The sequence below is a fragment of the Salinimicrobium flavum genome, assembly GCF_042684505.1.
GTDB classification, from domain to species: domain Bacteria; phylum Bacteroidota; class Bacteroidia; order Flavobacteriales; family Flavobacteriaceae; genus Salinimicrobium; species Salinimicrobium flavum.
In genome coordinates, this window is record NZ_JBHULT010000006.1 from 921,247 (window position 1) to 978,917 (window position 57,671).

Genomic DNA, 57,671 nt, shown 5'->3' on the forward strand with positions numbered 1-57,671 from the left:
AAAGGCCTGTTGTTTAAAATATTTGCTGATATAGACGTTTTTGATATCGAGGTGGACACGAAAGACATAGATAAGTTTGTGGAGACCGTTAAAAATATTGCGCCCACCTTTGGAGGAATAAACCTGGAAGATATCGCCGCACCTGAAGCTTTTGAGATCGAAAGAAGGCTAAAGGAGGAACTGGATATTCCGGTAATGCATGATGATCAGCACGGTACGGCTATTATCTCTTCGGCTGCACTTTTAAATGCGCTTGAACTGGCCGGTAAAAAAATAGGCAGGGTGAAAGTGGTGATCTCCGGGGCGGGATCTGCCGCGATCGCCTGTGCCAATCTGTATGTTGCCCTGGGAGTGAAACTGAGCAACATTGTGATGTTTGATGTCAAAGGGGTGCTGCACACCGGCCGTGAAGACCTGTCTGACCTGCAGCAAAAATTCGCAGTGAAGAAACAATATACCAACCTGGCTGAGGCCATGGATGGTGCAGATGTTTTCCTGGGACTTTCTGTTGGAAATATCGTGACTTCAGACATGCTTAAGAGAATGGCCAAAAAGCCAATTGTTTTTGCTATGGCCAATCCTAATCCCGAGATCGATTACAACGTAGCCATTGAAGCAAGAAAAGACATTATTATGGCCACCGGTCGCAGTGATCATCCTAACCAGGTGAACAATGTGCTGGGTTTCCCATTCATTTTCAGGGGAGCTCTTGATGTAAGAGCAACCAAGATCAATGAAGAAATGAAGATGGCGGCTGTTAAAGCCCTTGCCAGGCTAACCAAAGAACCGGTGCCCGAGCAGGTGAACATCGCTTACGGTGAAACCCGTCTTAACTTTGGGAAGGATTATATTATTCCGAAACCATTTGACCCCCGCCTTATCACTGAGGTTCCTCCTGCCGTAGCCAGGGCAGCCATGGAAAGCGGAGTAGCCCGAAATCCTATCCTTGACTGGGAACGTTATGAAGACGAGCTCCTGGAGAGAATGGGTAATGACAATAAAATTACCAGGCTGTTGATGAACCGTGCAAAAATGGATCCCAAGAAAGTGATTTTTGCCGAAGCAGATCATCTCGATGTATTGAAAGCAGCCCAGATAGTTCATGACGAAGGTATCGCCATTCCTGTACTTTTGGGAAGACGGGATGTTATCGAAGAGCTTATGCGGGAAATAGATTTTCACGCAGAGGATGTTCTCATCATCGATACGAAAAGTGATGATGAAAAAGAGCGACGCAACCGTTATGCCGAAGGCTTCTGGAAAACCAGAAACAGAAAAGGCGTGACGAGATATGATGCCGAACTTCTTATGAAAGAACGCAATTATTTTGCAGCCATGATGGTGAATGAAGGAGATGCTGATGCCCTGCTTTCCGGTTATTCCAGGTCCTATCCTACCGTTCTCAAGCCAATGCTGGAATTGATAGGAAAAGCCAAAGGAGTTTCCAAGGTGGCCGCGACCAACTTAATGAATACCTCCAGAGGACCAATCTTTATTAGTGATACCTCGGTAAATATAGATCCAACCGCTAAGGAACTGGCAAAGATCGCCCAGATGACCGCCCGTACCGTAAGACTTTTTGGAATGGACCCGGTGATCGCGATGATCTCCTACGGTAACTTTGGATCTTCCAAGAACGAAAAGGCCGAGAAAGTTAAAGAAGCAGTTGCCTACCTGCACAGGTTCTATCCCGATCTTGTGGTAGACGGGGAGATGCAAACAGATTTTGCCCTGAACAAGGAAATGCTCCAAAAAAAATTCCCCTTCTCCAAACTTGCGGGCATGAAGGTGAATACCCTCATTTTTCCAAATCTTGATTCAGGGAACAGCACCTATAAATTGATCAAGGAGTTGAATAAAACAGAAAGTGTAGGCCCTATTCTCATGGGAATGAACAAACCCGTGCACGTTCTGCAGCTTGGAGCCAGCGTGGAGGAAATAGTTAATATGACCGCCGTGGCGGTTGTGGATGCCCAGGAAAAAGAAAGAAAAGCGAAAAAAGAAGGGGTATAAATTTCAAACATACTTTTGATTCAGAGGCTGTTGGAGATAAAAACTCCGGCAGCCTTTTTTATGGTAAATCTCCCGGGACTGCTTTAAGTGAATAGGTGAAACCTCAGCTTTTTCAGGGCTTTGGCCGGGGTGAATTTCATTTTTCGGCATCTCTATTATTTTACTACATTTGAGTCATTAAGCTTTCTTGACCAATGATCCACACAATAAAAGGCCAGCTGGTGGAAAAAAATCCAACCAATGTAGTGATCGACTGCAACGGCGTTGGTTATTTTATTCACATTTCCCTCCATACATATTCCCTAATTCCATCTTCAGAAGCCGTAAGGTTATACACCCATTTGCAGGTAAAGGAAGATTCGCATACCCTTTTCGGGTTTTGGGAGAAGAGTGAACGGGAGATCTTCAGATTGTTGATCTCGGTCTCGGGGGTGGGAGCCAGCACAGCCCGCACCATGCTTTCTTCCCTTGAGCCTAAACAGATCATGGAGGCCATAGCTGCAGGTGATGTTGGTACAATTCAAAGTATCAAGGGTATAGGTGCAAAGACTGCGCAGCGGGTGATCCTGGACCTTAAAGACAAGATCCTGAAAGTGTTTGGTTTAGACGAAGTTTCAGTATCAAAAAGCAATACTAATAAAGAAGAAGCGTTATCTGCTTTAGAGACTCTTGGTTATACCCGTAAGCAATCGGGGAAAGTTGTAGATAGAATTGTCAAGGAGGAACCCGAAGCTACCGTAGAATCACTCATAAAGCTTGCACTTAAAAAATTATAAATGTCTTGAGGCAGAACTACAATTATCGGGTTTCGCTTTCGGTTGCTTTTGCGCTTTTTTGTGCTCTTGCTGTTCCTTTTTCAGCCTCGTCCCAGGAGACTGAAACCCCTCAGGATACGACAAAGACCGGATATTCGCTGGGAAGGATAGAACTTCCCCGGCCCAACAGCATCGTGGCTTCCTATAAGTACGACCCGGTGCTTGACCGCTATATCTACACCGAAACCCTTGGGAATTTTAATATTTCTGCCCCTCTTATCCTTACTCCTGAAGAATACCGCGAACTGGTCATACAGGAGGAAATGCAGAATTATTTTCAGCAGAAGATTGACGCCATTTCCGGAAGGAAAGAAGGGTCTGAAGATCAGCGGGATCTATTGCCCGGATTCTATGTGAACTCAGATTTCTTTCAAAATATTTTTGGTGGGGGTGATATCGAACTTATCCCACAGGGATCTGTGGCGCTTGATCTTGGAGTGCTGTATTCAAAAAGGGATAATCCGGCGTTCTCCCCACGTAACAGGAGCACCTTCACCTTTGATTTTGACCAGCGAATTCAGTTAAGTCTTCTTGGGAATATTGGGGAACGCCTCAAGGTTACTGCCAATTATGATACTGAATCTACCTTTGATTTCCAGAACCAGTTAAAACTGGAATATACCCCAACCGAAGATGATATCATCCAGAAGATCGAGGTGGGGAACATTAATATGCCCCTCAATTCTGCCCTGATCCAGGGTGCGCAAAGCCTTTTTGGGGTAAAGACAGAATTGCAATTCGGAAAAACCCGTATCACCGGGGTGTTCTCTGAACAAAAATCTGAACGTCGCACCGTAAATGTAGAAGGCGGTGCAACAGTACAGGAATTTGAAAAATTTGCCATTGAGTATGATGAAAACCGTCACTTCTTCCTGGCGCACTACTTTAGGGACATCTATGATGAAGCCCTGGAAAATTACCCTTTTATAAACTCCAATGTACAGATCACCAGGGTACAGGTTTGGGTAACCAACAGGACCAACAGCGTGCAAAACCTTACAGATGCAAGAAATGTGGTAGCTATACAGGATCTTGGGGAAACTGCGGTAGAAGGGAACATTGGATTGGAAAATCCGCCTGCAGGATTCTTTAACCGTCCGCCGGGAGCCTATGCCGACAACCGCAACAACGACTTCAATCCCTTTGGGATCACAGGTCCCGAAGAGTCTGTTCTTACCCCGGCCATTCGTGACATCGCAAGGGTAGGAAGTGGCTTTAGTGGCGTACAGGTGTCTGAAGGTACAGATTATGTAAAGCTTGAAAACGCAAGGCAATTACGGCCATCTGAATACCGTCTTAATAGCCGGCTTGGATATATATCCCTTAACCAAAGACTTGCCAGTGATGAGATCCTTGCAGTTGCCTTTCAATACACCGTAGGTGGAGAGGTCTACCAGGTAGGGGAATTTGCCAATGATGGGATCGATGCTTCGGGAGGAACAGGAACCGAAACGGCTATCTCCCAGAACCTCGTGGTGAAACTGCTCAAAAGTTCGGTTACCAACGTCAATGAACCGGTGTGGGACCTCATGATGAAGAATATTTATAACCTGGATGCCATGCAGCTGGAACGGGAGGACTTCAGAATGAATATCGTATATACAGATCCTCAGCCGTTAAACTATATTACAGGGGTAGACGGCGAGCCCCTGCCCGAAGATGTGGAGGAGACTACCCTGTTAAGGGTTTTTAATCTTGATAACCTTAACATCAACGGAGATCCTATTATAGGGGGAGACGGATTCTTTGATTTTGTACCGGGGATCACTATAGACCAGGAGACGGGTAGCGTAATTTTCACCTCTGTTGAGCCTTTTGGGGAATACCTGTTCAGGAAACTTGACCCCAACCCCAATACAGGTACTGAAGATTACAATATCCCTGAAACCTATAATGCCAACCAGGAAAAATACGTATTCAGATCCCTCTATAACACCACCAAGACACAGGCAGAACAACTGCAGGCAGATAAGAACAAATTCCAGTTAAGGGGGCGCTATAAATCCTCTAACGTTGAAGGGATCCCCATAGGGGCATTCAATGTTCCCCAGGGATCTGTAACGGTGACCGCGGGAGGCCGTGTTTTGCAGGAAGGGGTTGATTACGTAGTGAACTACCAGTTTGGAAGGGTACAGATCCTGGATGAAGCCTTGCTGGCATCCAATATTCCAATCCAGGTGTCTACTGAAAATAACGCCCTTTTTGGACAGCAGACAAAACGTTTTACCGGGATCAATGTGGAACATCAGTTCAACGAGAATTTTCTCATTGGAGGTACCTATTTAAACCTTAATGAACGGCCACTAACCCAAAAATCCAATTACAGCTACGAGCCTATAAACAATACCATTTTTGGACTTAATTTGAATTATTCCACTGAGGTTCCCTTCCTCACCAGAATGGTGAACAAACTGCCCAACATTGATACAGATGTTATTTCAAATCTTTCCCTTAGAGGGGAAGTTGCCTATTTATTGCCCGGGGCACCAAAGGGTAATGAATTTGGCGGAAGGGCTACCACTTATGTTGACGATTTTGAGGCTGCACAAACTTCTATATCCATTGATAATCCATTGGGCTGGGAATTGTCAAGTGTACCCTTAGGCTTTGGAGGAGAACTCGGGAACGGCGACCTGGCAACAGGATATAAAAGGGCAAAACTGGCGTGGTATAGTATAGATCCTATTTTCTACGGAAGCAGCAGACCATCCGGAATAGATGACTCAGATCTTTCCAGTTATGCTACGCGAAGGGTGTTCTTAGACGAGATCTTTCCGAATGTTGATGTGGTGCAGGGGCAATCACAGGTACTGTATACCATGGACCTTGCTTATTATCCAGGCATCCGTGGACCTTATAACTTCAATCCCGCCACGGCAGGTAGTAATACCCTGCCTAACCCCGCCGACAATTTTGGGGGGATCACCCGCGCCCTCAATTCCACGAACTTTGAACAAAGCAATGTGGAGTATATTGAATTCTGGATGATGGACCCGTTCATATATGAGCAAAATACCAATAACAGCGGAGGGAGCCTGGTCTTTAACCTTGGGAACATTTCCGAAGATGTGCTGAAGGACGGTCGAAAACAATATGAGAACGGACTTCCTCCTGACGGAAGCGATCTGAACACCACAACTACAGAGTTTGGGAAAGTTCCTTCCAACCAGTCCCTTATCTATGCATTTAATACTGAAGGAGAAGAGCGTGTCAATCAGGATGTAGGTTACGACGGGTTACAGGATCCTGAAGAAGCGGTTAAATTTCCCGCTTTTGCCAACCTCCCCGATCCCTCTGCTGATAATTACAATTACTATTTGAATGCCTCGGGAAGTATCTTGCAACGCTATGCAGATTACAATGGAATGGAAGGAAATTCCCCGCCGACTGTTACCAATACCAACAGGGGAAACACCACTTTACCGACTACTGAAGACATCAACCGTGACAACACCATGAATACGGTTGACAGTTATTTTGAATATGAAGTGCCGGTCTTTCCGGGTATGAACCCAGACAACAGCCGGTATATAACCGATGTGAAACAGTTCAATACCACCCTTCCAAACGGCCGCGAACTTCCGGTAAGGTGGTTGCAGTTCAAGATCCCGGTATTTGAACCAACCGATGCAAAAGGAGGGATTGGTGATTTCAGGTCGATACGGTTCATGAGAATGTACCTTACAGATTTTGAGGAACCAACCGTCTTGCGTTTCGGCACCATGGACCTGGTGCGGGGGGATTACAGACGATATACCCAAACCCTTGATCCCGATAAATCTGATCCTGCCACAGAACCCACCTCTTTTCAGGTAGCAGCGGTGAGTATTGAAGAGAATGAAAATCGTCAGCCCATACCCTATGTACTTCCTCCGGGGGTAGAAAGGGAAGAACTGCAAAATAACAATACAAGGATCCGTCAGAATGAGCAGTCACTTTCCCTTTCGGTCTGTGAGCTGGAACCTCAGGATTCCCGGGCAGTTTACAAGAATTTCCAGCTGGACATGAGGCAGTACAAGAACCTTGAAATGTTCCTGCATGCCGAATCAATCGTAAACCGTCCTGCCCTTGCTGAAGGGGAACTGGTAGCCTTTCTTAGAATAGGAACAGACTTCACCGATAATTACTACCAGGTGGAAATACCATTGAAGCCCACCCAGTTTGGTGCAGCAAGTTCATCAGAGATCTGGCCCGATGAGAACCGCATGAACCTGCCGCTGGAACTGCTGCAGGAAGTGAAGGCGCTGGTTATTGGTGATCCTTCCTATCTTTCTTCTGAACTCAACTTTTTTACCGAAGAAGGCTTGCCCGTAGATGCCGATGATCCTTATGAAATGGGAAAACTAAGGTTAGGGATAAAAGGAAATCCAAGCTTCGGGAACATCAGGATGATGATGCTTGGATTAAAGAACGGGCTTCCTAAAAGTAATGCCCGTGACCTCTGCGGAGAGGTGTGGTTCAATGAACTCCGACTTTCTGAACTCAACAATGAAGGAGGCTGGGCAGCTATTGTGAACATGGATGCCAACATTGCAGATTTTGCCAACCTTTCTGCAACGGGAAGAAGGAGCACAGTTGGTTTTGGAGCCATCGAACAGGGGCCAAACCAAAGGAGCAGGGAAGACCTTCAACAATACGATTTTGTAAGTAATCTGAATATGGGGCAATTGCTTCCTCCTGATTGGGGACTTAGAATTCCCGTTAGTTATAGTATTGGGGAGGAATTGATCACTCCAAAATACGATCCCGAATTCCTGGATCTTGAACTGCAGACCGTTCTTGACAATGCGGCCACACCAGAGATAAGAGAGGACATTAAAGAAAGGGCAGAGAATTATACCAAACGTCAAAGCATAAATGTAATTGGCCTTAGAAAAGAAAGGACAGGAGAAGGTAAACCCATGCCTTATGATGTTGAGAATATTACTGTTTCAGGAAGCTATAACCAGGTAGATCACAGGGATTTCGAGATCGAGGATGCTTTTGATCAGAATGTAAGGTTGGGGGCTACCTATGATTATACTTTCGCGCCGCTTTCAATAGAACCTCTCAAAAATATCACGGCTTTAGACAGTAGCGCCTATTTTGCACTGTTGAGGGATATCAATTTTAATGTTTTTCCTTCCACTATTTCTGCCAGTTCAACGATCTTCAGGCAGTATAATGAACAAACCTTCAGGGAGATCAATCTTCCCCCGGGATTCCTCAACGGAATTCCTACGTTATACCAGCGAAATTTTCTTTTTGACTGGCAATACACCATCAATTACAATTTCACAAAAAGCCTTAGCCTTAACTTTGATTCCAGTACCAACCGAATTGTAAGGAACTACCTGGATGAGGAAAACAGGCCCGATACTACGACCGGTGTTTGGGATGGGTTTTTCAATACGGGTATCCCTAACCAGCATTTCCAGTCACTGCAAGTGAACTATAAGCTGCCACTTGACAAGTTGCCGGTACTCAGCTTTATTAACGCCACCTATTCCTATACAGGGAACTTCCAATGGGACAGGGGTTCAGAAATGTTCAGAATCCTTGATGAGGTACCCGATCTTGGGAACAGTGTTCAAAATTCAAATTCCCATAAAATCAATGCAAACCTGGAAATGCAGACTTTGTACGATTACGTGGGCCTTAAGAAACGCACGCCACAGGATGCCGGCGAAACCATCAGGGAAAGGAGCAGGGAAGTTCCAACCCTTGAACCGGCTAAACCCGGGACTCCCGCTGAGGAAGAATCTGACAGGTTGAGTACCGGTGACAAGACGTACAATACTTTTATAGGTCTGGTGACTGCCATCAAAAAGATCCAGGTCAACTACCAGGAAAACAATGGAATCTTTCTTCCAGGCTACACCAATGATATAGGATTTATGGGCACCTGGAAACCTACTTTTGGGTTTACACTGGGGAGCCAGGAGGATGTACGGTACATGGCCGCCCGTAAAGGCTGGCTTACCTTGTACCAGGATTTCAATCAACAGTATACTGAGGTGGAGAATGAACAGCTGGGAATAAATGCATCGCTCACCCTTATCCCTGATCTTACCGTTGAAGTGACTGCAGGGAGAATGTACTCAGAAACCTTTTCAGAAAATTATCGTGTTCAAAATGACCTGTACATGCCGCTTACCCCGGTAACCTATGGAAACTTCAATATTTCTACTATTCTTATAAAGAGCGCTTTCAATGAAAGCACGGCAGAGTCTTCCGCAATATTTCAGGAGTTCAGGGAAAACAGGTTGATCATCGCTCGCAGGCTTGCAGAAGAGAGAGGATTCGATCCTAATGTCACTGATGCAGACGGATACCCGGTTGGTTTCGGAAAAGGCAGTCAGGATGTCTTACTCCCTGCCTTCCTTGCCGCATATTCGGGAACAGATGCAGACAATATAAAACTTGGAGCTTTCAGGGACTTTCCTCTGCCCAACTGGAATCTTAAGTATACGGGACTCATGCGTCTGCCGTGGTTCAAGAAAAATTTTAAACGTTTCTCCATAAATCACGGTTACTCCTCGGGCTATACCATCAACCAGTTCCAGAGCAACCTTGATTATGACCCCGAAAATCCTCTTGCCATAGACCAGGCCGGAAATTATAAAAGTGAGACCCTTTTTTCCAATGTCAATTTAACCGAGCAGTTTAGTCCGCTGGTAAGAATAGACCTGGAAATGACGAATTCGGTGAAGATCCTGGCAGATGTTCAAAAAGACCGTGCCCTGGCATTAAGTTTTGACAATAATCTCATGACCGAGATCAACGGGAACCAATACACCCTGGGTCTTGGATACAGGATACAGGATCTCAGATTTACCACTATGGTTGGGGGCAGGCAACGTATTCTGGCCAGTGACCTGAACTTTAAGGCAGATATTTCCTATCGTCACAATGAGACCGTAATAAGATATCTGGATGTGGACAACAACCAGGTGACCGCCGGACAGGATATCTGGGCGATCAATTTTTCAGCAGATTATGCCCTTTCGAAGAACCTGACTGCTCTGGTTTATTACGACCACAGCTTCTCAGAGTATGCGGTTTCCACCGCATTCCCGCAAACCACCATAAGGTCTGGTATAACTTTGCGTTATAACTTCGGAAATTAACAAATGCTGTTTGAACAAAAGAATTAAAAATTTAACTTTGCCATACTAAATAACTAGCCAATGAAAGTTCCAAAAGATTTAAAGTACACCAATGATCACGAATGGGTGAAAATTGAAGGAGATATTGCCACTGTTGGTATTACCGATTTTGCCCAGGGAGAATTAGGGGATATTGTTTATGTTGAGGTTGAGACCGTAAATGAAACTCTTGACAGAGAAGAGGTCTTTGGTACGGTTGAAGCAGTGAAAACGGTGTCAGACCTTTTCGCGCCTCTTTCCGGAGAGATCATAGAATTTAATGAAAGCCTGGAGGATGAACCTGAAAAGGTGAATTCAGATCCATATGGAGAAGGATGGATGGTGAAGATAAAATTCACTGACGCGTCAGAGGTCGATGACCTTTTAACTGCAGAAGAGTATACTGAAGTTATTGAAGGCTAGACTTCTTTTTTTTATTCCCGCATTTGTCTATACCCTGGGGATCCTTTACCTGTCCCTCATTAATCTAACCGATACACCGGTAAAAGATCTGGGGGTGAGTGATAAAGTTATGCATGCCGGCGCTTATTTTGGCCTCGGATTTATCTGGATGTTCTTTGCACTAATGAATTATCCGGAAAAAGGATTTTTTAAGAGATTACTGTTTATAATAATCGCTTCTATCATATTTGGCATTTTTATTGAGGTTCTTCAGGATAGTTTAACAACTTACCGCGAACTCGATTTTTACGATATCTTTGCAAATAGTATTGGGGTTTTGGCGGCAGGAATTTTAGTATGGCTCATAAAGGATTCTCTAATCAGGTTAAAAGCTAAGATTAATTTATTTTTTATTAAAAAATAATTATTTTAGCCAACCTATAATCAAAATGGAATTATGAAACCCAAGAAAAACCCAAAAGCTGATTTGTCCAGGAGAAGTGTTCTCTTCTTCCAGATTGGTATGATTTTGATGCTTTTTATTACGTGGAGGGCAATTGAGTGGAAAACCTATGACAGAGAAGCCATTGATACCGGAATGGTAGATATGGACGCTTTTGAAGAGGAAGATGTGCCAATTACTGAACTTCAGAATACCCCGCCACCGCCACCGCCACCACCGCCACCGGCACCCGAAGTGATCGAGGTTGTTGAAGATGAGGAAGAAGTGGAAGAGACCATTATCGAATCTACCGAGACTAACCAGGATGAGATCGTAGAGGTTGAAGAAGTGGAAGTAGTTGAAGAAGAAGAAGAAATTGGTGATGTTCCCTTTGCGGTTATTGAAGATGTGCCAATCTTCCCGGGTTGTGAGAATATGAAAAACAACCAGGCTCGTAAGGATTGTATGAGTGAAAAGATCAATGAATTTGTGAACAGAAGATTTGATACCGGTTTAGGTAGTGACCTTGGACTAACAGGTATTAACAGGATCTACGTACAATTCAGGATCGAGAAAAATGGTGACGTGACTGTTCTTGGGGCACGTGCACCGCACCCTCGCCTGCAGCAGGAAGCAGAACGTGTTGTAAACATGCTTCCAAAAATGCAACCGGGAAAACAACGAGGTAAACCGGTTGGGGTACTTTACTCGCTTCCAATTACCTTTAGGGTTCAGGATTAATAAACTCTTTTTTATTATATATAAGATCCCGCATCAAAAGTGCGGGATTTTTTTGTTATATATATCCGAAATGCGACCCGGGAAACAGGGAGGTAAGCCGGTGGGGGTTCTTTATTCCCTTCCAATTATCTTCAGGGTTCAGGAATAAACTTTTACAATCTTAATTAAGGTCCTGCGTTTAATGATGCAGGACCTTTTTTTCGCCTGTTCCTGGTTTTTCTGCCTGCTCTTAAAGGAAAATGCGCCCGTTTATTCCCACTTCTTCAAAAAAATGTATCTTTCCCACAGTTAATCCCAAACAGGAATCTTCAGGATATGACCAAGTTTTACCCGCTGCTGTTTCTCTTATTTCCCATTATTTCTTATTCACAGGTGTTTGTTGGAGATCATGAAAGATTTCCGGTCTTTCCCGAATGTCAGCAAGTGGATTTTGAAGATGAAAAGTCCTGTTTTACGCAGGTGCTACGGAATAAAGTTCTGGAAGAGTTTGTAATTCCTTCAGTGGTTTCTGAAGATAATTTCAGGGGAGAGCTGGTGGTGCTTTTTGAAGTTACCCGGGACGGAAGCTTCAAAACCATATATGTAGATGCTCCTTATCCTGAATTAAAGGATGAGGTGTACAGGGTTTTTAATACCCTTCCGCAGATAAAACCCGCGTCTTATAACAGCAGGCCAATAAGTATGCAGTTCAGGATGCCTGTGCAGATCCCTTTTGTGCTTTCTTCTGTTTCCGAAGAAATAAAGGAACAGGAAGAACTTGATGTGGTCAGGACCGGCAGGGAAGACCAGCCGAAGGTGGCCGATGAGTATGATCTTATAAAAAGTGCTGAATACAAGGACAGGCTGGCAGGCAGCGAAATAAATATTCCGCTTTCCCACGAACTTTACAGCAGATTTGATGCTGAGGTGAACCGGGTGGGCACCAATTTTCATTCGGCTTCAAAGCCTTTTCTTTATAGTGAAGTGCAGCCGTATTACGATTTTGAAGCAGAGAATGCATTACTTGGAAAACCTGTTTCTTCCTGGTGGGGCAGAAAATTATGGAATGAGCATTTGATCACCTTTCAGGGTGATGGATACTGGTTCATTATAGATCCTGCGGTTGATATGCAGGTGGGGAAAGATATTGACAGTGAACTTGATGTAACTTATAACAATACCCGTGCTGCCATATTCCAGGGTGGCCTGGGGAAAAAATTCAATTTTTACTCGGTAGTCTATGAGAGCCAGGGGCGGTTTGCAGATTACTACAACCGTTACGCGGAATCTATGCGCCCCGGCGCAGAGGGTGCAGCAGTAGTGCCCGGCAGAGGGGTGGCAAAATCTTTTATGGGGCAGGCTTATGATTATCCTGTGGCAGAGGGGTATTTATCCTACAGCCCCGGCAAATTCTTTAACCTGCAGTTTGGACACGGCAAGAACTTCATAGGCGACGGTTACCGGTCCCTGTTGCTAAGTGATAATGCATCTCCTTACCCTTACTTCCAATTGAATACCACTTTCTGGAAGATCAAATACACCAATACCTGGATGTCTTTGCGCGATATACGCCCCGAAGTGACGGGGGAGGGATCCTTCCGTACCAAATATATGGCGAATCACTATTTGAGCTATAATGTGACCAAAAGGCTGAATCTCGGGTTCTTCGAATCTGTGATGTGGGAAAATGACAATAACCGTGGTTTTGATCTCAACTACCTTAACCCGATCATATTCTACAGGGCCATTGAATATTCCACAGGGCACCAGGCCGGTAATGCGATCATAGGTCTTACCGGAAAATATAAATGGAGCGACAATGTTCTTACTTACGGGCAATGGTTAATTGACGAATTCTCTTCCGGCGACGTTTTTGGCGGAAAAGGAAGCTGGAAGAACAAACATGGATTCCAGCTGGGAACAAAATATTTCAATGCCTTCAAGGTGCCTGACCTGTTCCTGCAGCTGGAGTATAACCAGGTGCGGCCTTATACCTACTCGCATAACACTATTACCCTTAATTACGGGCACAACAACCAGTCGATGGCGCATCAATGGGGTGCAAATTTCAGGGAGGTTACCGGAATAGCCCGTTACAAATCTGGTCGCTACTATGGAAATTTTAAGGCGGTGTATGGAATTCGGGGCTTTGATTACAACACTTTCAATGACAATGCTAATTATGGAGGGGATATATACCGCAGTGAAGTAGACCGGCCTTACGAAACAGGAGTTGAAATAGGTCAGGGGAACAAGACCACCTCTTTTTTCGCCGAAACTGAAGTTGGATACCTTATCAATCCTGCTACTAACTTAAAATTCTTCGGAAGTTACATTTTTCGGAATTTTGATCCGCAGGCGAACACTCCTTCGACTTTTGATAATACGACTCACTGGATCAATATTGGGCTTAGAACCGACATCTTTAACTGGTATTATGATTATTAAGTTTCAAGGTGTTGATCTTCAAGGCTGAAATTTTGCGGAGCATTAAAAATTTACAATTGCATCTCCTTGTCAAAAAGCAATTTAGGAGTATCTTTGCGCCAGTTTAAAAACACCTTTTGGAGAACACCCGCGTACATACTTCAACTGTTTCCCTAATTTCAGACCTAAAGGAGATCACCAAGATGAGACTCGCAGTGAGTGTTGTCTTTTCTTCAATTGCAGGTTATTTTCTGGGTGCAGATTCCGTAGATTTTTTGACCGTGATCATGCTTGGAATAGGAGGATATTGCCTGGTGGGTGCTTCCAACGCTTACAACCAGATCATAGAAAAAGACCTGGATGCCCTTATGGACCGCACCAGGAACAGGCCTGTTCCTTCAGGGAGGATGTCTGTGAACACAGCTTTTATTATAGCCAGTTCCCTTACCATCCTCGGCCTTATTATCCTATACCTTATTAACCCCAGAACAGCCATGTTTGGGGCCATAAGTATCTTTCTTTACGTGAGTGTCTATACCCCACTCAAGACGAAAACCCCACTTTCAGTTTTTGCAGGAGCTTTCCCGGGAGCCATTCCTTTCATGCTTGGCTGGGTTGCTGCAACCGGTGAATTTGGAATTGAACCTGGAACCCTCTTCATGATCCAGTTCTTCTGGCAGTTCCCTCACTTTTGGGCTTTGGGATGGTGGCTTTATAAGGACTATGAAAAAGGAGGCTTCTTTATGTTGCCTACCGGAAAAAGGGACAAAGGTACCGCGGTGCAAATCGTACTGTATACTCTGTGGACTGTTCTTGTTTCCCTTATCCCTGTCTTTGGAATGACGGGAAAACTTTATATCACTCCTTTTTCAGCCATTTTGGTACTGCTGCTGGGATTGGGAATGCTATACTATGCAATAGGCTTATATCGTAATCGGGATGAGAAGTCTGCTAAAAAACTGATGTTTGCGAGTGTTTCCTATATCACTTTGCTGCAAATAATATATGTATTGGATAAATTGATTAGAGTATGGATTTAACACAAGGAACTCACCAGCACAAAGCCGGCCGGGCCAAAAAAATGATGTTGTGGTTTGGGATCATAAGTATGGCCATGATGTTTGCCGGGCTTACCAGTGCCTATGTGGTAAGTAAGAACAGGCCAGACTGGCTTACTACCCTGGAACTTCCGTCTGCCTTTTACTGGAGTACCGTGATCATTTTCTTAAGCAGTGTGACCATCCATCTTGCTGAAAAAGCTGTAAAACAAGATAAGCGCCCTGCCGCTACGGCATTTTTATGGGGAACGCTGGGGCTTGCGGCTGTGTTTATATATCTGCAGTTCGCCAGTTTCAATGAGTTTATTGCTGCGGGTTATTACTTTACTGGAAGCGAAAGTAATGTGACCACTTCATTTATCTACATTGTGGTGTTAGCCCATTTAGCCCATTTGGCGGGGGGTGTGATCGTGCTTTTGGTTTTAATTTATAACCATTTTAAACAGCGCTACCATGCAGGGCAAACTCTTGGATTAGAACTGGGTGCTACCTATTGGCACTTCGTGGACGCCCTCTGGATATACCTGTTTTTCTTTTTATATTTCTTTAGATAAGAAAAAACTGTATTTTTGCGGAATACTTAAATTAGAAATTCTCTATGGAAGCTACTGTTACTAGAACAGGTACTGAAGGAAAAACCTGGGGCGGCGGGAACGAACCTTTAAGAGTAAGCTACGGTAAATTGATGATGTGGTTCTTCATTTTATCTGATGCTCTTACTTTTTCTGGTTTTTTGGCGTCATACGGTTTTGCTAGATATAAATATTCAAACAGCTGGCCAATTGCAGATGAAGTGTTCAATCACTTTCCCTTTTTACATGGAGTAGATGCTCCCATGTACTATGTGGCGCTTATGACGTTCATTCTTATCTTCTCTTCTGTGACCATGGTTTTGGCAGTAGATGCAGGGCATCAAATGAAGAAGGCAAAAGTGACCTTTTACATGCTTCTTACCATTATTGGTGGTTTGATCTTCCTTGGTTCGCAAGCCTGGGAGTGGAAGAATTTCATTCAGGGTACTTACGGTGCAATTGAAACCAAAGGAGGGAATATCCTTCAGGTGGTAAACAGCGAAGGGGAAAGAGTAGCTATTGCAGATTTTGTAACAGCTGCCCCAAGAGAACGTGTGCTTCACGAAAGATCAAACGGACTCTGGTTCGTTGATGAACCAAGCCTTCCGGCATATGAAGTAAGCGATATCACGCAGGGCTTCGCGGCCAACCCAGATCTGTTGATACGTACACAGGAACTTACCCCTACCGGAGAAAAAGTTGTTTTGACCAGACAGCAATCTATGGCCAAGATACAGACCGAAGCAGTAGGAGTTATCCAGGGAGCTAATCTTCACAAGAACGAATATGGCCATCCTCTTTTTGGAGATTTCTTTTTCTTTATCACGGGATTCCATGGATTTCACGTGTTGACGGGAGTTCTGATAAACCTTATCATCTTTTTCAACGTTTTATTAGGAACCTACGAAAGAAGGGGAAGTTATGAGATGGTCGAAAAAGTGGGTCTTTACTGGCACTTTGTAGATCTCGTATGGGTATTTGTATTTACATTCTTCTATTTGGTATAACACACAGAATTTTTAAACATGGCACACGATACTACACATTTACATACATCGAACACCAAAAGGATCTGGAGTGTATTTATAATCCTTTCTGTGGTGACTTTAGTAGAAGTTATTTTGGGGATCATGAAACCCGATTTCCTGGTTCACACATATTTTATTAGTCTTAAACTTATCAACTGGATATTTCTTATCCTCACTATTTATAAAGCATACTATATTACCTGGGCCTTCATGCACATGGAAGGAGAGACGAAAGGTCTTAGAAGGTCAGTCGTCTGGACTGCAGGTTTCCTCATTGTCTATCTCGTTTTTATACTGTTGACAGAAGGGGATTATGTTTATGAGGTAATGAACAGGGGGCATGTCGCCTGGGACTTTTAAAAGTTAAAACATATAGGAAAGGCGGTTTTAAAACCGCCTTTTTTTATTTTTGTGCACCATCTTATTTGGGGAAATGAAAAAATTCTTTGTCATTATTGTCCTGTTCGCTTTACCTCTTGTCGCTTATCTTTTCTTTGCTTCGGGAGTGAACAATTTCGCGAAACTTCCTGTACTTAACAGCCAGCTATCTTCTCTTGAAGAATTCAATTCCTATGGAGACAGTATTATGTCTTTTGAAGATAATATTACCATCCTTGGATTTCCCGGTAAGGATCCGCTGGAATACGAGACCAATGCCTATCACCTGGCAGAGAAGATATACAAACCTTATTATGAGTTCAAAGACCTCTATTTTGTATTTGTGGTTCCTGAAGGTAACGAAGAAGAGATCGAAGCATTGAAGAAGGATCTTTCCGGAGTAATAAACCTGGAAAAATGGAAATTCGTAACGGGGAAGGAAGAGAGGGTACAGGAGCTTTTTAATAGTCTGGAAACTAACCTTGAATTAAATGATAAGCTGGCCACGCCCAATGTCTTTATTATCGACAAAGAGGCAAGGCTGAGAGGACGGGAAGGCGATGAAGACGAGGAAGCTCTTTTTGGATACGATACAGGGTCTATTGCCGTTCTTAACAATGAAATGAAAGATGATGTAAAGGTGATCCTCGCAGAATACCGCCTGGCACTTAAAAAATATAACAAGAACCGTAAAAAATAATATGAAGAATTACTCCTACATAGGTATATCCCTGGTGATCCTCATTTTTGGGATCATAGTGATCCCTGAGATCATTGACCGGGTTCAGGAAAAGGAAGTTGTCACTTCAAATCGTTCTGACGGAAGAGAGGAAAGAAAAGCCCTTTCTGAAGAGTTGGTCTACAGAATGGAAGATGGGGAAAAGAAAAAAGTACCCCCCTTTGAATTCACAGATCAGGACGGAAATATAATTACCAATGAAGATTACAAAGGAAAGGTCTATATAGTGGAGTTCTTTTTTTCTACCTGTCCTACCATTTGCCCGGTAATGAAGAAGAACCTGGTAGAGGTACAGCAGGAGATTGGGGAAAACGATGAATTCGGGATCGCCTCTTTCAGTATAGACCCCACTTATGATACTCCTTCTGTACTAAAGGAATATGCTGCCGGTAACGGGATAACACACCCTAACTGGCACCTGTTGACCGGAGACCGGGATGAGATCTATGCCCTCGCCAACACCGGATTTAACATCTATGCAGGTGAAGATCCCGATGCTGAAGGAGGTTTCGCCCATTCAGGATATTTTGCCCTGGTGGATAAAGAAGGTTATTTCAGGTCGAGAAAAGATGATTTCGGCAACCCAATCATTTATTATAGAGGTTCTGTTGAGAGGAATAAATCTGTAATGGAAGGAGAGGAAGAACCTCAGATCGACATTTTAATTGAAGACGTTAAACAACTTTTGAAGGAGGATGAGAAATAGTACTGACAGGTTCATGATCCCTGCCATTACGGGTATATCTGTATTGGTGCCCGTGTTGGTGCTCCTACTAATGTACCTTCCCGAAAGGTATAATTTCATTGGGGTGGAAATGGGAACTTTCCCCTTCTTTCACGCAATTCTCAACTTCTGTACAGCAATGCTGCTCATTGCCGGCTACTACGCCATGAGGTTAGGGGAATTAAAGTGGCATCGCAACCTTATGATCACTGCCTTCGTACTTTCTGCAGTGTTCCTGGTGAGCTATGTGATCTCCAAGATAAGCAATGATCCAGTTCCCTACGGCGGCGAAGGTTTTATGCGTCCACTTTACTTTTTTATTCTGATCACCCATATCCTGCTTTCCGCGATCATTGTTCCGCTGGTATTATTCACTATGTACCGTGGCCTTACAGGGGAAGTGATTAAGCATCGAAAAATTGCCCGCTACACCTTTCCGGTATGGTTATATGTAGCAATTACCGGTGTATTGGTATATTTGTTCATGTCTCCTTATTATTAAAAAATGAAGCTCAGGGTCTCTTTCCTATTCGTCCTTATATTTTTCATCTCATTTGATATTGAAGCACAATGTGCTATGTGTCGCGCTGTCCTCGAAAGTGAATCAGACCAGTCTGCGGCACGGGGGATCAATGACGGGATCATGTATCTTATGGTCTTTCCATACCTTCTTATGGCTGGAGTAGCTTACTTTATCTGGCGGTCCAGGCGTAAGGATAAATTAGACAAAGACGCCTTCGGAAATTGACCCCAGGCAGAAATTTTTTTTCTCCACAATAAGGTTTTTTGTAACAAATCAGATTTTGGAGAGTCTAATGAGGTGAAGAGTGGTACCCTGTTAGATTTTCCAATTTATGATCGAGATAAAAGACTTACACAAATCCTACAAAACCGGAAGTACTTCGCTGCATGTCCTTAAAGGGATCAATTTTTCTGTGGCCGAAGGTGAACTCGTTTCCATTATGGGATCTTCCGGGTCGGGTAAATCTACTCTGCTGAATATCCTCGGAATGCTGGACGAGGCTGATGAAGGTTCTTATTACCTGGATGGGGTTCCAATCAAGAACCTGAATGAAAAGATCGCCGCCCGCTACCGAAATAAATTCCTGGGTTTCGTATTCCAGTCCTTTAATCTTATCTCTTATAAGACTGCCCTTGATAATGTGGCACTGCCATTATACTACCAGGGAATCAAGAGAAAAGAGAGAATTGAGAGGGCAATGAGCTACCTTGAGAAGGTAGGGCTTGCTCCATGGGCTTCCCACCTGCCCAACGAACTTTCGGGAGGGCAAAAACAACGGGTAGCCATTGCGCGGGCCCTTGCCAGTGATCCCAAGGTATTGCTTGCAGATGAGCCAACCGGGGCTCTTGATAGTAAAACTTCGTACGAGGTAATGGACCTTATTCAGTCAATCAATGAAGAAGGAAGGACCATTTTGATCGTGACGCATGAACATGACATAGCCCAGATGACCAAAAGGATAGTTAACCTGAAGGATGGGGTGATCATAGATGATACAAAGGTAAACCAGGTTAAAGCACTTCATAATGTTTGATCTTGAACGTTGGGAAGAGATCTTCGATACCATACGAAAGAACAAGCTTCGTACTTTTCTAACAGGACTTTCTGTGGCTTCAGGGATCTTTATTCTTGTTATCCTCCTGGGAATAGGGGAGGGTATGCGCAATGGGATCTCCAGCGAATTTGAAGGAGATGCCTCGAATATTCTCTATGTTTGGACCGGAAGGACCTCTGTTGAATACAAAGGTCTCAATCCCGGTAGAATGGTCCAGATGAAAAACCGGGACTTTGAGCTTACCACCCTTAAACATGCCGATGATCTTGAGTATAAATCTTCGGTATTTCGAATTTGGAACGGGATCGTCAACTACAACAAGGAATCGGGTTCCTATCGTGTTGAAGGAGTGCTGCCCGATTATCAATTCCTGGAAAACAGCTCAATGGTAGCCGGGAGGTTCATCAATCATACAGATCATGTAAATTATGAAAAAGTAGTTGCTATTGGGAATAAGGTAAAGACCGATCTTTTTAAGGATCAGGATGCCATTGGCAAATACCTGCAGATCTCAGGCATCAATTTTAAGGTGGTCGGCGTATACACAGATCCGGGGGGAGAAAGGGAAGAGTCAAGGGTATTTGTTCCGCTTTCCACAGGACAGAGAGTGTTTGCGGGAGGGGACAATGTCAATAATATGGCTTTCACACTTCAGAAAGAGGATAATTTTGAAGCAGCACTCGCGGCCTCCAATCGTTTTTCTGCAGAACTGCAACAGTTCCTTAAAGAGCAGCATACCATTGCCCCCGAAGATGATCGCGCCATAAACATTAATAACTCCCTTGAAAATGCAAAAAGGTTCTTCGATCTCATGGATATGATAAAATTCTTTTTCTGGGGTGTGGGGATATGTACCATCATTGCAGGTATTGTAGGGGTAAGTAATATCATGCTGATCATTGTAAAGGAAAGAACCAGGGAAATTGGGGTAAGGAAAGCCCTGGGGGCAGAACCCTGGTCTATTGTTATGATGGTGCTGCACGAATCGGTCTTTGTTACCGCCATTGCGGGATTTATTGGCCTTATCTCCAGCCTTGCACTCCTGGAACTGGTGGGGCCAATGATAGAAACAAATTATATTTCAAATCCTTCGGTCAATTTTACAGTGGCGGTGAGTACCGTTTTCATACTGGTAATAGCAGGTACCCTGGCGGGATTCTTCCCTGCCTGGAGAGCGGCCAGGATCAAACCTATTGAAGCACTAAGAGACGAATAATCATGTTCAGCAGAGATAATTGGGACGAAATAATTGAGGCGCTGAGTTCAAACTGGTTCAGGACTATCCTGACAGCTTTTGGAGTTCTCTGGGGGATCTTTATTCTTGTAATACTGCTTGCTGCGGGAAAAGGCCTGGAGAATGGAGTGAAACAGGGGTTTGGAGGCATCGCGACCAATACCATGTTCATGTGGACCCAAACAGCTTCCAAACCTTATAAAGGACTTCCGAAAGGCAGGCGCTATAATTTCAAAACTGACGATGTGGCTGCCATAAAAGATGAGGTACCCAATCTTCGGTTTGTCTCCCCGCGCAACCAGCTTGGTGGCTTCGGTGGTACCAACAATGTAGTGAGAGGATTGAATACAGGTGCTTACAACGTGTATGGAGATTATCCCGAGATCATTCAGCAGGAGCCAATGGATATTACCTCAGGTAGGTTTGTCAATTATTCCGACATCAACGAAAAAAGAAAAGTTGCCGTAATAGGTGAAGGGGTTCGTAGCGGGATGTACAAAACCGGTGAAGAAGTGATAGGGACCTATCTCAAGATAAACGGAGTGAATTTTATGGTCATAGGGACCTATAAGAAGAAGGGGAATAACGGGAACCAGGAAGAAGCCCAGAAGCAGATCTATGTTCCTTTTACGGCTTTTTCCCAGGCTTTTAACCGGGGGAATGATGTAGGTTGGATGGCCATTACCGCGCAGGACAATGCTTCTATAACAGAATTAAAACCCCTTGTTTTTGAGATCATTAAATCGAGACATTCCATACATCCTGAAGATGAACGGGCTGTTGGACATTTTGATCTTTACGAGGAATTCAGCAAGATCAACGGCCTCTTCGTTGCCCTAAAAGGAGTTGCTTATTTTGTGGGGATCCTTGTCTTGCTTTCAGGGATAATTGGTATTAGTAATATCATGTTGATCGTGGTAAAAGAAAGGACGAACGAAATTGGAGTGAGACGTGCGCTGGGAGCCAGCCCATGGAATATAAGGGGGCAGATCCTGATGGAATCGATCTTTTTAACCATTATTTCAGGAATGGCAGGCATTGTCCTTGCGACGCTGGTGCTTTATATTGTCAACTTTGCCATGCGAGGGATGGACACTTCCGAAATGATGTTTTCCAACCCCAGTGTAGATCTTGGAGTGATCCTTACTGCCCTGGCCATTCTGGTCATTTCAGGATTACTTGCGGGTTTGATCCCGGCACAGAATGCCATAAAGGTGAAACCCGTAGACGCATTAAGAACCGAATAGAATAAAAAAGTTTAATAAATCAATAGAATGAAAAGAATTGTAACCATTGTGATCCTAGTTGTTATCGCCTTATCCTTTGCAGGGGCGCTGTATTACCTGTATCAAAAGAATCAGGAAGATCCTACCATTTATACGACAGAACAGGCTTCGGTCCAGACTATCGTTAAGCAAACAGTGGCTACCGGGAATATCGTACCCAGGGAAGAAGTACTTATCAAACCTAATATCTCGGGTATCATTGATGAGATCTATATAGAAGCAGGTGACAGGATCAAAGAAGGAGACCTTATTGCAAAAATACGGGTGATCCCCAATGTTTCCTCCCTGCAAAGCGCAAAAGATGCTGTAGCAACAGCCAGGATCACGCTGGATAATGAAAAGAAAATGTATGAGAGGCAAAAATCCCTTTTTGATAAAGGAGTGATCTCTGCCAATGAATATGAAAGTGTTGAGGTAGCTTATAAACGTGCCGAACAGAATTACCGCTCTGCGCAACAGAATTACGAGATCGTACGAACCGGTACTACCAGTGGCCTTGGCAGTGCGGCCAATACTTTAATCAGGTCTACCGTAGAGGGAATGGTGCTTGATGTTCCGGTGAAAGAAGGAAACCAGGTCATTGAAAGCAACAATTTTAACGATGGTACCACCCTTGCGGTGCTGGCAGATGTCAATGAAATGATCTTTGAAGGAAAGGTTGACGAAAGTGAAGTGGGTAAGATCAAAGAAGACCTTCCTCTTGAAGTTACCGTGGGTGCGATCGAGAACAAGACCTTTGATGCGGTACTGGATTATATCGCTCCTAAAGGAGTGGAAGAGAACGGGGCCATACAGTTCAATATCAAAGGAACCCTTAATAAACAAGATACTACTTTTATAAGAGCAGGACTTAGTGCCAATGCCTCTATCATTCTTGCCCGTGCAGATGAGGTGCTGGCGATTAAGGAAGCCCTGGTGCAGTTTGACCCCAAGACCCAGCAGCCATTCGTGGAGATCCAGACGGGAGATCAGGAGTTTGAACGAAAAGACATTGAGTTAGGGATAAGTGACGGGATCCATGTGGAAGTGAAGAACGGTATCTCTGCAGATGATAAAATTAAAGTGTGGAACCAGCTAAAACCTGCAGGAGCATTTACAGCTAATTAATTAAAAGTGTAACATCTTCAAAATAAGTAAGACCTATCTTCAGAACCATAATTATGAAAAAAATTTTATTGTCTGCCTTTTTTCTTTTCTCCGGAATTGTAACCTACGGGCAAACTAAAGAATGGACCCTTGAAGAGTGTATTCTCTATGCACTTGAAAATAACATTTCGGTAAAGCAATCTGAACTTGACGTAGAACTATCAGATATCCAGGTTTCAGATGCCTGGGGTAATCTGCTTCCGCGGGTGAACGCTTCCGGATCAAATTCCTGGAACACGGGTTTAACCCAAAATGTTACCACAGGGATACTGCAAACCCAAACCACCCGGAATTTTTCGGCAGGGGTAACCGCTAGCCTTACATTGTTTGACGGTCTACGGAATTATAATGAATTGCAATATGCCAGGATGTCCAAACTTGCCAGTCAATACTCCCTTGAGCAAATGAAGGATGATGTGGCACTTTTTGTAGCCAATGCGTACCTGCAGGTACTCTTTAACAAAGAAAACCTTAAGGTGATAAGGGCACAAAATGAGATAACCCTGGAACAACTGGAAAGGGCACAGGAACTGGTGGACGCAGGTTCTCTTCCTCAGGGTGATTTGTTAGAAATCAGAGCAACCGCTGCTAATGAAGAGCAGCGAATAATTGTAGCCGAAAACGCAGTACAGATATCTCTTATTTCACTTGCCCAGATGCTGCTCATCAAGGATTATGAGAATTTTGATATCGTGGAAAGGGATTACGACGTTTTTGGACATGAAATAATGGAGATCCCGGTTTCTGAAGTGATCTCCAATGCCGAGGAAAATCGTTACGAGGTAAAGGTTGCTGAGGTTAATCAGGAAATGGCCGAAAAAAATATAGAGATCGCTAAAGGTGCTCACTGGCCAACGCTGGGTGCTTTTTTCAACTATAATACCCGTGAGAGTGGTGCCGGAAGGATAGTTTCGGGTGGTCTGGACCCTGATGAGCCTTACCGGCAGATTGGTTTTGTCGAGGCAACCGAAGAGATCGTGGTAGCCCCTAATATGGTAACCGAAATTGGAAGTCCGCTCCCTTTCTTTGAGCAACTTCAGCTTAACGACGGTATTTCCTATGGGTTGCAGTTGAATGTACCCATATTCAATGGGTTTGCCACCCGCAATTCCATAAAGAGAAGTGAAGTAGACGTGTTGCGCTCAGGTTACATGCTGGAGCAGGCGAAACTTGATCTTGAAGCCAATGTCTACCAGGCCTATGTTGATGCCAATGGAGCTTTAAAAGCCTATGAAGCTTCTCTTGTAGCTCTTGAGGCGCAGGAACTGGCTTATGACTACGCCACCGAAAGATATAATGTTGGCCTTACCAATGCCTTTGATTTCTCACAGGCTAAATTTAACCTGAGCAGTGCTCAAAGTGAAGTGGTAAGAACAAAATATGATTACATTTTTAAACTGAAGGTGCTGGAACTTTATTTTGGAGTACCTATAGCCGATTTGAAATTTTAGAACATGAAAAAAAAGACACTTTTCACAATCATTGGAGTTGTAGTCGTTGTTATACTTGTACTTATTATTGGTAAAAAAGCCGGATGGTTTGGTAAATCAGGTAATTACAAACAGATCGAGATCACCCGGGTTGAAAATATGGATATCATTGAAACGGTTTCCGCAACCGGAAAAATTCAGCCTGAAATTGAGGTGAAGCTTTCTTCGGAAGTTTCGGGAGAGATCATTGAACTGCCGGTTGTTGAAGGACAGCAGGTGGAAAAAGGAGATCTCCTGGTGAGGGTAAATCCCGAGATATACCAGTCGAATCTTGAGAGGTCCCGTGCCGGCCTGCAGAATATTCGTGCAGGGTTGGCTCAGGCCGAAGCGAATCTTAGAGAAGCAAAAGCGAACTACGAACGTAACCAGACCCTTTTTGAAAAAGGGATCATCTCTAAAGCCGAATGGGACAGGATCGTTTCTGCCTATGAAGTTGCACAAGCCGGGCAGCAATCTGCCTATTATAACGTGCGCAGTGCTGCGGCAACTGTGAATGAGGCACAGGAGAACCTTGGACGTACTACTATCTATGCACCAATGTCTGGCACCATTTCCTCCCTTGAAGCCGAATTGGGGGAGAGGGTAGTGGGAACACAGCAAATGGCAGGTACAGAGATCCTCAGGGTGGCCAACCTCGCTAATATGGAAGTGGAAGTTGACGTTAACGAAAACGACATTGTAAAGATCTCTATAGGCGATTCTACTATTGTAGAAGTGGATGCTTATTTGAAACAGGAATTTAAAGGCCTGGTGACAGAGATCTCCAATTCAGCCAACTCGGCCCTTACAGCAGACCAGGTGACAAACTTTAAAGTGAAAGTCAGAATACTGGAAAAGTCATATCAGCATCTTTTGGAGGGGAAGCCTGAAAATTATTCACCTTTCAGACCCGGAATGACCGCTACGGTAGAGATCATTACTAACCGTAAAGATGACGTCCTGGCGGTTCCAATAAGTTCCATAGTAGTGAAGAACGATACCGCCACTCCGGTTCCCGGAAAGAAGATAGCCGAAAAACCGGTGGCTACAGATAAATTATTTGAAACTGTTTTTGTCAAAGAAGGAGAAGAAGCTAAATTGCGCGTGGTTACTACCGGGATTCAGGATGATTCCAACATCGAGATCGTTTCTGGTCTGGAAGAAGGGGAAGAAGTGATCACCGGGCCATACAATACCGTGACCAAAAGCCTCAAATCTGGCGATAAGGTTGAAGTAATCAAAAAGGAAGAGGAAAAATAAAAACAGAAAGAAGTTTTGGGAGTGATCTTGTGTATTGAAACGGCTACCACCAATTGTTCGGTAGCCTTGGGGAAAGAGGGAAAATTACTGGCTTTGAAAGAAGATTACAGCAATGACTATTCTCATGCTGAAAGACTGCACCTGTTCATAGATGCCATCTTGAAAGAGCACGAACTTGTTCCGGGTGATCTTGATGCCATTGCCGTTAGTAAAGGACCTGGTTCCTATACCGGTCTCAGGATAGGGGTTTCCGCTGCCAAAGGACTTTGTTTTTCCCTGGATATCCCATTGATCTCTGTTCCAACACTTACTTCGCTTGCACGGCAGGTTGAGACGGCAGCGGGAGAATTCGTGATACCTCTGCTGGATGCCCGAAGAATGGAAGTCTATACTGCCGGTTTTAACGGGAAATACGAACCGGTCTTTCCAACCCGTGCAGAAATACTTGCTCCTGCCTCTTTTAAGGAATACCTGGATAAAGCAAAGGTTACTTTTATTGGCAACGGAGTGGAAAAATTCAGCGCGATCTGTGAACATCCCAATGCCACATTTATTCAAGAAAAACTGCCTTCAGCAGCCGAAATGATATCCCTGGTCGAAGATAAATTCCGTAGCAATAACTTTGAAGATGTAGCTTATTTTGAACCCTACTACCTGAAGGATTTTATGGCAGGATAAAACGGTTCCCGCTCTTCAATTAACGAATTTCGAAATCCAAAATTCCAAATTCCGAACCCCGAAATACCGATTCGCAATTTAATTTAATTTTATCTTCCATTTTACCCCAACCCTGAAGAGAGCCGGAAAAATTTACCATATCTCTTTGTGCTTTTTTTTTGTTTGTGCTCTTTGTGTGAAACTTAAGTGATGAAGATTTTGCGCAGGTAACTGTTTAGAGTAGGGAGTTAATTTCAAAATCAACGATTCCCGATTCCCAAATTAACCAATTAACCATTCACCTCTTCCCCTGTTTCCTTGCTATGGTTGAAAAAATGTACATCCCGCTGTGGGAAAGGAATAGATATTCCGGCAGCTTCCAGTCTCATTTTTGCCTCCTCAATAATATGGAAATGGATATCCCAGAAATCCTCATTTTTGGCCCAGAACCTTACTGAAAGGTTTACTGCACTATCTGCCAGTTCAGTAACTACTACGGCTGGTGCAGGATCTTTAAGGATCCCCTCCTGTTCTTCCAGAAGTCCCACCAGGGTATCTTTTGCTTGTTTGATGTTGCTGTCATAAGAGATCCCAATAGTTATTGCATCCCTTCTAATTCCTTCTCCTGAATAGTTGACGATATTGTCATTGGAAAGCTCCCCGTTGGGAATTATTGCCAGTTGATTTCCAAATGTATTCAACTTTGTATAGAACATAGAGATCTCCTTAACGCTCCCGGAGATCCCCTGAACCTCGATCCAATCCCCAATTTTGAAAGGCTTCAGGAGTATTATCAACACTCCCCCGGCGAAATTAGCCAAAGATCCCTGCAGGGCCAGACCAATTGCCAGGCCGGCCGCACCAAGGAGGGCTACGAATGATGTGGTTTTAATTCCCAGTTGCCCAATCACTGTGACCAGCAATAGAATGATCAACCCCCAGTTAGCCAGAGTTAGAAAAAAATCTTTTAGGGCAGGGTCATGTCCTTTTTTGTTCAGTACTTTTCTTAAATACCCAATGAATATTTTAATGGCCCACCAGCCCAATGCGAGCAATACGATTGCTCCCACCAGGTTAGGAAGGTAATCTATAAATTGTCTTGCATATTCTTCTGTATAATTTTGTATTTCGCTCAGCTCATCCATAAAAAACATTTTCCGCAAAATTATCTAATCGTGGGATAAAGGAAGGCTTGTGATTGTTAAAATCTTTGAAAACTGGCTGTTTCCGGAAGGTTTATAAAAAAAAAGCTCCCGCGAAGGAGCTTTACTAACTAATTAAACAATTCGGAAAGATCAGGCGCCCACCTCAAAAGTTATCTTCACGATAACTCTATAATCGGTGATACTGTCTCCGGAAACATTCGCCGTTTGATCTTTAACATAGACCGAACGAATATTTTTTACTGATTTTGCTGCTGTTTTTACTGCGTTTTTAACGGCATCTTCCCAACTTTCAGTGGAGTTTGCCATTATTTCAATGACCTTCATTACTGCCATAATAGAATAATTTTTGTGGTTAATAAATTTTTAACTGGTTCATTATCAATTTACAAAAAGGACCCCCTATTTTATGTAATTATTTGTTAAACCTTGGTTACACTGTCCTTCGGGAACGTCAAGGATTATGCTCTTCATAAAAAGTTGTGTATTTTGGCAATACAAAATCCTTTAGGCCCCTATGGAAGATATTTATATTGTCATGTTGGTCGCACTGTTTGCACTGGCAATCACAGACCTGGTGGTAGGAGTAAGTAATGACGCAATTAACTTTCTGAATTCTGCCATTGGGTCGAGGGCATTTTCGCTGAGGAACATTCTTATTGTGGCCAGCCTGGGTGTAGCAGTAGGTGCTATCTTCTCCAGTGGGATCATGGAGGTGGCCCGAAAAGGGATCTTTATGCCTGGCCAGTTCTATTTTGAGGAGATCATGATCATATTCATGGCCGTGATGATCACTGATGTGCTGCTGCTCGATTTTTTTAACTCCCTTGGACTTCCAACTTCTACCACGGTTTCTATAGTTTTTGAATTACTCGGTGCAGCTGTTTTTATGGCGGCTATAAAGATCTACAGGGACTCTGGAAATTTTGCAGACATTCTAACCTATATAAACACCGAGAAGGCGACAGAAATAATTGTTGGTATTCTTCTGGCGGTGGTGATCGCATTTCTGTTAGGAGCAATTGTACAATATATATCACGGCTTATTTTTTCATTCCAATATGAAAAAAAGATCAAATATGCAGGTGCCATCTTTGGGGGGTTTTCTTTGACCGCAATTTTGTATTTCATTCTTTTAAAGGGTTTAAAGACGGTGAGTTTTGTTTCAGATGAGTTTCTTGAATTTGTCAATTTAAATACTGTTTATATTCTTTTAGGGGGGCTGGTTCTGTTTACCATTATTTCCCAGGTTCTCATGAGCGTATTAAAGTTCAATATTCTTAAGGCTATCGTATTGGTAGGAACCTTTTCCCTGGCTCTTGCCTTCGCGGGAAATGACCTGGTGAACTTTATAGGGGTCCCTATTGCAGCCTGGCAGTCCTTTGAACTGTGGCAAACGGCTTATCAGGCTTCGGGAGCTATGCCCGGAGAATTCCTTATGACCGGACTTGCAGGGGAGGTTTCTACCCCACCTTTACTTTTGGTACTTGCCGGGGGAGTAATGGTTGTTACACTCTGGTTTTCCAGTAAAGCTAGATCTGTGGTTGAAACCGGGGTCAACCTTTCGAGACAGGGGGATACTACCGAGCGTTTTTCGGCAAATTTCCTCTCCCGGGCTATAGTGAGATACTCTGTTTTCTTTGGAGAAGTTGTGGGAACTGTTACTCCTACCGTGATAAGGAAAAAAATAGAAGAAAAATTCAAACATCCTAAATCATTTTCCAGAGCCAAAAAAGAAGACACTCCGGCATTTGACCTTGTAAGAGCTTCTGTGAACCTGGTGGTTGCCAGTATCCTGATATCTATAGGTACCAGTCTTAAACTGCCATTGTCGACCACGTACGTCACCTTTATGGTCGCTATGGGTACCTCGCTGGCAGACCGGGCCTGGGACCGGGAAAGTGCGGTTTACCGGGTTGCGGGGGTTGTAAATGTCGTGGGAGGGTGGTTTGTGACGGCCCTGGTAGCTTTTTCGGCGGCCGCGATCTTTGCTGCAGTCATTAATTTTGGTGGAATAGTAGCTACTGCCATATTAATAGGTTTGGCCATTTTTATGATCACCAGAAATGTAGTGCTCCATACCCGGAAGGAGAAGGAAAAGAAGAAAAAACAACCCTTTCAGAAAAAGGATATCAGCACTATCAATGAAATGATCATCGATACCTCAGAGAATATATCTGATGTTATTAAAGGGGTCAATAAGATGTACTCTAAGACCATTGATAACCTGGGGCTTTACGACAAAAGCAAACTAAAGAAAAACAAAAAAGCCATTAAAAAGCTGGAGAAAGAGATCGATGAACTCAAAGGTAATGTGTTCTACTTCATTAAATCTATGCAGGAAAACACCCTGGAATCCAGCCGGTTCTATATTTTGATCCTGGATTATCTACAGGACATGGTCCAATCCATTGGCTTTATCACCCGGAACAGTTATAACCACGTCAACAACAATCACAAAAATTTAAAATTCAACCAGATACGGGACCTTAAGAGTGTAGACAGTAAAACCCAGGTGCTGTTTGATGATATTGAAGAGATCTTCAATACCCAGGCTTTTGACAGGATAGACCAGGTGCTGGCCGAAAAACAGCAGTTGCTTGATGAGGTATCAGAACTGGTGGAGAAACAAATTCGCAGGATTCGTACTTCAGAAACCAGTCCTAAGAATTCTGAACTTTACTTCGGATTACTCCTGGAAACCAAAGATCTGGTCACTTCTACCATGAACCTTCTGGAGTTGTACAGGGAATTCAATCTTGCCGTTGAAACCACGATGTTCCCTAAAATGCCGGGGCCAAAAAGTAAAGGCTGAAGAACCCCTTTCAGAGGTTTTAACAGCCATTAAAATGTTATGTCGGTAAGTTTACCCGTTGATGGCTTCCACTCTTTCTACACGGTCCTGAAGCATTTCTTTTAACATGTTCTCTATTCCGTTTTTAAGGGTAAAGGTAGAGGAGGGGCAACCGCTGCAAGCTCCCTGAAGGATAACCCTTACCAGTTTCTGTTCTTCATCGTATGAATCGAACAGGATATTTCCTCCGTCACTAGCTACGGCCGGCTTCACATATTCCTCCAGGATTGCTACGATCTCTTTAGAGGTATCATCCAACTGAACTTCCTGTATAGTTGTTTTTTCTGTAGGATTTGGTTCGGCTGGTGCTGCGTGGTCTTCATTCAGGACTTCCTTTCCCTGTTCGAGGTAATTCCTTATGAATTCACGTAATTCCTGGGTGATCTCTTCCCATTCAGCGATATCAAACTTTGTTATAGAAAGATAATTTTCATCCAAAAAAACTTCTTTTACAAAAGGAAAGTGAAAAAGTTCTTTAGCCAGAGGGGCGTTTTTTGCCTCATCAATATTTTTGAACTCTACTGTATGAAGCACCAGTTTTCTGTTTGAAACAAATTTCATCACCGTAGGATTCGGTGTGCTTTCGGCATAAACTGTTACAGGGATCTTCTTGTTATCTTCTTCTGATGGGGAAACTACTACTCCTCCGCTGTTCAGAAAAGATTCTATCTGGTCTGCTATTTCCTGTTGTACATCTTTCCAGTGAACAATATTATATTTTTCAAGTGCTACGAAATTCTGTGCGATATAAACCGTCTTTACGAACGGAAGGTGGAAAAGCTGTTGTGCAAGTGGAGACCTACCTGCTTCGTCGATATTCCGGAATTCAAAACTCTCGTGGCGGGTAAGGAATTTATTGGCCTCAAACTTTACAATAGTAGGTTTGGTCGTAGGTTGTATGGAGATGGTAAATTGATTCATGATAAAATTTTTGCAAAAATACAAAATCCAAATGGTTCCTTAGCTGGTATTTAGAATCATTCCTATTAGAGTCTAGAAATCCATGTAAGAGATTGAAAAAGTGTCAGAGGGTGCCGGTATTATCCTGTCGAGTATGTGGGGATCACCATTGGTGAAAAATTCAGGCTTGTGCTGCCGGCTTTCGGTCAAAAGGTCAAGACTGCGAAGCACCAGCCTGGTTTGTTTGGCTACTGCCATGCCCGAATCAATAAAACTAACCTTGGGGGGAAGGATCTTCTTTAAGGTTGGTATAATGAAGGGGTAATGGCTGCACCCCAGAACAAGGTAATCTATCTCTGCATCGATCATTGGCTGCAGGAGGGAGGTGAGCAACTTTTCCATTTCAGGGGAGTCTTTTCTTCCTCTCTCGATCAATTCTACAAGTCCGCTGCCCACAACTTCCACTACTTTGGTGTCTTTTGAGTACAGATCTGAGGTTTTGGCAAAAAGTTCGCTGGAGAGTGTACCTTTTGTAGCCAGAATGCCAATACATTTTTTCCTGCTGTAAAGGGCTGCCGGTTTTATGGCCGGTTCTATTCCTATGAAGGGAAGGTTATAGGTGGAGCGCAGGTGTTTAATGGCATTGGTGGTTGCGGTATTACATGCAACCACTATGATCTTGGCTCCCATTTCAAGGAGTTTTTCAGTATTTTTTACGCTGAGGCGTTTTATCTCTTCTTCCGGTTTTTCGCCATAGGGAGCATTATCACTGTCAGCGAGATAGATGGTATGTTCCAGGGGGAGGAGTTCATGTATCTCCTTCCAGATGGAAGTTCCGCCTACCCCAGAATCAAAAATGCCAATAGGACTGTCTTTGCTCATTGGTGTAAAAATAAAAACTGCGCATCATTGATGCGCAGTTTTTAAAGATTTATTTTTTCAAAAGATTAGATTCCCAATTCTTTCTTTACATCGGGCATAAGATCGTATCCATCTGCCATGATCACCCCTGTTCCGGTAGTAGAGTCAAGTACATAGTCAAATCCTTTTGCACGGGCAACCTTTTGAATGGTGGTACGTGCTTTTTCCAGTACAGGCTTAAGAAGCTCTATTTCCTTCTTTTGTAGTTCCTGCATTGCATTCTGGCGGTATTCACCTATGGTTCTCTGTGTTTGCTGAAGTTCGTTTGCTCTTTTTGCATTTTCCTCATCAGTCTTGGTTTGAGCTTCAGTTTCATATCTTTTCATGGTACCTTGAGCTTCAGTCACCATGTCCTTTATCTCAGTATCATAAGTCTTCTGCAGCTTCTCCAACTGATTCATAGCTGATTTATAGGTGGGCATCTGTTCGATCAACTCCTGGGTAGCGATATGAGCCACCTTTGTCTGAGCGTTTGCGAAAGAAGTTGCACCGAAAATTAGGGCTGCAGCTATTAAAAAGGTCTTGAATTGTTTCATTTTAAAAGTATTAATTGTTGAGTTATTAATTTCTGTTTATATCTGGCCGAATATCCGGCGGGGTTAATTGTTATCTTCTTTTTTCTGTTCCCGGGCTTTTGCTACGGAATCTTTTTTCCTTTGACGCTCTTCCAGCAATTTTGCCCTTCTCTCTTCATATTCCTTCTGCTTGGCTGTCCTTACAGAATCTCTTAAACGTTTTCTTTCTTCAAGCAAGGCCTCCCGCTCATTCTTTCTTGCTTCCTGGATCTTTTTCCTTTCAGTGACCTCGGCATCCTGTTCTACAGTCTTGTCTTCACTTCTCAGCAGATCCTGCTTTTCTCTTCTTGACTCCAGCTGCTCCCTGTTTGAAGCTCTGGTAATACTTCTCAGCACCTGGTCACTTACATCCAACCTCTCAGCTGCATAAAGGGTGATCACATCTGCCGATTTATCGAAGATAAGATCGTATTTTCTTGCTTCTGCAATTTCCTGTACCGCGACAAATACCTGATCCTGAATAGGTTTTATCAGTTGTAATTTCTGGGTAATGAGGTCCCCCTGGGGCCCGAACCTTTTCTGCTGGTATTCAAGGATCTTTTCTTCCTCAAACCTAATTTCGTCTTCACGTTCTTCAATGAGCTCACTGGTTAGAAGCGGTTTTTCATTGGCCAACTCCTGTTTCATCTTTTCAATCCTGCTAAGTTCGGTCTCCACTTCCTTTTTCCATTGCTGGACCTTTCTCTCAAGTTGAGCAGAGGCTTCCTGATATTCAGGAACGTTCTGCAAGATGTATTCCATGTCTACATAACCAATTCTCACCGTTTGCTGTGCATTTGCGGTGAAACCGGCAAAAATTAGAGCGAGGGCTAAAATTGATCTTTTCATAGTTACATAGCTATTAGAAAATACCGTGCCAAATTAAAACTGTTGTCCAATTATAAAGTGAGTTTCCCAACCGTTTTTCTTGGTCTCACCCGGAACAGGATCAAATCCATATCCAAAATCAATACCCAGTAATCCAAATGCAGGCATAAATATTCGTAGTCCTGCACCCGCAGATCTGTTAACCTCGAACGGGTTAAAATTCCTGAACCCATCATAAGAGGCACCTGCTTCCACAAAGGTTAAAGCATATATAGATGCGGTTGGCTTAAGGGTAATTGGATACCTTAATTCAAGCGAGTATTTGTTATAAATTGTTGCTCCGTCATTATCTGAAGCCCTGCTCATGCTGCCACGGTTCACCGGCACCAATGATTGGTTAGGATAACCTCTCATGGCTATGGCTTCCCTGCCATCAAGGCTGTAAGTTCCCATTCCGTCACCTCCAAGGTAGAACCTTTCAAAAGGAGGAATTCCCCTATCATTATTATATGCTCCCAGGAATCCATATTCGGCATGAGCGCGCATTACTAATTTAGCAAATAAATTCTCATACCATGTTCCATTGAACTTTATTTTGTAGAATTCCAGCCACTTATACTTTTCCTGGTCAATCTTGGCCGGGTCTCCAATAGGCTCTTCGCCTGCTCTCAAAGGCCGGGTTGGCACCAGTTGACCCGCAGAGTTATATGCGCCCTGGGTAAGTACCCCGTCTTCATTTTCAAGCTGGAACTCTCTTTCTTTGTCCAGGTTTGCATAATCTACATCATTGAAAAGGGAATAAGGTGGTGTAAATTTTGCCAGTATTTCAAATTTCGAACCTCCCATAGGGAAGATAGGATTGGTAAAGGTATTATCCCTGGTTAAACCTACAGTGTAGGAAAGGTTGTTGGAATATCCGTCTCCAAAAGTGAATAAACCGGTGTTGTAATTGCTAAGGTTGTAATGTTGAAAGGCAACGGCATGTGATAAGACAAAAAAGTCATCTGGCACCGTTAACCTTTTGGCAAGTCCAAGAGTTATCCCAGATATAGAGAACTTACGATCCTTATCTGCTTTCCTGTTGCGGTAGTCATAAAAATATTGTTCTGTATGTTGTAATGAGAGAGAGAGTCTTCTAGGTTTAACTCCTCCCCACCAGGGTTCAGAGAATGAAAGGCTGTAGGTTTGATAATATGTACTGGCTTGTGCCCGCAGGGAAAGGGTTTGTCCGTCTCCCATAGGTAATGGTTTATAAGCTTCCTTGTCAAACAGTCCTGCAAGAGAGAAGTTATTGAACGAAAGGCCAAGGGTTCCTACGAAACCACCTCCACCATAACCACCCTGAAGCTCTATCTGGCTGGCACCGGCTTCAACTACAGAGTATTCAAGGTCAAGTGTTCCGCTGTTGGGATCTACATTCTTGAAGTCAGGCTTCAGGTTTTCGGCATCAAAGAATCCCAACTGCCCAAGTTCCCTAACCGTTCTTACTACGTCCTCTTTGCTGTATTTGTTTCCCGGTTTGGTCCTGATCTCCCGGTAGATCACGTGATCTTTCGTCTTGTCGTTACCTACTACCGAAATATCGTTAAAATAAGCCACTTTTCCTTCCCTTATCCTTATTTCAAAGTCAATAGTGTCATTGTAGACCTTTACTTCAACAGGGTTGATGTTGGAGAACAGGTAACCGGTGTTCTGGTATTTGTTGGTAAGGTCATTCGCATCGGGTTTGGTTTCATCGGCGATCTGTTTTTCCAATAAAACCCCGTTATATACATCTCCCTTGCTTATTCCAAGGGTTCTCTGCAACTCAGCGTCTGAATATACGCTGTTCCCCACGAAATTTATATTTCCGAAGTAATATTGATTCCCTTCTTCGAGTTTAAGCCTAAGCGCCACGTCGTCTTCATCTCTTTTGATGAGCGTGTCTGAAACAATACGGGCATCACGGTAGCCTCTTTCCTTATAGGCGTCAAGGATATTCTCTTTATCTGTTTCGTAATCCTCAGGTATAAACTTTGACCTTTTCCAGAACCTAAAGAAGTTTTGTTCTTTGGTCTTTTTCATTTGACGTTTTAGGAATCCGTTTGAAAGTGCCTCGTTGCCTTCGAATTCAATATCTTCAATCTTCACTCTTTCCCCTTTGTCAATATTGACAACCAGGTTCATTAAATTTGCGCCGGTCGTATCTTCGGCAGGAACGGCATTGATATAGACCTTTGTGTTGAGGTAACCGTCTTCCCTGTAATTGTTTTCAATATAATTCTTAGTGGTGGTAAGGAGGTTCTCGGTGACCTTCGCACCTGGCGTGAGCTTATTTTCCTTGATCAATTCCTCCTGTTGTTTTTTCTTTACCCCCTGAATCTTTACGTCGGCCAGGGCAGGTACTTCCTGGATCTCCAGTTCAAGGTTGGCCGTGTCTCCTTCTATACTGGTCACATAAATGTTGATGTCGCTGAAAAGTCCCAGATCCCAGAGTTTTTTCAAAACTTTACTGATCCTGTCCCCGGGAATGTAAATCTTTTCACCTTTCTTTAATCCTGTAAAGGCAATCACGGTTTGCTCGTTATAAGAAACGGTACCCGTAACATTTATATCTCCTATGATGTATTCTTTGCCATTTGCAAGTGGCAGGTCCTGTGCTTGTGAATGGATGCTGTAAAAAAGGCAAAATGCCAGGAGTGCTATTATATTCTTTGTTGTAGATGCACTAACTAAGTTGCTCACTTGTTTTTCCAAATCTTCGTTCTCTGTTTTGATAATTATAAATGGCCTCAAAAAGATCCTCCTTACGGAAATCCGGCCATAGTATTTCTGAAAAATATAACTCTGCATAAGCAATTTGCCATAAAAGGAAGTTGCTAATGCGCTGTTCCCCGCTGGTCCTGATCAAAAGATCTACATCGGGTAAATTTCGGGTGTAAAGATGCTCATTTATAACCGATTCATCAATAGCTTTCGAGGAAATCTCGTCGTTTTTGACTTTTTCGGCAATTTCTTTTATTGCATGGGTAAGTTCTTCCCTTGAACCATAGCTTAAAGCGAGTGTAAGCGTCATGCGGTTATTGCCGCTGGTTTTTTTGATCACTTCTTCAAGTTCCCTATTTGCTTTTGCAGGTAAATTTTCGAGACAACCTATGGCATTCAGCTTAATGTCATTGTCCTGAAGAGTTTTGATCTCCTTTTTAAGCGAGGAGACCAATAGCTTCATAAGGGTGTCAACTTCACGCTTGGGTCGGTTCCAGTTCTCTGTGGAAAATGCATATAAAGTAAGGTTTTTGATACCTGTTTCACTGCTGGCCTCCACCACCTCGCGTACGGCTTTTGTGCCCTTTTCATGCCCCATTGCACGAACCAATCCCTGCTTTTTGGCCCACCTGCCGTTGCCATCCATGATGATGGCTATGTGTTGCGGTAATTTTTCGGGATCGATCTTTTCTTTAAAATTCATATTAGTATTTGTTGAAGCAGTCAGCTCCTCTTCCGAAGTTGAAAGTTAGGTAGATGCCGGTAAATACATACCAGTCTGTGGTGTTGGAATTCCCGAAGTTCCAACGGTTGTATTCTCCGTTTACTTCTGAAGGCTGACTACCGTCCAGGTTATCTGTAAACGTATAACGGGCGCCTATCTCAATGCCGCCGGCCATAAAATTGGTCAGGGTTTGTTTATAGCCCATCACTAAAGGGACGGAAAATTCCCAGTTATTGCCTGCCTCCTCCAATTCGTTGTTGGCAGGGTTCGTATACGCCCTGTTGCGCAGCATAAAATGCTTGGCGTGATAATAATTGATGCCGGTATAGAGATATGGGGTAGACTGGTAGGTATTCGCGTGCAGATCCCATTCCCAAAAAGTGAATTCAAGGCCAAGGGAAGCTTCGGCTATGGTATTGGAAAAGGAATACCCCCTTTGTTGCCGGCGGGTGTCGTGAGAGTTTGCGTCATCAGCCTCAATCTCTGCGTAAAGCAGTGATAGCCTGAAGGCATGCCTGTCACTTCGGTTCCATTTTACCAGCCCGCCAAAGACGAGATTACTGGGCCTTATATAGGTAGAGTTGCCCACGTCCCCTATGTAATTCGCGCCTCCTATAAAAGGGCCAATCTCAAAATTCTGGGAATATGCCTGGTTGCCAAAAAAGAACATAAGGACCATAACAACTATATACCTCATAGGTTTTCAAAAGTTTGCAAATATAACAATAATGTTTGCTCCACAATAATTTGAGCGGATTTGTACTTAAGCATTAACAACTTTCAGAGGTTTTTATTGTTCAATTGCGCTTGTCTTCTCCCCATAAGAGTTTTTTCCGAAGGGTCTTTAAAAAGGTGTCTCCGGTGAATTGTATCATTTTAATTTTGAAAGGGGCTTTCTCTATGGTAACCGTCGTATTTTTCTTTAGGGTAGCGATACGGGAGTCCATAGAGACCAGGTATTCATCTTCTCTTCCAGAGACCTTTAAAGTGATCTTTGTATTGTCTTTAATGATCAAAGGGCGGGCATTCAAATTATGGGGTGCAATAGGGGTAATGGCCAGGGCTTTAGTCGCGGGGGTGATCACCGGGCCTCCGCAGCTAAGGGAATATCCGGTAGAACCCGTAGGGGTTGAAATGATAAGGCCATCTGCCCAATACGCCGTGAGGTATTCTTCATCAAGCCAGGTTTCAATGGTGATCATGGAGGTGGTGTTCTTCCTGCTTACCGCGATCTCGTTAAGAGCATAATTACTGTCGCAGAGGTCTTTATCTTCAGGCTCTGTCCTCATGCACAAAAGTGTTCTTTCAGAAATGGTGTATTCTTTTTTGATGAGCCTGGCAATGGTGCCGCGAATGTTCTCCTTATTTACCGTGGCAAGAAAACCAAGGCGGCCGGTATTTATACCCATTACCGGGATGTTGAGGTCCTTGATATAATTTATCGCCTTTAAAATGGTTCCGTCACCACCCACGCTCATAAACACATCATAGGAGTCATCCAGTTTTGTAAAGGTCTTGATGTGGCTAAAGCCTTTTTCGATGCTTTGATTTTGTTCGATCAGCTTCAGGAACTCCTCTTCAATAACGATCTCAATTTCTTCATGATCGAGTACATTGAGCAGTTCTTCAATATAGACACTGGAATTGACATGATAGAATTGACCATAGATACCTATCTTCATGTTTAAATATTTAGGTATTTATCCAGGTATCTGGAGCGGTCCTTTAAATCAGCAGAGTATGAATCTTCCTGGTGGGAGGATATTACTTTGTATCCATATCTGCGGAAGGTTTGAAGCAAGGTATTAATAGGGGTAATTCCGGTTTTAACGGTTATCTGCGCAAGATCGTCCTCAATATTCGAAAGAAATGCACCTAATACGTGAGCTCCGTTAGATTCCACGATCTGGCAGATCTCACTGAAGGAGTAGTCCTTATAGCCCTTTTCCACGATCAATATCCCACCGGGGTTATTCAGAAAAGGGGTTTCAGTGAAAAGGTTCATGATGTCATGCAATTCAACATATCCAAGGTATTTATTCTCTTCATCAAGTACCGGAATTATATTACACTGGTTCCTGGAAAAAGCATGGAGTACATCCAGCCAGTTGTCGCTCTCCCGGGCAAAAAACCCCTCAAGGGCATAGTGGTAGTGTTCAACGGTTTTCGAGGCATCAAAGGAATGAATATCATTTTCAGACATACTCCCCACATAAATTCCCTTGTTTTGCACCGGTATATGGGTGTAGCTCACCTGGTCTAAAATAGACTGCAGGTCCCCGATTTTCGAGGTAGTCTCCGGGATTTCAATCTCATTAATAATATACGGCTGTATGTTCATAACGCCTCGATTTTTCTGCAAATTAATTAAAATAAAGTACTTTTTTGCCTATTCAACTTTGTATTTTTGTTTGAAATAACTGCGAAAAATGACCAAGTTAAGTGTAAATATAAACAAGATCGCGACCCTTAGAAACTCCCGGGGAGGCGACGTTCCCAACGTGGTGCAGGTGGCTAAAGACGTACAAAGGTTTGGGGGAGAAGGCATCACCGTACACCCAAGGCCCGATGAGCGGCATATCAGGTACCAGGACGTTTTTGATCTTAGACCCATTGTTTATACTGAATTCAATATTGAAGGGAACCCCATAAAACAATTCGTAGACCTGGTACTTAGGGCAAAACCCGAGCAGGTCACCCTTGTCCCCGATGCTGAAGATGCCATTACCTCGAATGCCGGTTGGGACACGATCAAACACCGGGATTTCCTGCAAGAGATCATCGCTGAGTTCAAAAATAACAGTATTCGCACCTCCATTTTCGTCGATCCTGACCCAAAGATGATTGAAGGAGCGGTAAAAACCGGAACTGACAGGATCGAACTTTATACCGAGGAATTCGCCACTCAGTATGCTAAAGGTAATAAGGCTGCTGTCGAACCTTATACCCGTTGTGCAGAGATCGCCGGGGAACTTGGACTGGGAATTAATGCCGGCCACGACCTTTCTCTGCAAAACATCAGGTTCTTTAAAGAAAATATTCCCGGATTACTGGAGGTTTCCATAGGACATGCCCTTATTGCGGAATCTATCTACATGGGACTTGAAAATGTGATTGGCCAATATCTAAAACTTCTGAAAGATTAATGAAATTACATGCTACTGTTTTAGGAGAAGGAAAACCCATTTTGATCCTGCATGGATTCCTGGGAATGAGCGACAACTGGAAAACCGTTGGAAAGGAATTGGCCGGTGCGGGTTATGAAGTACATTTGATCGACCAGCGAAACCATGGTAGAAGTCCTCACAGTGAAGAGTTCAATTATCTGGTTATGGCCCGTGACCTAAAAGAATATATAGATTCCCACTCGCTGGCGAACTGTATCCTTCTTGGGCATTCTATGGGTGGAAAAACAGCTATGACCGCTGCGGCCCTTTTTCCTCATATCCTGGATAAACTTATCGTTGTAGATATCGCTCCCAAATATTACGCCCCACACCACCAGCAGATCCTTGAAGGATTGCAGGCGATAGAAGAGGCCAGTCTTTCTTCAAGGGGTGAGGCAGAAGACCTGCTCGCAGAATATGTAAAAGAGGAGGGTATTCGCCTTTTTCTCCTGAAAAACCTTTACTGGAAAACAAAAACCAGATTGGCACTTAGGTTAAACCTGGAGGCATTAATTAAAAACATTGAGGAAGTAGGCCAGGCCCTGGATCCCGATGCTGTATATAACAAACCCACCTTATTTATTCGGGGTGAAAGATCTGATTACATAACCGTGGAGGATGAACGGCTAATTGAAAAACATTTTCCGGAAGCTGAAGTAGTCACTATTCCTAAATCAGGGCACTGGGTACACGCTGAGAATAAAAAGGCCTTTTTACAGGCCGTAATGAATTTCCTGTAATCATTTTATCTTTTTATTGTGCACGCATAATAAAATGACAGTTATTCTTGCATTATATCTATTTTGTGCTATTTTTGAACCAATGATCCGAATATTTTAATCTTTAATCCTAATTATGAGAAAACTTTTATTCTTGATGGTGTTTGCACTGGCAAGCGCCGTAACCTATGCCGGCGGTTATCGGGTAAGTGTCCAGGGGCAGCGTGCGCTTGCCATGGGGCACACCGGGGTTGCCGTTGTTAACAGTGCCGAACTGGGCTTCTTTAACCCTGCGGGACTGGTATATCTTGAAGATCAACTTACTATTTCTGCCGGGGTGAGCGCCGTTTTTTCTGACGTGGCCTGGCAAAATGAAGATACCGGGCAGATCCACCGTACAGATAATCCTGCAGGAACCCCATTCTATTTCAATGCAGCCTATAAACTTAAAGACTGGATGTCCCTGGGCCTAAGTATCTACACTCCTTATGGTAGCACCGTTAAGTGGGAGGATGACTGGGCCGGTTCTCACCTGGTGAATAATATTGAACTTCAGGCGATCTATATTCAGCCTTTGGTTTCTTTCAAAGTTGCCAATTTCCTGAGCATCGGGGGTGGGCCAATCTTCGTGACAGGATCTGTTAACTTTAATCGTAACCTTACCCGTACCCTTACCGATACTGAAGGGAACCGTTCTAATGTTACCATTGATGCCTCGGGTGTTAATGAGTGGGGTTGGTCTGTAGGGGCTATGTTCACGGCTACTGAAGATCTTCGTGTTGGAGTGAACTATCGTTCTGAGATCATTATGAATGCTGAAGGCGGGGATGCAGATTTCGAAAATGTTCCCAACTCCCCTCTTTTGCCATACAGCGATACTTCATTTAGCGCCGAGTTGCCTTTGCCGGCCGAACTTACTGTAGGATTGTCCTACCAGTTCAATGATAAATGGCTTTTTGCTTTTGATTTCAACCGCACTTTCTGGGAAGTGTATGAATCTTTGGATATCAGATTTGCTAACGGAACCGTTTCAAAAAATGCCCGCAACTATGAAGACTCCAATACCTGGAGATTTGGGGCTCAGTATAACGCTACCGATAAACTGGTGCTTCGTGCCGGATATTACTTAGACGAATCCCCCGTGCAACCCGGATATTTCGCACCCGAAACTCCGCGAAATGATTCTATGGGCTTCACCGCAGGTCTGTCTCTTGATGTGACTTCAAGACTCGCAATTGACGCTTCTTTTGCCTATATAAGATTTGATGAGATTGATGCTTCTTATGATCATTACGTTGATGAGAATGGACAAAATGTACCTTTTGGAGGTACCTATAAATCTGTGGCCTTTATTCCCGGACTAGGGGTGACTTACAAACTTTAATAAAAAGATCCTATACAATGAAAAACTATATAAAATATATCGGGATACTTGCCCTTGGAATGGTGGCCTGTGAGCCCGATTTCGAAAATCCGGTAGATGCTAATGACGCATATACCAGTGGGGATGCCGATTTTTCTAATTTTGTGGCAATAGGAAATTCCATTACTTCGGGATATGCAGATAATGCTTTGTACATAACTGCCCAGGAAGCTTCTTATCCTAACATTCTTGCCAATCAATTTGCAAAAGCCGGTGGAGGCGACTTCACTCAGCCATTAATGGCTGATAATTACGGTGGACTTTTGCTGAATGGAAATCAAATCGAAGGTTTTGATACGAGATTAGTTTTGGCTTTTGACGCTGAAGGGAATGCAATGCCCAAAAATTTAGATGCTACGCCTACTACCGAAGTAACCAATGTCCTTACAGGGCCCTTCAACAATATGGGGGTGCCAGGAATGAAAAGTTTTCACCTGTTTGCAGAAGGTTATGGAAATGCAGCGGGAGTGGAAGCCGGCCAGGCAAATCCTTATTTTGCCCGTTTTGCCTCCTCTCCCAATGCAACTATTCTTGAGGATGCAATAGCTCAAAATCCAACCTTCTTTAGTCTATGGATAGGCAAGAACGATATTTTAAGCTTTGCTACTTCAGGTGGGGCAGGAGTAGTCCAGACCGCCACCGAAAGCCCGGCTAATTACGGGAGTAATGATATTACGAATCCAATGGTTTTTGCCGGGGTATATTCCCAAGTGGTAGACGATTTGATAGCAGCTGGTGCCGAAGAAGGAGTGGTGAATGCCGTTCCTGATGTTACCGTAGCACCTTTCTTTACCAGGGTGCCTTATGCGCCGCTTAGCCCTGCAGATCCTGATTTTGGACCTATGATCCCTGCGTTGAATGAAAGTTTTGCCGGTCTTAACCAGATCATCTCCGCAGTAAGAGGAACGCAGGAATTTGATGCTGAAGGCAACAAGATCGCTGAAACCGAATATACCATAGAATTTAACCCGGCAGGTGCGAGTCCTTTAGTGATAATAGATGAAGCCCTTACAGATATTTCTATGCAAATTAAGGGAGCATTGATGCAGGCCGGTTATCCTGAGGCCCTGGCAGAACAGTATGGAGTACAATTCGGGCAGGCAAGACAAGCCACAGCTGACGACAGAGTACTGTTGACCAGTGCAGGTGCAATTGCAGAGGTGAATATGGCAGCTGTACAGGCGTGGATGCTGGCAGGACTGCCACAGGAACAGGCAGGTCAACTGGCTGTAACAGGCATCACTTTCCCAATGAAAGATGAGCTGGTACTCACAGAAGATGAAGTTAACATGCTTAATACTGCACGTATGGCCTTTAACACTTCAATACAGGGAATCGCCCAGCAAAAAGGTTTGGCCTATGTGGATGTCAATGAGATTATCCAGCAAATGGCTACCGGTGGGATCCCATATGACGGGGGACTTGTAACCGCAGAATTTGTCACCGGAGGAGCTTTTTCTTTAGATGGTATTCATCTCACCCCAAGAGGTTCAGCCATACTTGCAAATAGAATGATAGACGCTATCAATGCAAAATATGGCGCTACCGTTCCGAAAGTTAATGTGGGTAACTACGGAACTATTACTGTAAGCAATGATGTAGCTCAATAGTATATGTTCTTTAAATATTTAAAACGCCGGATAACCTCCGGCGTTTTTCTTTTGGAAAAATCGTATATTGGTTTTAAAACCAACCTATGACTTTTATATTGCGAATTCTGTTAACGGCCGTAGTGGTCGTTTTTCTTGCCAAATTCCTACCGGGGGTGACCGTTGCAGGTTACCTTACTGCTATAATTGTGGCCCTGGTGTTGGCGCTTCTCAATTTTATTGTAAAACCGGTATTGATCTTACTTACCCTGCCGGTCACCATTCTTACCCTTGGCTTGTTCCTTATTGTGATCAATGCCATTATCATTCTGCTGGTTGATGCCTTTGTAAGTGGTTTTGATGTGTCGGGATTCTGGATCGCGTTGCTCTTTAGCGTCCTTTTATCTATTTTTCAATCCTTGTTCTACTCCATTGCCGAAAAGAAATAAAGCCTTCTGAATTTCAGGTTTTTGAAACTTTGCTTGCTCTTAAAAAAGTTGTACTTTTGCAAACCAATTTTTATAAGAGTTTATAATGAATATAACGAGAGAGAATATCGATGAGCTGAATGCGGTAGTGAAGGTAGATATTACCAAAGAAGACTACAGTGGCAAAGTTGAAAAGGTCTTAAAGGATTACCGTAAGAATGCCAATATTCCCGGTTTCAGGAAAGGGCATGTGCCTATGGGAATGGTGAAGAAACAGTATGGGAAGGCAGTATTGGTTGATGAAGTGAACAAATTACTTCAGGACGCCCTCAACAAATATCTTACCGAAGAGAAACTTGATGTTCTTGGAAATCCGTTGCCTAAAGAGCAGGAGAATTTTGACTGGGACAACGACACCTATACTTTTGAATTTGAATTGGGGCTTTCTCCGCAGTTCGAAGTAAGTCTGGAGAATAAGGAACCTATCACCCATTATAAGATCGTAGCCGGTGAGGAGATGGTTGAGAACCAGGTGAAAACCCTTCAGAAGCAGTATGGGAAACTTATCTCTAAAGAAGTAGCTGAGGAAGGTGACCAGGTAACGGGTACCTTTAAGAATGAAGAGGAGGGTATTGAAGCCAAAGCAACATTACCCATAGAAAAAATAAAAGGCAAGAAGAACAAAGATAAATTCATTGGGGCCAAAGCCGGTGATGTGATCACTGTAAAGACCAAAGGGCTTTTTGAAGATGATCACGACCTTATGGAATTCCTTCAGGTAGAGCATGATAAGGCACACGATCTTGATGTGGAGGTGGAATTCACCGTTTCTGAGATCAACCAGCAGGAGTTGGCAGATCTTGACCAGGAACTGTTTGATAAGCTCTTCGGAAAAGGGGAAGTAACTTCGGTAACCGAACTTAAAGATAAGATCAAAGAAGATGCTGCCAAACAATTCGGGCAGCAGGGCGACCAGCAATTGCTTAACGATGTGACCGAAATGCTTATTGAAAACACCAGGTTCGACCTTCCGAAGGAATTCCTTCAGAAGTGGATACAGACTGCAGGAGAAAAAGAGCTTTCAGAAGAAGAAGCCCGTGAGGAATATGAGAAAAGCGAAAAAGGACTTAGATTTCAGTTAATTGAAGGGAAGTTGATAGCTGATCATAAACTCGAAGTAAAATTCGAGGATCTTAAAGCTTTCGCCAAAGACCGTATCAGGGAACAAATGGCCCAGTTTGGACAGATGAACCCGGAGGAAAAAGAACTGGATGATATCGCTGCCCGTATCCTTTCACGCCAGGATGAGGTGAAACGCCTTTCTGAGCAGTTGATGAACCAGAAACTACTTGAGCTTTACAAAGAGAAAGTAAACCTTGAGGAGAAAGAGGTAACATATGAAGAATTTGTTAAAGAAGTTTATCAATAGAACTTTTATAAATTAATACTTATATCTTTAAGGCGTTAGACCAAATGCGGGATAACGCCTTTTTTGGCAACTAAAAAAGGGACGGTTTTAGGCCCGAAAAACCTTTTTAAACCGGTTAAACAGAAAATACATTTTAAATGGATTACGGAAAAGAATTTGAGAAATATGCTACCAAACATCACGGTATCAACAGTAACTATTACAACAAGATCGTTAGCAGCATGAACCCTATGGGGATGACCCCGAATATCATTGAAGAAAGGCAGATGAACATTGCCATATTCGATGTTTTCTCCAGGCTGATGATGGACCGTATTATCTTCCTGGGTACTGCTATCAATGACCAGGTAGCCAACATTATTCAGGCACAATTGTTGTTCCTTGAGAGTACAGATGCCTCCAAGGATATTCAGATATATATCAACTCTCCGGGAGGAGGGGTTTATGCAGGCCTCGGGATCTATGATACGATGCAGTTCATCAAACCCGACGTTGCAACGATCTGTACAGGAATGGCGGCTTCAATGGGAGCGGTTTTATTATGTGCCGGTGAAAAAGGAAAACGAAGCGGACTGCCGCATTCACGTGTGATGATCCACCAGCCGTTAGGTGGGGCACAGGGGCAGGCCAGTGATATTGAAATCACCGCCCGTGAGATCCTTACCCTTAAAAAGGAATTATATGAGATCATCGCAAAACACTCCGGCCAATCTTATGACAAGATTGAAAATGACAGTGACCGGGACTATTGGATGAAGGCCGATAAGGCCCTTGAATATGGAATGATTGATGAAGTTTTATCAAGAACCTAAAAGTTCTTTTTAGAAGAATGTAGAGATAAAGTTTTCGTGCCGCGAAAACTGCAATAAAAAATTTATGGCGAAAGAAGAATTAGAATGTTCCTTTTGTGGAAGGAAAAAACCGGAAACCAATTTGCTCATCGCAGGCCTGGACGCACATATTTGTGACCGCTGTATTGAGCAGGCGCACGGTATTGTTATTGAAGAATCAAAACAGGAGGGGAGCAGTGAGCTATCTTCAGAACTTAAATTAAGAAAGCCACAGGCTATAAAGTCTTTTCTTGACCAGTATGTAATAGGCCAGGAACACACTAAAAAAGTACTTTCTGTAGCGGTGTACAATCATTATAAAAGATTGCTGCAACCGGTGACAGATGATGATATTGAGATCCAGAAAAGTAACATAATCATGGTTGGGGAGACCGGTACCGGTAAGACCCTTATGGCCAAGACCATTGCCAAAATGCTCAATGTACCGCTTGCCATCGTTGATGCCACCGTATTGACCGAGGCAGGATACGTGGGGGAGGATGTGGAAAGTATCCTTACCAGATTACTACAGGCTGCAGATTATAACCTTGAAAAAGCACAACACGGTATCGTCTTCATAGATGAGATCGATAAGATTGCCCGTAAAAGCGACAACCCTTCAATCACACGTGATGTATCTGGCGAAGGGGTACAACAGGCTTTACTGAAACTTTTGGAAGGGACCACGGTGAATGTACCGCCCAAAGGAGGTAGAAAACACCCTGATCAAAAATTCATCGAGGTAGATACAGAGAACATCCTGTTTGTAACCGGTGGTGCCTTTGACGGGATTGAACGCAACATCAGCAAAAGGCTTAATATGCAGGCTGTTGGCTTTAGTGCCTCCAAGACCGATGATGCCATTGAACGTGAGAACCTTCTTAAGTATATAATCCCTAAAGACCTGAAGGATTTTGGACTTATTCCTGAGATCATAGGGCGTTTGCCGGTGCTTACCCATATGAACCCACTCGATAAGAAAACCCTTCGTTCAATTTTGACCGAACCTAAAAATGCCATTATCAAGCAGTATCAAAAACTGTTCGAGATGGATAATATTGAGTTTACCATTGAAGATGAGGCACTTGATTTTATTGTAGATAAGGCGATAGAATATAAACTGGGGGCACGTGGGTTGCGTTCCCTTTGTGAAGCCATCCTTACAGATGCCATGTTTGAAATGCCTGAAGGCAAGAATAACAAACTGGTTGTTGACAGGGAGTATGCTGAAGAGAAACTGGATAAATCCGGAATCAAACGGTTGAAAGCGGTTTCCTGACAATCGATCTATAGAATTATAAAAAAGTCATCCCCCGGGATGACTTTTTTATTTTTATTTGGGCAGCAGGCTTTTCTTTTCTCGTGACAAATTTCTAACTTAGTTAGATAAGCAACTGTAAACCAATAACAAATGGCGATTTTAAATCCTTATCTGACTTTTCCCGGCAACTGCGAGGAGGCTTTTAAATTCTACAGATCAGTATTGGGTGGGGAATTCGAATATCTCGGAAGATTTTCTGAGATTCCCGAAAACCAAGGAATGATAATTCCTAAAGAGCACAAGAACAAGATCATGCACGTATCCTTGCCAGTAGGCCATGGCAACTCTCTGATGGGTAGTGATACGACGGGTGAAATGGGTCCGGCACTGGTGATAGGAAATAATTTTTCCGTTTCTCTCGGTCTTGACAGCAAAGAAGAGACAGATCGGATTTTTAATGGTCTTTCTAAAGGTGGAAATGTGATCATGCCTGTTGGTGATGTCTTTTGGGGAAGCTACTACGGGATGTTCACAGATAAATTTGGTGTCAACTGGATGGTGAGTTATACCAAAGAGGAAAACAAAAATTAAAATCTTATAAATGAACATTTATTCATGGAGAAACTTAAAATAAGTACCGCTATCCAGATTGCAAGGCCGGTGAACGATGTCTTTGAGGCAATTCTGGAGCCCGATAATATGTCTAATTATTTTATTGCTGAAAGTTCGGGAAGGATGGAAGAGGGGAAAACCCTGCAATGGAAATTCCCGGAATTTGATGAGTGGGTTGAAATAGAGGTAGTAGAGATCACTACAGATGAATATATTTCCTTTCAATGGGAAGGGTCAAAAGATAAAAAACTGTTGGTAGAAATCACCCTGCTACCCATGAACGGGAATTCCACCCTTGCGAGAGTGACCGAAGGGGAAATGGAACCGGATGAAACCGGAATCAAGTGGCTGGCCCAGAATACTGAGGGATGGGCCAATTTCCTGGCCTGCCTAAAAGCATATTTAGAGCACGGGATAAATTTGCGCAAAGGTGCTTTTGAATTCCTGAAGGTTAATTAATTCCTTCAACCTGCCCGAAATAATTTAAAGTGAATGAAAATTCAATCTATCGTTTTGTTGGGGGAACTCAGAGAGCTGACCCTGAAAAATATTGTTGTTCCTGAAGAATTAAAAAATAAGTCTTCAGGAACACTTAATTACAGAACCGCTCCTGCTTCCTGGACAGCTCTCGAATGTATCGAACATCTTAACTTCTATGGAGACTATTACCTGTCCGAGATTGGGAAACAGACCGACACTTCCCCTTTTCCTGCAGAGGAGATCTTTAAGAGCGGCAGGTTAGGGAATTACTTCGCAAAGAGTATGCGTCCTGGTCAGGAATCAAGGAAGATGAAAACTTTGAAAAGTTCGAATCCGCTGGGAAAGGTCATTGGTAAGGAGGTAATAGATCATTTTATAGAAGATCAGAATAAAATACTGGACCTTTTAAAAAAAGCAGAAAGGGTTAGCCTCACCCGTACAAAAACCGGGACCAGTATAGCTGGCTGGATCAAACTTCGGCTGGGTGATACCCTTAGAGTGGTGATCTATCACAATCAAAGACACCTGCTGCAGGCACAAAGGGCAGTGCAAAGTTTCAATACCTCAGCCGCACCGGTGTAAAAATAAGATGCTTCAAAAAGATCTTTTTGTAAGACACTGTCTTTTGAAGGTATCGCAAAAAAAACCCGCTTCAGCAAAGAAGCGGGTTTTATATTCTAACTTAAGATTTGAGTATAAAAATCTCAATACTCATATCTCAATTCTATTTTACATCATTCCGGGCATACCTCCGCCCATTCCCTGTGGCATTCCGCCACCGGGGTTGTCTTCTTTGATGTCTACCAGTGAACACTCGGTAGTTAAGATCATTCCGGCAACTGAAGCAGCGTTCTCAAGCGCTACTCTGGTTACTTTCTTAGGATCGATGATACCTGCGGTCATCATGTCAACGTAAGTATCAGTTTTAGCATCATATCCGAAGTTGCCCTTTCCTTCAAGTACTTTATTGATCACTACAGAACCTTCACCACCTGCATTTTCAACGATAGTTCTAAGTGGGGCTTCAATAGCACGACTTACGATCTGGATACCGGTAGCCTCATCTGCATTCGCAGCTTCAAGGTTAGCAAGCACGGCTTTAGCGCGTACCAGGGCAACACCACCACCGGCAACGATTCCTTCCTCAACAGCCGCACGGGTTGCGTGAAGGGCATCATCAACACGATCTTTCTTTTCTTTCATTTCAACTTCTGAAGCTGCACCTACATAAAGTACCGCAACACCTCCGGCTAATTTAGCCAAACGCTCCTGAAGTTTTTCCTTGTCATAATCTGAAGTAGTAGTCTCTATCTGGGCTTTGATCTGGTTTACCCGGGCTTTGATAGCCTCGTTCTCACCGGCACCGTTTACAACAGTAGTATTGTCTTTATCAATCGCAACTTTTTCGGCAGTACCTAATTGATCGATAGTTGCATTCTCAAGAGTATACCCTCTTTCTTCAGAAATAACGGTTCCTCCTGTCAATACGGCAATATCCTCAAGCATCGCCTTTCTTCTGTCTCCAAATCCTGGTGCTTTTACCGCAGCGATCTTTAAAGAACCTCTCAGTTTGTTCACCACAAGAGTTGCAAGGGCTTCCCCGTCAACATCTTCAGCAATGATCAAAAGTGGCTTTCCGCTTTGAGCAACAGGCTCAAGTACAGGAAGCAAATCTTTCATTGAAGAGATTTTCTTGTCGTAGATAAGGATGTATGGATCTTCAAGATCTGCAGTCATTTTCTCGCTGTTGGTAACGAAGTAAGGAGAAAGGTATCCGCGGTCAAACTGCATTCCTTCTACCACATCAACATGGGTATCTGTTCCTTTAGCTTCTTCAACAGTGATCACCCCTTCTTTTCCAACTTTTCCAAAGGCCTGGGCGATCAGCTCTCCAATTTTATCGTCGTTATTGGCAGAGATAGAAGCTACCTGCTTGATCTTTTCTGAAGAGTCCCCTACCTGCTGAGTTTGCTCCTTAAGGTTGGCGGTCAAAGCTTCAACTGCTTTGTCAATTCCTCGTTTAAGGTCCATCGGGTTTGCACCCGCTGCAACGTTCTTAAGACCTTCTTTAACAATGGCCTGTGCAAGAACCGTAGCGGTGGTTGTACCGTCACCTGCAATATCATTGGTCTTGGAAGCAACTTCCTTCACCATTTGAGCACCCATGTTCTCAAGAGCATCTTCTAATTCGATCTCTTTTGCAACAGTTACACCATCCTTTGTCACTACAGGAGCTCCAAAAGATTTGCTGATGATCACATTTCGGCCTTTTGGCCCCAGTGTAACTTTTACTGCATTTGCTAATGCGTCAACTCCGCGCTTGATCCCGTCGCGGGCTTCAATGTCATATTTTATGTCTTTAGCCATTTTTAGTATTTTTTCTCCCCTAAGGGAATTAGTTAGTTGTTAAAAAATTCTGGTAAAAACCGCCGTCAGGAAAGAGGCGGTATGAACCACAGTATTATACTATGGCAAGAATATCATCCTCTCTCATGATAAGGTAATCTTTACCTTCAAGTTTAAGTTCGGTTCCCGAATATTTTCCGTAAAGCACGGTGTCGCCTACCTTGACAGTCATGTCGTGGTCTTTTTTACCGCCGCCTACTGCTACTACCTTGCCTTTTTGAGGCTTTTCTTTTGCTGTTTCGGGAATATAGATACCTGATGCTGTTTGAGTCTCAGCTGCTTCAGGCTCAACAAGTACTCTGTCTGAAAGAGGTTTAATGTTTAGTGCCATTTTACAAGTGTATTTTTAGTTAATGAATTCGTTACTGAATACCGGATAAGACGAAAATTGTGCCACTTGGAAAATGCTGACATATGGCAAAAAAAAATGCCAGCTTGTCAGAAGCCGGCATTTGATATATGGGTGTATGTTTTTTAGTTTTCTTCTCCCGGATTTTCAACAGGAGGCTGAATTGGAGCAGGTACGTTAGTTTCAACTTCTGGTTCACTACCATTGATGATCTTTGATTCTCCTACAGAACCACTGTCCATAATGGTCACGTTAGAAAGAAGGATGAGCACCAATAATAAAGTAGCAAGGGTCCAGGTACTTTTATCAAGGAAATCAGATGTTTTTTGAACTCCCCCAATTTGATTCGCACCTCCCCCAAATGCAGAAGACAGTCCTCCTCCTTTTGGATTCTGTACCATGATAACTACCACCAGCAAAAATGCAACGATTATGATAAGTGCTAAAAAGATTGTAAACGTGCTCATTATAATTAATTATTATTGTCTTGTAATTTCTCTATTGCCCGAATTTGGTCTGCAAAGAAACCACTTTTTTCGGGATTTTTCAAAATTAAAATTTTATAAGCCTGTATTGCTTTTTTATAATTTTTCTGTTCCAGGTATACCCTGGCAAGAGTCTCTGTCATTAAGGATTCAGGGCCTGCCATATTCTCCTCGGCCAGATTGATCTTCCTGGTGTTTTTTGCAGGATCTATCCGCGGATTCTTCGCAATGAATTCATTGATGAGGTCGTATTTTCTCGATTTTGGATCTTCTTGATTGCCACCGGTGCCTTCCCTCTCGATGGGTTTAGCCGTCGCTAGTTTTAACCACTCTGTAAAAGAGTGATTTTCGTTCTTGTCAAAGCGTAAGGGGCTTCCCAGCTGCAGGGAATCCTCTTTCCTGTCCTTTTCAATTTTATTCTGTTCTTTTTCAGATCTGCGGAATAATTCGGGATCAAATACCTGTTCAGATTCCCGTAACTTCATTTTCAGGGCCTGGTCCAGGGTGATATTCTCTTCTTTATCTTCCCGGTGCTCCCTATCTTTTTGTCGCTGCTCCTGTTTCCTTATCTCACTGGCGATCTGGTTCTGGTTAAATTCTTCGGAAGTGATAAAATCAAACAGCACAGCCCGGTCTGTGGTATAGGCGGCAGTTACTTTAAGTTCTTTATTGTAGTGCAGGCTATTGGCATTTTTCAATCCTTTTAAATATACCGCCCTGGCAGCCTGAAAAAAGGGATACTGGTCAATAATTTCCCTGATCGCGCCCGTCTGCCCGAAACTTATCGCAGCAGGATTTTGGAGCAGGTATGTTATTTCCTCTTTTTTCATTACCAGTTCGCAAGGGTTGCATTAAATATATCCTGGGTGATACGGGTGAAAATCTCTTCCAGTGCGGTTGCCAAAACTGCCCCTGAAAGTTGTGCATTGGCAGGATAATCATAATAGAAGGAGAACCTGCGGTCAAGATCCTTATCGGGATCCAGGGTGTTAAAGAACCGGAGCTGGACCACAATGGTCAGCCGGTTTTGTGCCGCGGTACTTTCTGCGGTGGCACTCATGGGAGCAACGTAATAATCTACGATCTCCCCTTCATAGACCAGGTCTCCGTTGTTGTCTGTAAGGTTGAGGTTGGTCTGGCTCTGTATGAGATCCTGAAGTTCCAGGGTAAAAGTTCGGTCAATGCCCGGCTCTACGATGGCTGCTGCATTCTGAAAGTAATTTACCTGGAAGGTCTGGGCGGCACCGGTATCTGCACCTGAAAACGAATAGATTCCGCAGGACTGGAAAGTCAGGAGTAACAGGCCAAAAAACAGTAAGTGGATCTTCTTCATAAATAGGTATCGAAAATAGCTTTTTTAAAGGTCGTATTGTTTGATTTTGCGATAAAGGGTGCGCTCACTAATCCCAAGTTCCTCTGCGGCAGCCTTTCTTTTGCCGTTGTGACGTTCCAGGGATTTCTTGATGAGCTCCAGTTCTTTATCCTGCAAGGAAAGGGTTTCCTCTTCCTCGATTTCTTCTGCAAAGTAATATTTATCCTGTTTATCGGGAGTATTATTCTGCGGAATTTGAAGCACTTCCAGTTGTTCGTCGGTGATCTCTTCAGGAACTACTTCCTCCTCATCATTATTTCCGTAGATCTTCTCAATAAGGCCTTCGTTCTCTTCCTTTACTTTTTCGCTGTTGTCATGCTTCATAAGCTCCAGCGTAAGTTTTTTAAGGTCATTAAGGTCGTTTTTCATATCAAAAAGCACCTTATAAAGGATCTCCCGTTCATTGCTGAAGTCGCTTTCCCTTTTCTTCTCCTCGATGACTGCAGGCAGGTTGCTCCCAATGCCCGGAAGGTATTCCCTGAGTTTTTCAGCATTGATACTTCGTTCCTGTTCCAAAACAGATATTTGTTCTGCAACGTTCCTTAACTGCCTCACGTTCCCATTCCATCGATATTTTTGAAGCAATGCAACCGCATCATCCTCCAGCCGAACGGTGGGCATTTTGTATTTCATGGCAAAATCTGCCGCAAACTTCCTGAACAATAAATGAATATCTTCCTTGCGTTCCCGCAAAGGCGGCAGGTGTATTTCAACCGTGCTTAATCTGTAATAAAGATCTTCCCTGAATTTTTCTTTTTTGATGGCCTCCGTCATATTGAGATTGGTGGCGGCAACAATACGCACATCTGTTTTTTGCACTTTTGAGGAGCCAACCTTTATAAACTCCCCGTTCTCCAGGATCCTGAGCAACCTGACCTGGGTGGTTAACGGTAGTTCCCCAACTTCGTCCAGGAAAATTGTACCCCCGTCGGCAACTTCAAAATAACCGTTTCGGGATTGAGTGGCTCCCGTAAAAGCCCCTTTTTCGTGACCAAACAACTCACTGTCAATTGTGCCTTCGGGAATGGCTCCGCAGTTCACAGCAATGTATTTACCGTGCTTGCGATGGGAAAGTGCGTGAATGATCTTTGGGATACTCTCCTTCCCAACTCCGCTCTCTCCTGTTACCAATACAGATATATCTGTAGGTGCGACCTGGATGGATTTTTCAACCGCCCGGTTCAGCTTTTCGTCATTACCCAAAATGCCGAAACGTTGTTTAATTGCCTGAATGCTTTCCATTCTTTAATTCAAGATTCAAAATTGAGAATTCAAAATTCTTTTAATGGCATTTTCTGCCAGCTGTTCACTAATTATTGCCGCTGTACTCAACCGCCTCTCCGAGAAGGGTAGCACTGGTACAGTCATTTATCTTCACATTGACGAAATCTCCCACTTTGTAGTTTTCCTTGGGAAACACTGCAACAGTGTTCTGAGTAGTTCTTCCACTCCAGTGGGCATCAGATTTTTTGGACTCTTTCTCGATCAACACCTCTACAGTTTTCCCCACGAACTGCTGAGTTCTGAAGTGACTGTGTTTCTGCTGAAGATTAACGATCTCTGTGAGACGTCTTTTCTTTACTTCTTCGGGAACATCATCTTCGAGCTTCCTTGCCGCCATGGTTCCGGGCCTTTCTGAATAAGCGAACATGAATCCGAAATCATATTTTACATACTCCATTAAAGAGAGGGTATCCTGGTGATCTTCCTCTGTTTCTGTCGGGAATCCGGTGATCATGTCCTGGGAAATGGCACACTCTGGCATCAACCTCCTGATGTTATCGATCAATTCAAAATATTCCTCACGGGTATGCAGACGGTTCATTTCTTTCAGGATCCTGTTGCTGCCGCTCTGTACCGGCAGGTGAATGTACCTGCAGATGTTAGGGTATTGTGCCATGGTCCCAATCACATCAAGGGTCATATCCTGCGGATTGGAGGTAGAGAACCTTACCCGCATTTTTGGATGTGCTTCTGCAACCAGTTTTAAAAGTCCGGAAAAATTGGTAGCTGTTGCTTTTTGAATTTCCGAAGCATTTTTAAAGTCTTTTTTCAGTCCGCCGCCATACCATAAATAACTATCCACGTTCTGTCCAAGGAGGGTTACCTCCTTAAAGCCCCGTGTTGCCAGGTCATTTATTTCTTCAAGGATGCTTTGCGGGTCGCGGCTTCTTTCCCTTCCGCGGGTAAAAGGCACGACACAAAAAGTACACATGTTATCGCAGCCACGGGTAATGGATACAAACGCCGATACCCCGTTGCTTTGCAGACGCACGGGAGAAATATCCCCGTAAGTTTCTTCTTTGGAGAGGATCACGTTCACTGCGTTACGACCTTCTTCCACCTCACTAATAAGGTTTGGCAGGTCTTTATAAGCATCGGGCCCCACAACCAGGTCCACGATCTTTTCTTCTTCCAGAAACTTTTCTTTCAGGCGTTCTGCCATGCAGCCCAGTACTCCAACCTTCATCCCCGGGTTGATCTTCTTAACGGCATTATATTTCTCCAGTCTCTTTCTTACCGTTTGTTCTGCCTTGTCACGAATAGAGCAGGTATTGATAAGGACAAGATCTGCCTCCTCGAGATTCTGGGTAGTATCAAAACCTTCCTTCGCCAGAATTGACGCCACGATCTCGCTGTCACTAAAGTTCATCTGGCAACCATAGCTCTCTATCATCAGCTTACGTGCATTGCCGGTTTTAGGTTCTGTGACCAGTGAATTTCCTTGCTGTTTCTCGTTTATTATCTTTTCCATAAATCAAAAAAGTACCTATAGGTATTTGAACGTGCAAAGATACAGATTTAGTTGGGATGTGACAAAGTGACAGGAAATAATTGTAGCCAAATTTCGGACGTTATTCGGCCATTGTGGAAAATTTAAGAGGCATATCTAAAAATTCCTATACTTTTGCAGAACAAAAATACATACTATGGCGAAGAATTTAGTGATTGTAGAGTCCCCTGCGAAAGCAAAGACCATCGAAAAGTTTTTGGGCAAAGATTACAAGGTCGCGTCCAGCTTTGGTCATATTGCAGATCTGCCCACCAAAGAACTGGGGGTAGATACCGAGGGAGATTTTACTCCTAAATATATAGTATCCAAGGATAAGAGAGATGTGGTCAAAAAGCTGAAGAGCCTGGCCAAAGATGCAGAGATGGTTTGGCTGGCCAGTGATGAGGATCGGGAAGGAGAGGCGATTGCATGGCACCTTGCTGAAGAATTACACCTGGACAAGAAAAAGACCAAACGGATCGTTTTCCACGAGATCACCAAGTCGGCCATTTTAAAAGCCATAGAAAATCCGCGTGACATTAATTACAACCTGGTGAATGCCCAACAAGCACGACGGGTACTTGA

53 protein-coding genes (2 of these 53 only partly in view) are annotated in these 57,671 nt (G+C 43.5%); 35 read left to right on the plus strand and 18 right to left on the minus strand.

What is annotated here, in order from left to right:
* From ACFSTG_RS07650 to tsaB, 22 genes are all read left to right on the plus strand, one after another.
* Positions 1–2,013 carry the 3' portion of an NADP-dependent malic enzyme gene (locus ACFSTG_RS07650; protein ID WP_380750533.1) on the plus strand. Its footprint begins 282 nt before the window's first position, so only the last 2,013 of its 2,295 coding nucleotides appear in the window; its start codon lies beyond the left edge, outside the window; the stop codon is at positions 2,011–2,013.
* A gap of 194 nt (positions 2,014–2,207) precedes the next feature.
* Complete coding sequence (ruvA, locus tag ACFSTG_RS07655) at positions 2,208–2,789, plus strand: Holliday junction branch migration protein RuvA (protein ID WP_380750536.1); 582 nt, start codon at positions 2,208–2,210, stop codon at positions 2,787–2,789.
* A gap of 5 nt (positions 2,790–2,794) precedes the next feature.
* Complete coding sequence (gene sov, locus ACFSTG_RS07660) at positions 2,795–9,937, plus strand: T9SS outer membrane translocon Sov/SprA (protein WP_380750539.1); 7,143 nt, start codon at positions 2,795–2,797, stop codon at positions 9,935–9,937.
* A 60-nt stretch (positions 9,938–9,997) separates the two neighbouring features.
* Positions 9,998–10,378, plus strand: a complete 381-nt coding sequence (gene gcvH / locus ACFSTG_RS07665) for a glycine cleavage system protein GcvH (RefSeq protein WP_380750542.1) — start codon at positions 9,998–10,000, stop codon at positions 10,376–10,378.
* The gene (locus ACFSTG_RS07670) at positions 10,368–10,781 is read left to right on the plus strand and encodes a VanZ family protein (protein WP_380750545.1); all 414 of its coding nucleotides are present in this window, start codon (positions 10,368–10,370) and stop codon (positions 10,779–10,781) included. Before gcvH ends, ACFSTG_RS07670 begins: the two co-directional genes overlap by 11 nt.
* A 33-nt stretch (positions 10,782–10,814) precedes the next feature.
* Positions 10,815–11,540, plus strand: coding sequence for an energy transducer TonB (locus ACFSTG_RS07675; protein ID WP_380750548.1), 726 nt, complete (start codon positions 10,815–10,817; stop codon positions 11,538–11,540).
* Positions 11,541–11,855: 315 nt separating this feature from the next.
* Positions 11,856–13,967, plus strand: a complete 2,112-nt coding sequence (locus tag ACFSTG_RS07680) for a gliding motility protein RemB (RefSeq protein ID WP_380750550.1) — start codon at positions 11,856–11,858, stop codon at positions 13,965–13,967.
* Positions 13,968–14,083: 116 nt separating this feature from the next.
* Positions 14,084–14,986 carry a heme o synthase gene (gene cyoE / locus ACFSTG_RS07685; RefSeq protein WP_380750553.1) on the plus strand — a complete coding sequence of 301 codons (903 nt, stop codon included), beginning with the start codon at positions 14,084–14,086 and terminating at the stop codon, positions 14,984–14,986.
* The gene (locus tag ACFSTG_RS07690) at positions 14,977–15,558 is read left to right on the plus strand and encodes a cytochrome c oxidase subunit 3 (protein ID WP_380750555.1); all 582 of its coding nucleotides are present in this window, start codon (positions 14,977–14,979) and stop codon (positions 15,556–15,558) included. The genes cyoE and ACFSTG_RS07690 overlap by 10 nt, the downstream gene beginning before the upstream one ends.
* Positions 15,559–15,602: 44 nt before the next feature.
* Positions 15,603–16,583, plus strand: coding sequence for a cytochrome c oxidase subunit 3 (locus ACFSTG_RS07695; protein ID WP_380750558.1), 981 nt, complete (start codon positions 15,603–15,605; stop codon positions 16,581–16,583).
* Positions 16,584–16,601: 18 nt separating this feature from the next.
* The gene (locus ACFSTG_RS07700) at positions 16,602–16,964 is read left to right on the plus strand and encodes a cytochrome C oxidase subunit IV family protein (RefSeq protein WP_380750561.1); all 363 of its coding nucleotides are present in this window, start codon (positions 16,602–16,604) and stop codon (positions 16,962–16,964) included.
* Between the two features lie 73 nt (positions 16,965–17,037).
* Positions 17,038–17,682: a hypothetical protein gene (locus tag ACFSTG_RS07705; RefSeq protein WP_380750564.1), complete on the plus strand. Its 645-nt coding sequence runs from the start codon at positions 17,038–17,040 to the stop codon at positions 17,680–17,682.
* Between the two features lies 1 nt (position 17,683).
* Entirely contained in the window at positions 17,684–18,427 is a 744-nt protein-coding gene (locus ACFSTG_RS07710; RefSeq protein WP_380750567.1) for an SCO family protein, read from the plus strand.
* On the plus strand, positions 18,417–18,947 hold the full coding sequence (locus ACFSTG_RS07715; protein WP_380750570.1) for a DUF420 domain-containing protein: 531 nt from the start codon (positions 18,417–18,419) through the stop codon (positions 18,945–18,947). Before ACFSTG_RS07710 ends, ACFSTG_RS07715 begins: the two co-directional genes overlap by 11 nt.
* A 3-nt stretch (positions 18,948–18,950) precedes the next feature.
* On the plus strand, positions 18,951–19,193 hold the full coding sequence (ndhC, locus tag ACFSTG_RS07720) for an NADH-quinone oxidoreductase subunit A (RefSeq protein ID WP_380750573.1): 243 nt from the start codon (positions 18,951–18,953) through the stop codon (positions 19,191–19,193).
* Between the two features lie 106 nt (positions 19,194–19,299).
* Positions 19,300–20,001: an ABC transporter ATP-binding protein gene (locus ACFSTG_RS07725; protein WP_380750576.1), complete on the plus strand. Its 702-nt coding sequence runs from the start codon at positions 19,300–19,302 to the stop codon at positions 19,999–20,001.
* Complete coding sequence (locus ACFSTG_RS07730) at positions 19,994–21,238, plus strand: ABC transporter permease (RefSeq protein WP_380750579.1); 1,245 nt, start codon at positions 19,994–19,996, stop codon at positions 21,236–21,238. Before ACFSTG_RS07725 ends, ACFSTG_RS07730 begins: the two co-directional genes overlap by 8 nt.
* A gap of 2 nt (positions 21,239–21,240) precedes the next feature.
* A complete protein-coding gene (locus ACFSTG_RS07735) occupies positions 21,241–22,503 on the plus strand; it encodes an ABC transporter permease (protein ID WP_380750582.1) in 1,263 nt (420 codons plus the stop codon).
* Between the two features lie 27 nt (positions 22,504–22,530).
* The gene (locus tag ACFSTG_RS07740) at positions 22,531–23,649 is read left to right on the plus strand and encodes an efflux RND transporter periplasmic adaptor subunit (protein ID WP_380750584.1); all 1,119 of its coding nucleotides are present in this window, start codon (positions 22,531–22,533) and stop codon (positions 23,647–23,649) included.
* A gap of 53 nt (positions 23,650–23,702) precedes the next feature.
* A complete protein-coding gene (locus ACFSTG_RS07745; protein ID WP_380750587.1) occupies positions 23,703–25,139 on the plus strand; it encodes a TolC family protein in 1,437 nt (478 codons plus the stop codon).
* Between the two features lie 3 nt (positions 25,140–25,142).
* Entirely contained in the window at positions 25,143–26,417 is a 1,275-nt protein-coding gene (locus ACFSTG_RS07750) for an efflux RND transporter periplasmic adaptor subunit (protein WP_380750590.1), read from the plus strand.
* A gap of 15 nt (positions 26,418–26,432) precedes the next feature.
* Entirely contained in the window at positions 26,433–27,095 is a 663-nt protein-coding gene (tsaB, locus tag ACFSTG_RS07755; RefSeq protein WP_380750593.1) for a tRNA (adenosine(37)-N6)-threonylcarbamoyltransferase complex dimerization subunit type 1 TsaB, read from the plus strand.
* Between the two features lie 269 nt (positions 27,096–27,364).
* Here tsaB and ACFSTG_RS07760 read toward each other — a convergent pair whose 3' ends face one another.
* Entirely contained in the window at positions 27,365–28,219 is an 855-nt protein-coding gene (locus tag ACFSTG_RS07760; protein ID WP_380750595.1) for a mechanosensitive ion channel family protein, read from the minus strand.
* A 150-nt stretch (positions 28,220–28,369) separates the two neighbouring features.
* On the minus strand, positions 28,370–28,573 hold the full coding sequence (locus ACFSTG_RS07765; RefSeq protein ID WP_380750597.1) for a dodecin family protein: 204 nt from the start codon (positions 28,571–28,573) through the stop codon (positions 28,370–28,372).
* 181 nt (positions 28,574–28,754) lie between these two features.
* On the opposite strand from ACFSTG_RS07765, the gene ACFSTG_RS07770 reads away from it, so the two are divergent.
* Positions 28,755–31,052 carry an inorganic phosphate transporter gene (locus tag ACFSTG_RS07770; protein WP_380750600.1) on the plus strand — a complete coding sequence of 766 codons (2,298 nt, stop codon included), beginning with the start codon at positions 28,755–28,757 and terminating at the stop codon, positions 31,050–31,052.
* A gap of 51 nt (positions 31,053–31,103) precedes the next feature.
* Here ACFSTG_RS07770 and ACFSTG_RS07775 read toward each other — a convergent pair whose 3' ends face one another.
* From ACFSTG_RS07775 to ACFSTG_RS07815, 9 genes are all read right to left on the minus strand, one after another.
* On the minus strand, positions 31,104–32,012 hold the full coding sequence (locus ACFSTG_RS07775; protein ID WP_380750603.1) for a NifU family protein: 909 nt from the start codon (positions 32,010–32,012) through the stop codon (positions 31,104–31,106).
* A 72-nt stretch (positions 32,013–32,084) separates the two neighbouring features.
* Positions 32,085–32,873 carry a glutamate racemase gene (gene murI, locus ACFSTG_RS07780; RefSeq protein ID WP_380750606.1) on the minus strand — a complete coding sequence of 263 codons (789 nt, stop codon included), beginning with the start codon at positions 32,871–32,873 and terminating at the stop codon, positions 32,085–32,087.
* A 65-nt stretch (positions 32,874–32,938) separates the two neighbouring features.
* Complete coding sequence (locus ACFSTG_RS07785) at positions 32,939–33,448, minus strand: OmpH family outer membrane protein (protein WP_380750609.1); 510 nt, start codon at positions 33,446–33,448, stop codon at positions 32,939–32,941.
* Between the two features lie 63 nt (positions 33,449–33,511).
* A complete protein-coding gene (locus tag ACFSTG_RS07790; protein ID WP_380750612.1) occupies positions 33,512–34,315 on the minus strand; it encodes an OmpH family outer membrane protein in 804 nt (267 codons plus the stop codon).
* A 33-nt stretch (positions 34,316–34,348) separates the two neighbouring features.
* Positions 34,349–37,018 carry a BamA/OMP85 family outer membrane protein gene (locus tag ACFSTG_RS07795; protein ID WP_380750615.1) on the minus strand — a complete coding sequence of 890 codons (2,670 nt, stop codon included), beginning with the start codon at positions 37,016–37,018 and terminating at the stop codon, positions 34,349–34,351.
* The gene (locus ACFSTG_RS07800) at positions 37,002–37,742 is read right to left on the minus strand and encodes an isoprenyl transferase (protein WP_380750618.1); all 741 of its coding nucleotides are present in this window, start codon (positions 37,740–37,742) and stop codon (positions 37,002–37,004) included. Before ACFSTG_RS07800 ends, ACFSTG_RS07795 begins: the two co-directional genes overlap by 17 nt.
* Position 37,743: 1 nt before the next feature.
* Entirely contained in the window at positions 37,744–38,460 is a 717-nt protein-coding gene (porG, locus tag ACFSTG_RS07805) for a type IX secretion system protein PorG (RefSeq protein WP_380750621.1), read from the minus strand.
* A 100-nt stretch (positions 38,461–38,560) separates the two neighbouring features.
* A complete protein-coding gene (locus ACFSTG_RS07810; protein ID WP_380750623.1) occupies positions 38,561–39,445 on the minus strand; it encodes an NAD kinase in 885 nt (294 codons plus the stop codon).
* Positions 39,446–39,447: 2 nt separating this feature from the next.
* Positions 39,448–40,104: a CBS domain-containing protein gene (locus ACFSTG_RS07815; protein ID WP_380750625.1), complete on the minus strand. Its 657-nt coding sequence runs from the start codon at positions 40,102–40,104 to the stop codon at positions 39,448–39,450.
* A gap of 88 nt (positions 40,105–40,192) precedes the next feature.
* Between ACFSTG_RS07815 and ACFSTG_RS07820 the strand changes: the two genes are divergently transcribed.
* From ACFSTG_RS07820 to ACFSTG_RS07870, 11 genes are all read left to right on the plus strand, one after another.
* Positions 40,193–40,909 carry a pyridoxine 5'-phosphate synthase gene (locus ACFSTG_RS07820; protein WP_380750628.1) on the plus strand — a complete coding sequence of 239 codons (717 nt, stop codon included), beginning with the start codon at positions 40,193–40,195 and terminating at the stop codon, positions 40,907–40,909.
* The gene (locus ACFSTG_RS07825) at positions 40,909–41,670 is read left to right on the plus strand and encodes an alpha/beta fold hydrolase (protein ID WP_380750631.1); all 762 of its coding nucleotides are present in this window, start codon (positions 40,909–40,911) and stop codon (positions 41,668–41,670) included. Before ACFSTG_RS07820 ends, ACFSTG_RS07825 begins: the two co-directional genes overlap by 1 nt.
* Positions 41,671–41,785: 115 nt before the next feature.
* Entirely contained in the window at positions 41,786–43,033 is a 1,248-nt protein-coding gene (locus ACFSTG_RS07830) for an OmpP1/FadL family transporter (RefSeq protein ID WP_380750634.1), read from the plus strand.
* Positions 43,034–43,050: 17 nt separating this feature from the next.
* Complete coding sequence (locus tag ACFSTG_RS07835; protein WP_380750637.1) at positions 43,051–44,682, plus strand: G-D-S-L family lipolytic protein; 1,632 nt, start codon at positions 43,051–43,053, stop codon at positions 44,680–44,682.
* A gap of 86 nt (positions 44,683–44,768) precedes the next feature.
* Positions 44,769–45,110: a phage holin family protein gene (locus ACFSTG_RS07840; RefSeq protein ID WP_380750640.1), complete on the plus strand. Its 342-nt coding sequence runs from the start codon at positions 44,769–44,771 to the stop codon at positions 45,108–45,110.
* Positions 45,111–45,195: 85 nt separating this feature from the next.
* A complete protein-coding gene (gene tig, locus ACFSTG_RS07845) occupies positions 45,196–46,518 on the plus strand; it encodes a trigger factor (protein ID WP_380750643.1) in 1,323 nt (440 codons plus the stop codon).
* A 137-nt stretch (positions 46,519–46,655) separates the two neighbouring features.
* Complete coding sequence (clpP, locus tag ACFSTG_RS07850) at positions 46,656–47,330, plus strand: ATP-dependent Clp endopeptidase proteolytic subunit ClpP (RefSeq protein ID WP_380750646.1); 675 nt, start codon at positions 46,656–46,658, stop codon at positions 47,328–47,330.
* Positions 47,331–47,394: 64 nt separating this feature from the next.
* Positions 47,395–48,627 carry an ATP-dependent Clp protease ATP-binding subunit ClpX gene (clpX, locus tag ACFSTG_RS07855; protein WP_380750649.1) on the plus strand — a complete coding sequence of 411 codons (1,233 nt, stop codon included), beginning with the start codon at positions 47,395–47,397 and terminating at the stop codon, positions 48,625–48,627.
* A 132-nt stretch (positions 48,628–48,759) separates the two neighbouring features.
* Positions 48,760–49,200, plus strand: coding sequence for a VOC family protein (locus ACFSTG_RS07860; RefSeq protein ID WP_380750652.1), 441 nt, complete (start codon positions 48,760–48,762; stop codon positions 49,198–49,200).
* A gap of 24 nt (positions 49,201–49,224) precedes the next feature.
* The gene (locus tag ACFSTG_RS07865; protein WP_380750655.1) at positions 49,225–49,680 is read left to right on the plus strand and encodes an SRPBCC domain-containing protein; all 456 of its coding nucleotides are present in this window, start codon (positions 49,225–49,227) and stop codon (positions 49,678–49,680) included.
* 33 nt (positions 49,681–49,713) lie between these two features.
* A complete protein-coding gene (locus tag ACFSTG_RS07870; protein ID WP_380750658.1) occupies positions 49,714–50,283 on the plus strand; it encodes a DinB family protein in 570 nt (189 codons plus the stop codon).
* Between the two features lie 147 nt (positions 50,284–50,430).
* Here ACFSTG_RS07870 and groL read toward each other — a convergent pair whose 3' ends face one another.
* The 7 genes from groL to miaB all read right to left on the minus strand — a co-directional run bounded on the left by groL (position 50,431) and on the right by miaB (position 57,068).
* Complete coding sequence (groL, locus tag ACFSTG_RS07875) at positions 50,431–52,068, minus strand: chaperonin GroEL (protein WP_380750661.1); 1,638 nt, start codon at positions 52,066–52,068, stop codon at positions 50,431–50,433.
* Positions 52,069–52,162: 94 nt separating this feature from the next.
* Positions 52,163–52,438, minus strand: coding sequence for a co-chaperone GroES (locus ACFSTG_RS07880; RefSeq protein WP_380750664.1), 276 nt, complete (start codon positions 52,436–52,438; stop codon positions 52,163–52,165).
* 143 nt (positions 52,439–52,581) lie between these two features.
* Complete coding sequence (gene secG / locus ACFSTG_RS07885; RefSeq protein ID WP_380750667.1) at positions 52,582–52,923, minus strand: preprotein translocase subunit SecG; 342 nt, start codon at positions 52,921–52,923, stop codon at positions 52,582–52,584.
* 5 nt (positions 52,924–52,928) lie between these two features.
* Positions 52,929–53,771 carry a hypothetical protein gene (locus ACFSTG_RS07890; RefSeq protein WP_380750670.1) on the minus strand — a complete coding sequence of 281 codons (843 nt, stop codon included), beginning with the start codon at positions 53,769–53,771 and terminating at the stop codon, positions 52,929–52,931.
* Complete coding sequence (gene lptE / locus ACFSTG_RS07895) at positions 53,771–54,274, minus strand: LPS assembly lipoprotein LptE (protein ID WP_380750673.1); 504 nt, start codon at positions 54,272–54,274, stop codon at positions 53,771–53,773. The genes ACFSTG_RS07890 and lptE overlap by 1 nt, the downstream gene beginning before the upstream one ends.
* A 24-nt stretch (positions 54,275–54,298) precedes the next feature.
* Positions 54,299–55,555: a sigma 54-interacting transcriptional regulator gene (locus tag ACFSTG_RS07900; protein WP_380750676.1), complete on the minus strand. Its 1,257-nt coding sequence runs from the start codon at positions 55,553–55,555 to the stop codon at positions 54,299–54,301.
* Between the two features lie 67 nt (positions 55,556–55,622).
* Positions 55,623–57,068, minus strand: a complete 1,446-nt coding sequence (miaB, locus tag ACFSTG_RS07905) for a tRNA (N6-isopentenyl adenosine(37)-C2)-methylthiotransferase MiaB (RefSeq protein ID WP_380750680.1) — start codon at positions 57,066–57,068, stop codon at positions 55,623–55,625.
* 175 nt (positions 57,069–57,243) lie between these two features.
* Here miaB and topA point away from each other — a divergent pair, with 175 nt between their 5' ends.
* Positions 57,244–57,671, plus strand: partial view of a type I DNA topoisomerase gene (gene topA, locus ACFSTG_RS07910; protein WP_380750683.1) — the beginning only. Its footprint extends 2,116 nt past the window's final position; 428 of the gene's 2,544 nt are visible here — the first part of the coding sequence; the start codon lies at positions 57,244–57,246; the stop codon falls past the right edge of the window.

Excerpts from the sequence above, each read along its gene's own strand:
- ruvA (WP_380750536.1), top strand. The coding sequence starts at position 2,208 with ATGATCCACACAATAAAAGGCCAGCTGGTGGAAAAAAATCCAACCAAT.
- gcvH (WP_380750542.1), top strand. The coding sequence starts at position 9,998 with ATGAAAGTTCCAAAAGATTTAAAGTACACCAATGATCACGAATGGGTG.
- ACFSTG_RS07675 (WP_380750548.1), top strand. The coding sequence starts at position 10,815 with ATGAAACCCAAGAAAAACCCAAAAGCTGATTTGTCCAGGAGAAGTGTT.
- ACFSTG_RS07680 (WP_380750550.1), top strand. The coding sequence starts at position 11,856 with ATGACCAAGTTTTACCCGCTGCTGTTTCTCTTATTTCCCATTATTTCT.
- ACFSTG_RS07690 (WP_380750555.1), top strand. The coding sequence starts at position 14,977 with ATGGATTTAACACAAGGAACTCACCAGCACAAAGCCGGCCGGGCCAAA.
- ACFSTG_RS07695 (WP_380750558.1), top strand. The coding sequence starts at position 15,603 with ATGGAAGCTACTGTTACTAGAACAGGTACTGAAGGAAAAACCTGGGGC.
- ACFSTG_RS07700 (WP_380750561.1), top strand. The coding sequence starts at position 16,602 with ATGGCACACGATACTACACATTTACATACATCGAACACCAAAAGGATC.
- ACFSTG_RS07705 (WP_380750564.1), top strand. The coding sequence starts at position 17,038 with ATGAAAAAATTCTTTGTCATTATTGTCCTGTTCGCTTTACCTCTTGTC.
- ACFSTG_RS07710 (WP_380750567.1), top strand. The coding sequence starts at position 17,684 with ATGAAGAATTACTCCTACATAGGTATATCCCTGGTGATCCTCATTTTT.
- ACFSTG_RS07715 (WP_380750570.1), top strand. The coding sequence starts at position 18,417 with ATGAGAAATAGTACTGACAGGTTCATGATCCCTGCCATTACGGGTATA.
- ndhC (WP_380750573.1), top strand. The coding sequence starts at position 18,951 with ATGAAGCTCAGGGTCTCTTTCCTATTCGTCCTTATATTTTTCATCTCA.
- ACFSTG_RS07725 (WP_380750576.1), top strand. The coding sequence starts at position 19,300 with ATGATCGAGATAAAAGACTTACACAAATCCTACAAAACCGGAAGTACT.
- ACFSTG_RS07730 (WP_380750579.1), top strand. The coding sequence starts at position 19,994 with ATGTTTGATCTTGAACGTTGGGAAGAGATCTTCGATACCATACGAAAG.
- ACFSTG_RS07735 (WP_380750582.1), top strand. The coding sequence starts at position 21,241 with ATGTTCAGCAGAGATAATTGGGACGAAATAATTGAGGCGCTGAGTTCA.
- ACFSTG_RS07740 (WP_380750584.1), top strand. The coding sequence starts at position 22,531 with ATGAAAAGAATTGTAACCATTGTGATCCTAGTTGTTATCGCCTTATCC.
- ACFSTG_RS07745 (WP_380750587.1), top strand. The coding sequence starts at position 23,703 with ATGAAAAAAATTTTATTGTCTGCCTTTTTTCTTTTCTCCGGAATTGTA.
- ACFSTG_RS07750 (WP_380750590.1), top strand. The coding sequence starts at position 25,143 with ATGAAAAAAAAGACACTTTTCACAATCATTGGAGTTGTAGTCGTTGTT.
- ACFSTG_RS07760 (WP_380750595.1), bottom strand. The coding sequence starts at position 28,219 with ATGGATGAGCTGAGCGAAATACAAAATTATACAGAAGAATATGCAAGA.
- ACFSTG_RS07765 (WP_380750597.1), bottom strand. The coding sequence starts at position 28,573 with ATGGCAGTAATGAAGGTCATTGAAATAATGGCAAACTCCACTGAAAGT.
- ACFSTG_RS07770 (WP_380750600.1), top strand. The coding sequence starts at position 28,755 with ATGGAAGATATTTATATTGTCATGTTGGTCGCACTGTTTGCACTGGCA.
- ACFSTG_RS07775 (WP_380750603.1), bottom strand. The coding sequence starts at position 32,012 with ATGAATCAATTTACCATCTCCATACAACCTACGACCAAACCTACTATT.
- murI (WP_380750606.1), bottom strand. The coding sequence starts at position 32,873 with ATGAGCAAAGACAGTCCTATTGGCATTTTTGATTCTGGGGTAGGCGGA.
- ACFSTG_RS07785 (WP_380750609.1), bottom strand. The coding sequence starts at position 33,448 with ATGAAACAATTCAAGACCTTTTTAATAGCTGCAGCCCTAATTTTCGGT.
- ACFSTG_RS07790 (WP_380750612.1), bottom strand. The coding sequence starts at position 34,315 with ATGAAAAGATCAATTTTAGCCCTCGCTCTAATTTTTGCCGGTTTCACC.
- ACFSTG_RS07800 (WP_380750618.1), bottom strand. The coding sequence starts at position 37,742 with ATGAATTTTAAAGAAAAGATCGATCCCGAAAAATTACCGCAACACATA.
- porG (WP_380750621.1), bottom strand. The coding sequence starts at position 38,460 with ATGAGGTATATAGTTGTTATGGTCCTTATGTTCTTTTTTGGCAACCAG.
- ACFSTG_RS07810 (WP_380750623.1), bottom strand. The coding sequence starts at position 39,445 with ATGAAGATAGGTATCTATGGTCAATTCTATCATGTCAATTCCAGTGTC.
- ACFSTG_RS07815 (WP_380750625.1), bottom strand. The coding sequence starts at position 40,104 with ATGAACATACAGCCGTATATTATTAATGAGATTGAAATCCCGGAGACT.
- ACFSTG_RS07820 (WP_380750628.1), top strand. The coding sequence starts at position 40,193 with ATGACCAAGTTAAGTGTAAATATAAACAAGATCGCGACCCTTAGAAAC.
- ACFSTG_RS07825 (WP_380750631.1), top strand. The coding sequence starts at position 40,909 with ATGAAATTACATGCTACTGTTTTAGGAGAAGGAAAACCCATTTTGATC.
- ACFSTG_RS07830 (WP_380750634.1), top strand. The coding sequence starts at position 41,786 with ATGAGAAAACTTTTATTCTTGATGGTGTTTGCACTGGCAAGCGCCGTA.
- ACFSTG_RS07835 (WP_380750637.1), top strand. The coding sequence starts at position 43,051 with ATGAAAAACTATATAAAATATATCGGGATACTTGCCCTTGGAATGGTG.
- ACFSTG_RS07840 (WP_380750640.1), top strand. The coding sequence starts at position 44,769 with ATGACTTTTATATTGCGAATTCTGTTAACGGCCGTAGTGGTCGTTTTT.
- tig (WP_380750643.1), top strand. The coding sequence starts at position 45,196 with ATGAATATAACGAGAGAGAATATCGATGAGCTGAATGCGGTAGTGAAG.
- clpP (WP_380750646.1), top strand. The coding sequence starts at position 46,656 with ATGGATTACGGAAAAGAATTTGAGAAATATGCTACCAAACATCACGGT.
- clpX (WP_380750649.1), top strand. The coding sequence starts at position 47,395 with ATGGCGAAAGAAGAATTAGAATGTTCCTTTTGTGGAAGGAAAAAACCG.
- ACFSTG_RS07860 (WP_380750652.1), top strand. The coding sequence starts at position 48,760 with ATGGCGATTTTAAATCCTTATCTGACTTTTCCCGGCAACTGCGAGGAG.
- ACFSTG_RS07865 (WP_380750655.1), top strand. The coding sequence starts at position 49,225 with ATGGAGAAACTTAAAATAAGTACCGCTATCCAGATTGCAAGGCCGGTG.
- ACFSTG_RS07870 (WP_380750658.1), top strand. The coding sequence starts at position 49,714 with ATGAAAATTCAATCTATCGTTTTGTTGGGGGAACTCAGAGAGCTGACC.
- groL (WP_380750661.1), bottom strand. The coding sequence starts at position 52,068 with ATGGCTAAAGACATAAAATATGACATTGAAGCCCGCGACGGGATCAAG.
- ACFSTG_RS07880 (WP_380750664.1), bottom strand. The coding sequence starts at position 52,438 with ATGGCACTAAACATTAAACCTCTTTCAGACAGAGTACTTGTTGAGCCT.
- secG (WP_380750667.1), bottom strand. The coding sequence starts at position 52,923 with ATGAGCACGTTTACAATCTTTTTAGCACTTATCATAATCGTTGCATTT.
- ACFSTG_RS07890 (WP_380750670.1), bottom strand. The coding sequence starts at position 53,771 with ATGAAAAAAGAGGAAATAACATACCTGCTCCAAAATCCTGCTGCGATA.
- lptE (WP_380750673.1), bottom strand. The coding sequence starts at position 54,274 with ATGAAGAAGATCCACTTACTGTTTTTTGGCCTGTTACTCCTGACTTTC.
- ACFSTG_RS07900 (WP_380750676.1), bottom strand. The coding sequence starts at position 55,555 with ATGGAAAGCATTCAGGCAATTAAACAACGTTTCGGCATTTTGGGTAAT.
- miaB (WP_380750680.1), bottom strand. The coding sequence starts at position 57,068 with ATGGAAAAGATAATAAACGAGAAACAGCAAGGAAATTCACTGGTCACA.